General features: G+C 59.7%; 52 protein-coding genes and 1 pseudogene (1 of these 53 only partly in view). 25 read left to right on the top strand and 28 right to left on the bottom strand.

Annotated elements, in window-relative coordinates:
* Positions 1–1299, top strand: the 3' portion of a protein-coding gene (gyrB, locus tag IB252_RS11625) for a DNA topoisomerase (ATP-hydrolyzing) subunit B (protein ID WP_192408755.1). The gene continues 1125 nt to the left of window position 1, outside the view; 1299 of the gene's 2424 nt are visible here — the last part of the coding sequence; its start codon lies off the left edge, out of view; its stop codon occupies positions 1297–1299.
* A gap of 288 nt (positions 1300–1587) precedes the next feature.
* Here the strand turns inward: gyrB and IB252_RS11620 are convergent, their stop codons facing one another.
* From IB252_RS11620 to glyQ, 4 genes are all read right to left on the bottom strand, one after another.
* On the bottom strand, positions 1588–2367 hold the full coding sequence (locus IB252_RS11620) for a lysophospholipid acyltransferase family protein (RefSeq protein WP_192408753.1): 780 nt from the start codon (positions 2365–2367) through the stop codon (positions 1588–1590).
* An 82-nt stretch (positions 2368–2449) separates the two neighbouring features.
* The gene (gene gmhB / locus IB252_RS11615; protein WP_165934035.1) at positions 2450–2989 is read right to left on the bottom strand and encodes a D-glycero-beta-D-manno-heptose 1,7-bisphosphate 7-phosphatase; all 540 of its coding nucleotides are present in this window, start codon (positions 2987–2989) and stop codon (positions 2450–2452) included.
* A gap of 4 nt (positions 2990–2993) precedes the next feature.
* The gene (gene glyS / locus IB252_RS11610) at positions 2994–5048 is read right to left on the bottom strand and encodes a glycine--tRNA ligase subunit beta (RefSeq protein ID WP_111448171.1); all 2055 of its coding nucleotides are present in this window, start codon (positions 5046–5048) and stop codon (positions 2994–2996) included.
* Positions 5045–5998 (bottom strand): glycine--tRNA ligase subunit alpha, encoded by a 954-nt coding sequence (gene glyQ, locus IB252_RS11605; protein ID WP_003213601.1) that lies wholly within the window; start codon positions 5996–5998, stop codon positions 5045–5047. The genes glyS and glyQ overlap by 4 nt, the downstream gene beginning before the upstream one ends.
* 81 nt (positions 5999–6079) lie before the next feature.
* Here glyQ and tag point away from each other — a divergent pair, with 81 nt between their 5' ends.
* From tag to IB252_RS11590, 3 genes are all read left to right on the top strand, one after another.
* Positions 6080–6637 carry a DNA-3-methyladenine glycosylase I gene (tag, locus tag IB252_RS11600; protein WP_192408751.1) on the top strand — a complete coding sequence of 186 codons (558 nt, stop codon included), beginning with the start codon at positions 6080–6082 and terminating at the stop codon, positions 6635–6637.
* A 40-nt stretch (positions 6638–6677) separates the two neighbouring features.
* Positions 6678–7565: a lysophospholipid acyltransferase gene (locus IB252_RS11595; RefSeq protein ID WP_192408748.1), complete on the top strand. Its 888-nt coding sequence runs from the start codon at positions 6678–6680 to the stop codon at positions 7563–7565.
* A 71-nt stretch (positions 7566–7636) separates the two neighbouring features.
* Complete coding sequence (locus IB252_RS11590) at positions 7637–7876, top strand: PilZ domain-containing protein (protein ID WP_008155688.1); 240 nt, start codon at positions 7637–7639, stop codon at positions 7874–7876.
* Here the strand turns inward: IB252_RS11590 and IB252_RS11585 are convergent, their stop codons facing one another.
* The 5 genes from IB252_RS11585 to def form a co-directional block, all read right to left on the bottom strand.
* Positions 7877–8191, bottom strand: a complete 315-nt coding sequence (locus tag IB252_RS11585) for a tetratricopeptide repeat protein (protein WP_111448168.1) — start codon at positions 8189–8191, stop codon at positions 7877–7879. It lies immediately after the preceding gene.
* A 134-nt stretch (positions 8192–8325) separates the two neighbouring features.
* A complete protein-coding gene (gene trkA / locus IB252_RS11580) occupies positions 8326–9699 on the bottom strand; it encodes a Trk system potassium transporter TrkA (RefSeq protein ID WP_008155683.1) in 1374 nt (457 codons plus the stop codon).
* A gap of 22 nt (positions 9700–9721) precedes the next feature.
* Positions 9722–11032 (bottom strand): 16S rRNA (cytosine(967)-C(5))-methyltransferase RsmB, encoded by a 1311-nt coding sequence (gene rsmB, locus IB252_RS11575; protein WP_192408746.1) that lies wholly within the window; start codon positions 11030–11032, stop codon positions 9722–9724.
* Positions 11029–11988: a methionyl-tRNA formyltransferase gene (gene fmt, locus IB252_RS11570; protein ID WP_192408744.1), complete on the bottom strand. Its 960-nt coding sequence runs from the start codon at positions 11986–11988 to the stop codon at positions 11029–11031. The genes rsmB and fmt overlap by 4 nt, the downstream gene beginning before the upstream one ends.
* A 57-nt stretch (positions 11989–12045) precedes the next feature.
* Positions 12046–12552: a peptide deformylase gene (def, locus tag IB252_RS11565; RefSeq protein ID WP_008155676.1), complete on the bottom strand. Its 507-nt coding sequence runs from the start codon at positions 12550–12552 to the stop codon at positions 12046–12048.
* A gap of 171 nt (positions 12553–12723) precedes the next feature.
* On the opposite strand from def, the gene IB252_RS11560 reads away from it, so the two are divergent.
* The 3 genes from IB252_RS11560 (at position 12724) to IB252_RS11550 (ending at position 15541) form a co-directional block, all read left to right on the top strand.
* Positions 12724–13749 (top strand): LysM peptidoglycan-binding domain-containing protein, encoded by a 1026-nt coding sequence (locus tag IB252_RS11560; RefSeq protein ID WP_192408742.1) that lies wholly within the window; start codon positions 12724–12726, stop codon positions 13747–13749.
* A 79-nt stretch (positions 13750–13828) separates the two neighbouring features.
* Positions 13829–14929, top strand: a complete 1101-nt coding sequence (dprA, locus tag IB252_RS11555) for a DNA-processing protein DprA (protein ID WP_192408739.1) — start codon at positions 13829–13831, stop codon at positions 14927–14929.
* Positions 14930–14983: 54 nt separating this feature from the next.
* Positions 14984–15541, top strand: a complete 558-nt coding sequence (locus tag IB252_RS11550) for an L-threonylcarbamoyladenylate synthase (protein WP_192408737.1) — start codon at positions 14984–14986, stop codon at positions 15539–15541.
* A gap of 116 nt (positions 15542–15657) precedes the next feature.
* Here the strand turns inward: IB252_RS11550 and IB252_RS11545 are convergent, their stop codons facing one another.
* Positions 15658–16635, bottom strand: coding sequence for an NADPH:quinone reductase (locus IB252_RS11545; protein ID WP_111448163.1), 978 nt, complete (start codon positions 16633–16635; stop codon positions 15658–15660).
* Between the two features lie 163 nt (positions 16636–16798).
* Here IB252_RS11545 and hemF point away from each other — a divergent pair, with 163 nt between their 5' ends.
* Positions 16799–17713, top strand: coding sequence for an oxygen-dependent coproporphyrinogen oxidase (gene hemF, locus IB252_RS11540; protein WP_192408735.1), 915 nt, complete (start codon positions 16799–16801; stop codon positions 17711–17713).
* A 13-nt stretch (positions 17714–17726) separates the two neighbouring features.
* Positions 17727–18548 carry a shikimate dehydrogenase gene (gene aroE, locus IB252_RS11535; RefSeq protein ID WP_192408733.1) on the top strand — a complete coding sequence of 274 codons (822 nt, stop codon included), beginning with the start codon at positions 17727–17729 and terminating at the stop codon, positions 18546–18548.
* Positions 18549–18638: 90 nt separating this feature from the next.
* Here aroE and IB252_RS11530 read toward each other — a convergent pair whose 3' ends face one another.
* From IB252_RS11530 to betC, 3 genes are all read right to left on the bottom strand, one after another.
* Entirely contained in the window at positions 18639–20207 is a 1569-nt protein-coding gene (locus tag IB252_RS11530) for a SulP family inorganic anion transporter (RefSeq protein ID WP_192408730.1), read from the bottom strand.
* Positions 20208–20479: 272 nt separating this feature from the next.
* Positions 20480–21400: a choline ABC transporter substrate-binding protein gene (gene choX, locus IB252_RS11525; RefSeq protein WP_192408728.1), complete on the bottom strand. Its 921-nt coding sequence runs from the start codon at positions 21398–21400 to the stop codon at positions 20480–20482.
* Positions 21401–21416: 16 nt separating this feature from the next.
* Positions 21417–22931, bottom strand: coding sequence for a choline-sulfatase (gene betC / locus IB252_RS11520; RefSeq protein WP_192408725.1), 1515 nt, complete (start codon positions 22929–22931; stop codon positions 21417–21419).
* 114 nt (positions 22932–23045) lie between these two features.
* Here betC and IB252_RS11515 point away from each other — a divergent pair, with 114 nt between their 5' ends.
* A complete protein-coding gene (locus IB252_RS11515; RefSeq protein ID WP_095126794.1) occupies positions 23046–23996 on the top strand; it encodes a choline sulfate utilization transcriptional regulator in 951 nt (316 codons plus the stop codon).
* On the opposite strand, the gene IB252_RS11510 is transcribed toward IB252_RS11515, so the two are convergent.
* Complete coding sequence (locus tag IB252_RS11510; protein ID WP_008155653.1) at positions 23983–24654, bottom strand: NAD(P)-dependent oxidoreductase; 672 nt, start codon at positions 24652–24654, stop codon at positions 23983–23985. The two genes, IB252_RS11515 and IB252_RS11510, sit on opposite strands and share 14 nt — an antisense overlap.
* Before the next feature lie 82 nt (positions 24655–24736).
* Here IB252_RS11510 and IB252_RS11505 point away from each other — a divergent pair, with 82 nt between their 5' ends.
* Positions 24737–25063: a DOPA 4,5-dioxygenase family protein gene (locus IB252_RS11505; RefSeq protein ID WP_111448156.1), complete on the top strand. Its 327-nt coding sequence runs from the start codon at positions 24737–24739 to the stop codon at positions 25061–25063.
* 5 nt (positions 25064–25068) lie between these two features.
* On the opposite strand, the gene IB252_RS11500 is transcribed toward IB252_RS11505, so the two are convergent.
* On the bottom strand, positions 25069–25470 hold the full coding sequence (locus tag IB252_RS11500; protein ID WP_192408723.1) for a GFA family protein: 402 nt from the start codon (positions 25468–25470) through the stop codon (positions 25069–25071).
* A gap of 423 nt (positions 25471–25893) precedes the next feature.
* On the opposite strand from IB252_RS11500, the gene IB252_RS11495 reads away from it, so the two are divergent.
* The 9 genes from IB252_RS11495 (at position 25894) to IB252_RS11455 (ending at position 36225) form a co-directional block, all read left to right on the top strand.
* Positions 25894–27201: a CitMHS family transporter gene (locus tag IB252_RS11495; protein ID WP_111448154.1), complete on the top strand. Its 1308-nt coding sequence runs from the start codon at positions 25894–25896 to the stop codon at positions 27199–27201.
* Between the two features lie 85 nt (positions 27202–27286).
* Complete coding sequence (locus IB252_RS11490; RefSeq protein ID WP_192408721.1) at positions 27287–28054, top strand: TerC family protein; 768 nt, start codon at positions 27287–27289, stop codon at positions 28052–28054.
* Between the two features lie 213 nt (positions 28055–28267).
* Positions 28268–29926: a Na/Pi cotransporter family protein gene (locus IB252_RS11485; RefSeq protein ID WP_192408719.1), complete on the top strand. Its 1659-nt coding sequence runs from the start codon at positions 28268–28270 to the stop codon at positions 29924–29926.
* A gap of 195 nt (positions 29927–30121) precedes the next feature.
* Complete coding sequence (locus IB252_RS11480; RefSeq protein WP_192408717.1) at positions 30122–31498, top strand: M16 family metallopeptidase; 1377 nt, start codon at positions 30122–30124, stop codon at positions 31496–31498.
* Positions 31499–31630: 132 nt separating this feature from the next.
* A complete protein-coding gene (locus IB252_RS11475; RefSeq protein ID WP_111448150.1) occupies positions 31631–32659 on the top strand; it encodes a DUF5924 family protein in 1029 nt (342 codons plus the stop codon).
* Between the two features lie 54 nt (positions 32660–32713).
* The gene (locus tag IB252_RS11470; RefSeq protein ID WP_192408715.1) at positions 32714–33862 is read left to right on the top strand and encodes an ABC transporter permease; all 1149 of its coding nucleotides are present in this window, start codon (positions 32714–32716) and stop codon (positions 33860–33862) included.
* Positions 33859–34662, top strand: coding sequence for an ABC transporter ATP-binding protein (locus tag IB252_RS11465; protein ID WP_008155632.1), 804 nt, complete (start codon positions 33859–33861; stop codon positions 34660–34662). Before IB252_RS11470 ends, IB252_RS11465 begins: the two co-directional genes overlap by 4 nt.
* Before the next feature lies 1 nt (position 34663).
* Positions 34664–35602: an MlaD family protein gene (locus tag IB252_RS11460; protein ID WP_111448147.1), complete on the top strand. Its 939-nt coding sequence runs from the start codon at positions 34664–34666 to the stop codon at positions 35600–35602.
* Positions 35599–36225, top strand: a complete 627-nt coding sequence (locus tag IB252_RS11455; RefSeq protein WP_192408713.1) for an ABC-type transport auxiliary lipoprotein family protein — start codon at positions 35599–35601, stop codon at positions 36223–36225. The genes IB252_RS11460 and IB252_RS11455 overlap by 4 nt, the downstream gene beginning before the upstream one ends.
* Before the next feature lie 193 nt (positions 36226–36418).
* Here IB252_RS11455 and IB252_RS11450 read toward each other — a convergent pair whose 3' ends face one another.
* The 5 genes and pseudogenes from IB252_RS11450 to IB252_RS11430 form a co-directional block, all read right to left on the bottom strand.
* Positions 36419–37648, bottom strand: a complete 1230-nt coding sequence (locus tag IB252_RS11450; protein WP_192408711.1) for a nucleoside recognition domain-containing protein — start codon at positions 37646–37648, stop codon at positions 36419–36421.
* A gap of 132 nt (positions 37649–37780) precedes the next feature.
* Complete coding sequence (gene gltP, locus IB252_RS11445; RefSeq protein WP_111448144.1) at positions 37781–39112, bottom strand: glutamate/aspartate:proton symporter GltP; 1332 nt, start codon at positions 39110–39112, stop codon at positions 37781–37783.
* Between the two features lie 707 nt (positions 39113–39819).
* A pseudogene (locus IB252_RS11440) lies at positions 39820–39912 on the bottom strand (Ivy family c-type lysozyme inhibitor); the annotation flags it as partial.
* 66 nt (positions 39913–39978) lie between these two features.
* Positions 39979–40143, bottom strand: coding sequence for a DUF1328 domain-containing protein (locus tag IB252_RS11435; protein ID WP_003177151.1), 165 nt, complete (start codon positions 40141–40143; stop codon positions 39979–39981).
* Between the two features lie 81 nt (positions 40144–40224).
* Positions 40225–40512: a hypothetical protein gene (locus IB252_RS11430; protein ID WP_192408709.1), complete on the bottom strand. Its 288-nt coding sequence runs from the start codon at positions 40510–40512 to the stop codon at positions 40225–40227.
* Positions 40513–40948: 436 nt separating this feature from the next.
* Between IB252_RS11430 and algB the strand changes: the two genes are divergently transcribed.
* Together algB and IB252_RS11420 are read left to right on the top strand one after the other, a co-directional pair.
* Positions 40949–42295: a sigma-54-dependent response regulator transcription factor AlgB gene (algB, locus tag IB252_RS11425; protein ID WP_111448142.1), complete on the top strand. Its 1347-nt coding sequence runs from the start codon at positions 40949–40951 to the stop codon at positions 42293–42295.
* Positions 42296–42305: 10 nt separating this feature from the next.
* Complete coding sequence (locus IB252_RS11420) at positions 42306–44096, top strand: ATP-binding protein (RefSeq protein ID WP_192408707.1); 1791 nt, start codon at positions 42306–42308, stop codon at positions 44094–44096.
* A 12-nt stretch (positions 44097–44108) separates the two neighbouring features.
* Here IB252_RS11420 and IB252_RS11415 read toward each other — a convergent pair whose 3' ends face one another.
* The 7 genes from IB252_RS11415 to IB252_RS11385 form a co-directional block, all read right to left on the bottom strand.
* The gene (locus IB252_RS11415; protein WP_192408705.1) at positions 44109–45722 is read right to left on the bottom strand and encodes an EAL domain-containing protein; all 1614 of its coding nucleotides are present in this window, start codon (positions 45720–45722) and stop codon (positions 44109–44111) included.
* Positions 45723–45798: 76 nt separating this feature from the next.
* Positions 45799–46578, bottom strand: coding sequence for an N-acetylmuramoyl-L-alanine amidase (locus IB252_RS11410; RefSeq protein WP_192408703.1), 780 nt, complete (start codon positions 46576–46578; stop codon positions 45799–45801).
* Between the two features lie 103 nt (positions 46579–46681).
* The gene (locus IB252_RS11405) at positions 46682–48754 is read right to left on the bottom strand and encodes a GGDEF domain-containing protein (protein ID WP_192408701.1); all 2073 of its coding nucleotides are present in this window, start codon (positions 48752–48754) and stop codon (positions 46682–46684) included.
* On the bottom strand, positions 48751–49629 hold the full coding sequence (locus tag IB252_RS11400; RefSeq protein ID WP_111448137.1) for an endonuclease/exonuclease/phosphatase family protein: 879 nt from the start codon (positions 49627–49629) through the stop codon (positions 48751–48753). The genes IB252_RS11405 and IB252_RS11400 overlap by 4 nt, the downstream gene beginning before the upstream one ends.
* A gap of 14 nt (positions 49630–49643) precedes the next feature.
* Positions 49644–50285 (bottom strand): thiol:disulfide interchange protein DsbA/DsbL, encoded by a 642-nt coding sequence (locus tag IB252_RS11395; RefSeq protein WP_192408699.1) that lies wholly within the window; start codon positions 50283–50285, stop codon positions 49644–49646.
* A 200-nt stretch (positions 50286–50485) separates the two neighbouring features.
* The gene (locus tag IB252_RS11390; protein ID WP_008156009.1) at positions 50486–51097 is read right to left on the bottom strand and encodes a c-type cytochrome; all 612 of its coding nucleotides are present in this window, start codon (positions 51095–51097) and stop codon (positions 50486–50488) included.
* Between the two features lie 46 nt (positions 51098–51143).
* Positions 51144–51434: a c-type cytochrome gene (locus IB252_RS11385; protein WP_008156007.1), complete on the bottom strand. Its 291-nt coding sequence runs from the start codon at positions 51432–51434 to the stop codon at positions 51144–51146.
* Between the two features lie 191 nt (positions 51435–51625).
* On the opposite strand from IB252_RS11385, the gene yihA reads away from it, so the two are divergent.
* Positions 51626–52267, top strand: a complete 642-nt coding sequence (yihA, locus tag IB252_RS11380) for a ribosome biogenesis GTP-binding protein YihA/YsxC (protein WP_046044882.1) — start codon at positions 51626–51628, stop codon at positions 52265–52267.
* A 300-nt stretch (positions 52268–52567) separates the two neighbouring features.
* Here yihA and polA read toward each other — a convergent pair whose 3' ends face one another.
* Complete coding sequence (gene polA / locus IB252_RS11375; RefSeq protein WP_192408697.1) at positions 52568–55339, bottom strand: DNA polymerase I; 2772 nt, start codon at positions 55337–55339, stop codon at positions 52568–52570.
* A gap of 74 nt (positions 55340–55413) precedes the next feature.
* Between polA and IB252_RS11370 the strand changes: the two genes are divergently transcribed.
* On the top strand, positions 55414–55704 hold the full coding sequence (locus IB252_RS11370) for a DUF2782 domain-containing protein (protein ID WP_111448133.1): 291 nt from the start codon (positions 55414–55416) through the stop codon (positions 55702–55704).
* Between the two features lie 58 nt (positions 55705–55762).
* On the top strand, positions 55763–56713 hold the full coding sequence (locus IB252_RS11365; protein ID WP_192408695.1) for a homoserine kinase: 951 nt from the start codon (positions 55763–55765) through the stop codon (positions 56711–56713).
* Positions 56714–56742: the final 29 nt, after the last annotated feature.

Below are 56742 nucleotides of genomic sequence, written 5' to 3'. Positions count from 1 at the left end.
GGCAAGATGATCGATGCGGCTCGCGCTCGTGAAGCGGCGCGTAAAGCCCGTGAGATGACACGTCGTAAAGGCGCGCTGGATATCGCCGGCCTGCCGGGCAAACTGGCTGACTGCCAGGAAAAAGACCCTGCCCTTTCCGAACTGTACCTCGTGGAAGGTGACTCTGCTGGCGGCTCCGCCAAGCAGGGACGCAACCGTCGGACCCAAGCCATCCTGCCTCTCAAGGGCAAGATCCTGAACGTCGAGAAGGCGCGCTTCGACAAGATGATCTCTTCGCAAGAAGTGGGCACCTTGATCACCGCGCTGGGCTGTGGCATTGGCCGCGATGAGTACAACATCGCGAAGCTGCGTTACCACAACATCATCATCATGACCGATGCTGACGTCGACGGTTCGCACATCCGTACCCTGCTGCTGACCTTCTTCTTCCGTCAGTTACCGGAGCTGATCGAGCGCGGCTACATCTACATCGCCCAGCCACCGCTGTACAAGGTCAAGAAAGGCAAGCAAGAGCAATACATCAAAGACGACGACGCCATGGAAGAGTACATGACGCAGTCGGCCCTGGAAGATGCGAGCCTGCACCTGAACGAGGAAGCACCGGGCATTTCCGGACCGGCTCTTGAGCGTCTGGTGAATGACTTCCGTCTGGTCATGAAGACGCTCAAGCGTCTGTCGCGCCTGTACCCACAGGAGCTGACCGAGCACTTCATCTACCTGCCTGCCGTTAGCCTGGAGCAACTCTCCGATCACGCAGCGATGCAGGATTGGATGGCCCAGTACGAAGTTCGTCTGCGCACCGTCGAGAAGTCCGGCCTGGTTTACAAAGCCAGCCTGCGTGAAGACCGTGAACGTAATGTCTGGCTGCCTGAGGTCGAACTGATCTCCCACGGCCTGTCGAACTACGTCACCTTCAACCGCGACTTCTTCGGCAGCAACGATTACAAGACTGTTGTTTCCCTGGGAGCTCAACTGAGCACCTTGCTGGACGACGGCGCGTATATCCAGCGTGGCGAGCGCAAGAAGCCGGTCACCGAGTTCAAGGAAGCCCTTGAATGGCTGATGGCCGAAAGCACCAAGCGTCACACCATCCAGCGATACAAAGGTCTGGGTGAGATGAACCCGGATCAGCTGTGGGAAACCACTATGGACCCAAGTCAGCGCCGGATGCTCAAAGTGACCATCGAAGACGCCATTGGCGCGGACCAGATCTTCAACACCCTGATGGGTGATGCGGTCGAGCCTCGTCGTGACTTCATCGAGAGGAACGCCCTGGCGGTTTCCAACCTGGACTTCTGATCCAGCGAACCTGCCAACGAAAAAGGCCAACGCTCAAGCGTTGGCCTTTTTTTATTACCTGCAATTCCCTGAGATCACTTCCCTCTTCAGCCTTTTCCGAAACCTGAAATCCAACAAATCGCAGGCATAAAAAAACCGGCTATATCAGCCGGTTTTTTTGCGCCCGAAAAAAACTTATGCACCATTTTCGGCGTTTTATGTGTTTAAGAAATATGTATATAAATCATAAGCTTAAAAACAAAAAACGCTACTTTTCGACAAAACGGTACACAGGTTATCCACAGAATCTCAGACAGCCACCTGATCATTGGCAGAAGGGGCCGCAGGGGCTGCCGGCAGCGAACCCATTTCACGTTGCATCTGCTCGTTCCAGGCCTGGACCCGATCATTCAGCTCGGCAATCGCTCGCGGCCCGCTACCCTCGGCATACATGGGGGCGCCAATGATCACGGTAATGACGCCCTGCTTCTTCGCCCAACCGGTTTTCGGCCAGAACTTGCCAGCATTGTGCGCAATCGGCAGCACGGGAAGTGCGGCGTTGACGGCTAACGCGGTACCACCGCGAGAGAACTTTCCGATGGTGCCGTAAGGAACGCGTGTTCCCTCAGGGAAGATCAGAACCCAGACACCATCCTTCAGCAGTTCATCGCCCTTCTTCGCCACATGCTTGAGCGCCGCTTTCGGGTTGTCGCGGTCGATGGCGATGGGTCGCAGCATGGCCATGGCCCAGCCGAAAAAAGGAACGTAGAGCAGTTCGCGCTTAAGGACCTGGCTCAATGGCTCAAAGTAGGCGGATAGAAAGAACGTCTCCCAGGTGCTTTGGTGGTTCGACTGAATCACGCAGGGCTGGTCGGGCACGTTCTCGGCCCCCTTTACTTCGTAGCTGATGCCCAGAAAGACTTTGCTCAGCCACAACGCGCAGCGGCACCAGTACACGTTGATGAAGCGATAACGCGCCTTGAACGACAGAAAAGGCGCGATAAAAAAGCTCAGGCTGCACCAAAGCAAGGAGCTGGTGCCTAGCAACAGATAAAAGAGGAAAGTTCTGATGGCCTGCAGTATCGACATGGCGACGTTTACCGTTGCGGGCTCTGCCCGTCTATATAAAGCGCACTCCCGATCAATCCCTGGTCAGGACAATCGAAGCACTCTAATTGTGGATAAGTTCTGCGGCAATCGCCGCCAGATCGTCAAAAATCAAGGTGCCTACCGGTAGGGTCTTGCCCAAAGTCTTTTCGCCTTTCCCGGTCTTTACCAAAACTGGCTGAGAATCGACGGCTTTGGCAGCCTCCAGGTCACCAAGGGTGTCGCCGACAAACCAAACATTGGTCAGCGATACGTTGTAATGCGCGGCGATGGTTTTCAACATCCCGGGTTTTGGTTTGCGGCAATCGCAGCCATCGTCCGGCCCGTGCGGGCAATAGACGATCAGCCCGACTTCACCGCCCTGCTCCGCCACTCGCTCGCGCAAGCGCTCGTGCATGGCGTCCAGGGTGGCGATGTCGTAATAGCCGCGAGCGATGCCTGACTGGTTGGTAGCGACCGCTACCGTCCAGCCGGCCTTGCTCAACTGCGCGATGGCTTCGATCGAACCCGGGAGCGGGATCCACTCCTCCACCGACTTGATGTAAGCGTCGGAGTCGTAATTGATCACCCCGTCCCGATCGAGAATCAGCAGTTTCAACAGCAGCCCCTCAGCCCAGCAGCGAAATGTCGGCGACGCCGAGGAACAGCCCACGCAGACGCGACAGCAACGCATAACGGTTGGCGCGGACCTTGGCATCTTCAGCGTTGACCATCACGGCTTCGAAGAACGCATCCACCGGCTCGCGCAAGGCAGCCAGACGTGCCAGCGATTCGCTGTATTGACGCGCCGCAGCCATCGGCTGGACAGCCTGGTCAGCCTGCTGGATCGCGGAATACAGGGAGAACTCGTTGGCATTGTCGAAGTACTTGGCTTCCACGACCGAAGGAACAGAGCCTTCTACCTTGCTCAGCAAGTTCGAAACGCGCTTGTTCACTGCGGCCAGGGCAGCGGCTTCCGGCAATTTGCGGAACGCTTCTACCGCTTGTACGCGCTGATCGAAGTCCAGCGCCGACCCCGGTTTCAGGGCACGCACCGACAGGTAAGTCCCGACATCCACGCCTTCGTCTTCGTAACGGGCACGCAGACGGTCGAAGACGAACTCCAGCACCGAGTCGTTGAGGCCGGCAACCTTGACCTTGGTACCGAACGCATTCACGGCGAACGCCACGGCATCGTTCAAGTCGAGGTCGAGCTTCTTGTCGATCAGGATGCGCAACACGCCGAGTGCAGCACGGCGCAGGGCATACGGGTCTTTGCTACCGGTTGGCAGCATGCCGATACCGAAAATGCCCACTAGTGTGTCGAGCTTGTCAGCGATGGCCACGGCCGCACCGGTCAGGGTGGTCGGCAGTTCAGCACCGGCACCGCGCGGCATGTATTGCTCGTTCAGCGCCAGAGCGACTTCTTCCGGCTCGCCGTCGTTGAGGGCGTAGTAGTAACCGGCGACACCTTGCATCTCCGGAAACTCACCGACCATCTCGGTCGCCAGGTCGCACTTGGACAGCAGGCCTGCACGGGAAGCCCACGCGGCGTTACCGCCAATGCGTTGGGCGATGAACGCAGCGAGTTTGGAAACGCGCTCGGCCTTGTCGTAGACGCTGCCGAGCTTTTCCTGGAACACCACGTTCTGCAGACGCAGGTTGAAGTCTTCGAGTTTCTGCTTCTTGTCTTGCTTGAAGAAGAACTCAGCGTCGGTCAGGCGTGGGCGAACCACTTTCTCGTTACCGGCGATGATCTGCTGCGGGTCTTTGCTTTCGATGTTGGCCACGGTAATGAAACGTGGCAGCAACTTGCCGTCGGCATCCAGCAGGCAGAAATACTTCTGGTTGTCCTGCATGGTGGTGATCAGGGCTTCTTGCGGCACGTCGAGGAAACGCTCTTCGAACGAGCACACCAGCGGCACCGGCCATTCAACCAGCGCGGCTACTTCGTCGAGCAGCGCTGGCGGCACGATCGCCGTCCCTTCCTGCATCGTCGCCAGCTCGTCGACGCGCTTGCTGATCAGCTCGCGACGCTCATTGGCATCGGCCAATACGTAAGCGGCACGCAGGTCGCTCAGGTAGTTGGCCGGCGAGGTGATGCGCACGCTTTGCGGGTGATGGAAGCGGTGGCCACGGGAATCGCGACCGGCTTTCTGGGCGAGGATGGTGCAATCGATGACCTGGTCACCGAGCAACATCACCAGCCACTGGGTTGGACGAACGAATTCTTCCTTTCGAGCACCCCAGCGCATGCGCTTGGGAATCGGCAGGTCGTTCAGGGAATCTTCGACGATGGTCGCCAGCAGGCTCGCGGTCGGTTTGCCGGCGATGCTCTGGCTGTAACGCAGTTTCGGGCCGCTTTGATCGATTTCGCTCAGGTCGACGCCACACTTCTTGGCGAAGCCCAATGCCGCTTGAGTCGGGTTGCCTTCGGCATCGAATGCGGCCTGACGTGGCGGGCCGTCGAGGTTGATGCTGCGATCCGGTTGCTGAGTCGCCAGATCGGTGATCAGCACAGCCAGACGACGTGGTGCGGCGTAGACGGTTTTGGTCTCGTAGTTCAGGCCAGCGGCTTGCAGACCCTTGTCGATACCGGCCAGAAACGCGTCGGCCAGGGTGTTCAGGGCTTTGGGTGGCAGCTCTTCGGTGCCCAGTTCAACCAGAAAATCCAGAGCACTCATTGTGCTGCCTCCAGCTTGGCCAGTACTTCGTCACGCAGGTCCGGGGTCGCCATTGGGAAGCCCAGCTTGGCGCGAGCCAACAGGTAAGCTTGCGCAACGGAACGCGCGAGAGTGCGGACACGCAGAATGTATTGCTGACGCGCGGTCACCGAGATTGCCCGGCGAGCATCCAGCAGGTTGAAGGTATGGGAGGCCTTCAACACCATTTCGTAGCTTGGCAACGGCAGCGGCTGGTCGAGTTCGATCAGGCGCTTGGCTTCGCTTTCGTAGAAATCGAACAGTTCGAACAGCTTCTCGACGTTGGCGTGTTCGAAGTTGTAGGTCGACTGCTCCACTTCGTTCTGGTGGAACACGTCGCCGTAGGTCACTTTGCCGAACGGACCGTCAGCCCAGACCAGGTCGTAGACCGAGTCCACGCCTTGCAGGTACATGGCCAGGCGCTCAAGGCCGTAAGTGATCTCGCCGGTCACCGGGTAGCACTCGATGCCGCCCGCTTGCTGGAAGTAAGTGAACTGCGTCACTTCCATGCCGTTGAGCCAGACTTCCCAGCCCAGACCCCAGGCGCCCAGTGTTGGCGATTCCCAGTTGTCTTCAACGAAGCGAATGTCGTGGACCAATGGGTCCAGGCCGACGTGCTTGAGGGAGCCCAGGTACAGTTCCTGGAAGTTGTCCGGGTTCGGCTTCAAGACTACCTGGAACTGATAGTAGTGCTGCAGACGGTTCGGGTTTTCGCCGTAGCGGCCGTCAGTCGGGCGACGACTGGGCTGCACATAAGCGGCGTTCCAGGTTTCCGGGCCAATGGCGCGCAGAAACGTGGCAGTGTGGAAAGTCCCGGCGCCTACTTCCATATCGTAGGGCTGAAGTACCACACAACCTTGCTCGGCCCAGTATTGCTGGAGGGCGAGGATCAAGTCTTGGAAGGTACGCACGGCTGGCGTAGGCTGGCTCACGAAATTCACCTGTTTCTTGGGCTGCGATTTAAAGAGCGGGAGTATACCCGATTCGGTCCTGCGCACGCCCCCTGGAGCCTTATGCCACGCTGCTTTTGGTGTTCCGAAGATCCGCTGTACATGGCTTATCACGATCAGGAGTGGGGCACGCCGCTACGCGATGCGCAGGGATTGTTCGAGTTGCTTTTGCTCGAAGGGTTCCAGGCAGGCCTTTCCTGGATCACCGTGCTGCGTAAACGTGAGCGTTATCGCGAGGTCATGTTCGGCTTCGACGTACAACGCGTGGCGCAGATGAGCGACGCCGAAATCGATGAGTTGATGCTCGATCCGGGCATCATTCGCAATCGCCTCAAACTCAACGCGGCCCGGCGCAATGCCCAGGCCTGGCTGGTGCTGGAGGATCCGGTGGAGTTTCTCTGGTCCTTCGTCGACGGCAAGCCTGTGATCAATCATTTCAAGGATCGCAGCGAAGTGCCGGCCGTGACGCCGACCGCCGTGGAGATGAGCAAAGGCCTGAAAAAGGCCGGCTTCACCTTCGTCGGCCCGACTATTTGTTACGCGCTGATGCAGGCCTCGGGCATGGTCATGGACCACACCCAGGATTGCGATCGCTACGCGGTGCTGGCGAACGGCGGTTAGAATAGCCGCCTCGCGCACAGCACAAAATCAGGAGTGACCTGTGGATAAGTTTAAAGGCGCCTTGCTGGTAGGCGCTCTGCGGCTGTTTGCCCTGCTTCCGTGGCGGGCAGTGCAGGCAGTGGGCTCGGCCATCGGCTGGGTCATGTGGAAAACCCCTAACCGTTCCCGCGACGTGGTGAGGATCAATCTCGCCAAGTGTTTCCCGGACATGGACCCGGCCGAGCGTGAGCGTCTGGTCGGCCAGAGCCTGAAAGACATCGGCAAATCCCTGACCGAAAGTGCCTGTGCCTGGATCTGGCCGGCCCAGCGTTCCATCGACCTGGTGCGTGAAGTCGAAGGCCTCGACGTATTAAAGGACGCCCTCGCCTCCGGCAAAGGGGTCGTCGGCATCACCAGTCACCTGGGCAACTGGGAAGTGTTGAACCATTTCTATTGCAGCCAGTGCAAACCGATCATCTTTTATCGTCCGCCAAAGCTGAAGGCTGTGGATGATTTGCTGCGCAAGCAGCGGGTGCAATTGGGCAACCGGGTGGCCGCTTCCACCAAGGAAGGCATCCTCAGTGTCATCAAGGAAGTGCGCAAAGGTGGTGCAGTGGGCATTCCCGCTGACCCGGAACCGGCCGAATCCGCCGGGATTTTCGTGCCGTTCTTCGCCACCCAGGCCCTGACCAGTAAATTCGTACCGAACATGCTCGCCGGCGGCAAAGCGGTCGGCGTGTTCCTGCATGCGCTACGTCTGCCGGACGGTTCGGGTTACAAAGTGATCCTCGAAGCCGCGCCAGAAGCCATGTACAGCACCGATACCGAAACGTCCTGCGCGGCCATGAGTCAGGTGGTCGAGCGCTATGTGCGGGCGTATCCGAGCCAGTACATGTGGAGCATGAAGCGCTTCAAGAAGCGGCCGCCGGGTGAAGAACGCTGGTACTGAGTCGATTGGCATGATCTGTGGATAACCAGGGGCCAGGGTTATCCACAACCGTTCAATAAAGGGCGCAGAAGATGTCCGAACACCGAAAATCGTTTCGCATCAAGATCAGCCACCACAGCTTCGGCGAATGTCTGGGCCAGACGCGTAACCTGTCGACGACAGGCGTCTACGTCAAGCATCCGGGCTTGTCGGCCCTGCCCAAGGGCGCGGTGGTTTACGGTCAGGTGCAAGACTTACCCACAGGCGCGCCGCGGGTGCGTATGGAAGTGGTGCTGGTGGATGCTGAGGGCATTGGCCTGCGATACCTTTGATCAGTGAGCCTGACGCTCAAGTTTCTTCAGAAACACGGTCATTTCCTTTTCAGCCTGTTTGTCGCCATGGGCGCGAGCGGCTTCCAGACCCTGTTCCCACGCCTGACGTGCGGACGCGAAATCCTCCAGCCCCAGATGGGCTTTGCCCAATAGCTTCCAGGCTGCCGAATATTTCGGATCGAATTCGACGCAACGCTGGAAATGCTCAGCGGCCTTGGCGTATTCCCCAAGATCCAGATAACCCTTGCCCAGGCCGAAGCGCAGCAATGAGTTATCCACACCCTTTGCGAGCATTTTTTCCAGGGATTCGATCATTGGTATTTCCCCTCAGTCAGTGATCGTTCCCACGCTCCGCGTGGGAATGCAGCCCGGGACGCTCCGCGTCCCATCCAAAGCCGAACGCGGAGCGTCCGTTGAGGCATTCCCACGCAGAGCGTGGGAACGATCAGTCAGAAAAAGCTCAGCCCCACATGGAACAGCTTTTCCACATCCCGAATATGCTTCTTATCCACAAGGAACAGAATCACATGGTCGCCCGCCGCAATCACGGTGTCGTCGTGGGCAATGATCACCTCTTCGTCGCGGATGATTGCGCCGATGGTGGTGCCCGGCGGCAGGCCGATGTTCTCAATGGCCTTGCCGATGACCTTACTCGACTTCTCATCACCGTGGGCAATCGCCTCGATGGCTTCCGCCGCGCCCCGGCGCAATGAGTGCACGCTGACGATATCGCCGCGGCGCACGTGGGCCAGCAAGGTGCCGATGGTTGCCAATTGCGGGCTGATGGCGATGTCGATATCGCCGCCCTGGATCAGATCGACGTACGCCGGGTTGTTGATGATGGTCATCACCTTCTTCGCACCCAGGCGTTTGGCCAGCAGCGAAGACATGATGTTGGCTTCGTCGTCGTTGGTCAGGGCCAGGAAAAGGTCGGCGTCGGCGATGTTCTCTTCCATCAGCAAGTCGCGGTCGGAGGCACTGCCCTGCAACACCACAGTGCTGTCGAGGGTGTCCGAGAGATGACGACAGCGCGCCGGGTTCATCTCGATGATCTTCACTTGGTAACGGCTTTCGATAGCCTCGGCCAGACGTTCACCGATCTGCCCGCCGCCAGCGATGACGATGCGTTTGTAGCTCTCGTCGAGACGGCGCATTTCGCTCATCACGGCGCGAATATTCGCCTTGGCGGCGATGAAAAAGACTTCGTCGTCGGCCTCGATCACCGTATCGCCCTGCGGCAGGATCGGCCGATCACGACGGAAAATCGCCGCCACACGGGTTTCTACATTCGGCATGTGTTCGCGCAGCTGACGCAGTTGCTGACCCACCAGCGGGCCGCCGTAGTACGCCTTGACCGCCACCAATTGGGCTTTGCCTTCGGCGAAGTCGATCACCTGCAAGGCGCCCGGATGCTGGATCAGACGCTTGATGTAATTGGTGACCACTTGCTCCGGGCTGATCAGCACGTCTACCGGGATCGCTTCGTTATCGAACAGCTCGGAACGAGTCAGGTAGGCCGCTTCGCGAACCCGGGCGATTTTGGTCGGGGTGTGGAACAGGGTGTGGGCAACCTGGCAGGCCACCATGTTGGTTTCGTCGCTGTTGGTCACCGCCACCAGCATGTCGGCGTCGTCCGCGCCGGCCTGACGCAGCACCGTCGGCAGCGAGCCGCGGCCTTGCACGGTGCGGATGTCCAGCCGATCGCCGAGGTCGCGCAGGCGTTCGCCATCAGTGTCCACCACGGTGATGTCGTTGGCCTCGCTGGCCAAGTGTTCTGCCAGCGAACCGCCGACCTGCCCTGCGCCGAGGATGATGATTTTCATCCAGTCACTCCATTGAATCCGTTTAACCGCGCGCGGCGGCGATCTTGATCAGCTTGGCGTAGTAAAACCCGTCGTGGCCGTCTTCCTGGGCCAGCAATTGGCGGCCATGGGGCTGCTTGATACCGGCCGTCGTGGCGAGGTCCAGTTCACGGGCGCCCGGCGTGCGGGCGAGGAAGGCTTCGATGACTTCGGTGTTCTCGGTCGGCAGCGTGGAGCAGGTGGCGTACAGCAGGATGCCGCCGACCTCCAAAGTTATCCACATGGCATCGAGCAGTTCGCCCTGGAGAACCGCGAGTGCGGCGATGTCGTCGGGTTGACGAGTCAGCTTGATGTCCGGGTGACGACGGATGACACCAGTGGCCGAGCATGGCGCGTCGAGCAGAATGCGCTGGAACGGTTTGCCGTCCCACCAGGTCGCGGTGTCGCGGCCGTCGGCGGCGATCAGTTCGGCGCTCAGGCCCAGGCGTGCGAGGTTTTCCCGCACTCGCACCAGACGCTTGGCTTCCAGGTCCACTGCCACCACGCCGGCGAGTGCCGGCTCGGCTTCAAGGATGTGGCAGGTCTTGCCGCCCGGTGCACAGCACGCGTCCAGCACCCGTTGGCCCGGTGCCAGGTCGAGCAGATCGGCGGCCAGTTGCGCGGCTTCGTCCTGCACACTGATCCAGCCTTCGGCGAATCCCGGCAAGCTGCGCACGTCGGCAGCGGCGTCGAGAATGATGCCGTCCTGACTGTAAACACACGGCGTGGCGGCGATGCCGGCGTCGGTCAGCAACCCGAGATAAGCATCGCGGCTGTGATGGCGACGGTTGACCCGCAGGATCATCGGCGGATGCGCGTTGTTCGCCGCGCAAATGGCTTCCCATTGTTCAGGCCAGAAGGCTTTCAGGGATTTCTGCAGCCAGCGCGGGTGGGCAGTGCGCACCACCGGATCGTGTTCCAGCTCGGCCAGCAGCGCTTCGCTTTCACGCTGGGCGCGGCGCAGCACGGCGTTGAGCAAGGCCTTGGCCCAGGGCTTTTTCAGCTTGTCGGCGCACCCCACGGTTTCACCGATGGCGGCATGGGCCGGAACCCGGGTGTAGAGCAATTGGTAGAGACCGACCAGCAACAGCGCTTCGACATCGGCGTCGGCTGCCTTGAACGGCTTCTGCAGCAACTTGGCCGCCAGCGCCGACAGACGCGGCTGCCAGCGCGCGGTGCCGAACGCCAGATCCTGGGTGAAGCCGCGGTCACGGTCTTCGACCTTGTCCATCTGCGTCGGCAGGGAACTGTTGAGTGAGGCTTTTCCGTTAAGAACAGCAGCAAGTGCCTTGGCGGCGGCCAGACGTGGATTCATTGAGCGTGCGCCGCTTGACCGAGGACGGTGCCGACGGCGAATTTCTCACGACGGCTGTTGAACAAGTCGCTGAAGTTCAGCGCCTTGCCGCCGGGCAATTGCAGACGAGTCAGACACAGGGCTTGCTCACCGCAGGCGACGATCAAACCGTCCTTGCTGGCGCTGAGGATTTCACCGGGAGCGCCCTGCCCTTCAGCGAGGCTGGCGGCCAGCACCTTCAATGCTTCGCCATTCAGCGTGCTGTGGCAGATCGGCCACGGATTGAAGGCGCGAACCAGGCGTTCCAGCTCAACCGCCGGACGACTCCAGTCGATGCGCGCTTCATCTTTGTTCAATTTGTGAGCATAAGTGGCGAGGCTATCGTCCTGCACGTCGCCTTCCAGCGTCCCGGCAGCGAGGCCGGCAATCGCCTGAATCACCGCTGGCGGACCCATTTCCGCCAGACGGTCGTGGAGGCTGCCGCCGGTGTCTTCACCGGTGATCGGGGTGGTGACTTTGAGCAGCATCGGCCCGGTGTCGAGGCCCAGTTCCATGCGCATCACGGTCACGCCGCTTTCGCTGTCGCCCGCTTCGACGGCGCGCTGGATCGGCGCCGCACCGCGCCAGCGTGGCAGCAAGGAGGCGTGGCTGTTGATGCAGCCCAAACGCGGAATATCCAGCACCACTTGCGGCAGGATCAGGCCGTAGGCGACCACCACCAGCAAGTCCGGCTTGAGCGCAGCCAGTTCAGCCTGAGCGTCTTCGTTGCGCAGGGTTGGCGGTTGCAGCACCGGGATGTTGTTTTCCAGAGCCAACTGCTTGACCGGACTTGGCATCAACTTTTGCCCGCGACCCGCCGGACGGTCCGGTTGGGTGTAGACCGCGACGATCTCGTAAGGGCTGTCGAGCAGGGCCTTGAGGTGTTCGGCGGCGAATTCCGGGGTGCCGGCAAAGACGATGCGCAGTGGCTCAGTCATTCAAAAGGTCTCGCAAAAGAAAAAGGCTTGCCGCAGCAAGCCTTTGAAAGGAGGGCATCAAGCGTTCTGGCGATGGAGCTTTTCCAGTTTCTTCTTGATTCGGTCGCGTTTGAGATTGGACAGGTAGTCGACGAACAATTTGCCATTCAGGTGGTCGCATTCATGCTGGATGCACACGGCGAGCAGGCCTTCGGCGATCAGTTCGTAAGGCTGGCCGTCGCGGTCCAGGGCCTTGACCTTGACCTTCTGTGGGCGATCGACGTTTTCGTAGAAGCCCGGCACCGAGAGGCAGCCTTCCTGGTATTGCTCCATCTCGTCGGTCAGGGTTTCGAACTCGGGGTTGATGAACACCCGCGGTTCGCTGCGGTCTTCGGAGAGGTCCATCACGACGATACGTTTGTGCACGTTGACCTGGGTCGCGGCGAGGCCGATGCCTGGCGCTTCATACATTGTTTCAAACATATCATCGACCAACTGACGCACTTCGTCGTCCACTACGGCCACTGGTTTGGCGATAGTGCGCAGGCGCGAATCGGGGAATTCGAGGATGTCTAAAATGGCCATAAGCTCAATTGCTGCACATGTGAGGTAATGTCGGGTCGATGGCCTGGCGGGTCCGAAGATGCAGGCTACCGTTGTAAAACGTAGCTCCTTCTCTTTTTGGTAAAGAATCAGGAGCGAGCCACGAGGGCTCTGGCGTTCTACGCGAATGCACATAATAAAGGGATTCACCGCATGAGGAAATCACTACTCGCCTTGCTCCTTCTGGCCTCGGCCGGTTTGGCGCACGGGCAAGTGCAACTCAAGGAAGGTTTTCCACAGCAATACACCGTGGAATCCGGTGACACACTCTGGGACATATCGGGGAAATTCCTTCGTGAGCCGTGGAAATGGCCGGAGCTCTGGCAGGCCAATCCACAAATCGAAAATCCCAATCTCATCTATCCCGGCGACTCGCTGTCGCTGGTCTACGTCAATGGGCAACCACGCCTGACCCTCAACCGTGGCGCGTCCCGGGGCACCATCAAGCTGTCGCCACGCATCCGCAGTAGCCCGGTTGCCAATGCGATCCCGAGTATTCCGCTGGAATCGATCAACAGCTTTCTGCTGAGCAACCGCATCGTCGACAAGGTCGAGGACTTCGACAAGGCGCCTTATATCGTCGCCGGCGATGCCGAACGTGTGCTCAGTGGCACCGGTGACCGAATCTTCGCTCGCGGCCATTTCGACCCGGCTCAACCGGTTTACGGCATCTTCCGTCAGGGCAAGGTCTACATCGACCCTGTGAGTAAAGAGTTTTTGGGGATCAACGCCGACGACATCGGCGGTGGCGAGATTGTGGCCACCGAAGGCGACGTTGCCACCCTGGCGCTGCAACGCACCACCCAGGAAGTCCGCCTCGGTGACCGCTTGTTCAGCGGTGAAGAGCGCTCCATCAACTCGACCTTCATGCCCAGTGCGCCAAAAAACCAGATCAACGGGTTGATCATCGACGTGCCGCGCGGGGTTACCCAAATTGGCGCGATGGATGTGGTCACCCTGAACAAGGGCCAGCGCGATGGCTTGGTCGAAGGCAACGTGTTGGTGGTGTTGAAAACCGGTGAAACCGTGCGTGACCGGATCACCGGTCAGCCACTGAAAATCCCGGATGAGCGCGCCGGTCTGCTGATGGTTTTCCGCACCTATGACAAGCTCAGCTACGGGCTGGTGCTCTACGCATCACGCTCCCTGGCGGTGCTGGACAAGGTGCGAAATCCTTAACAGGCTCCACAAGTTACCAACAGAGTTATCCACAGCTTATTCCCGTTTGAACGGGGCTCATAACGATCAAGGATGATCCATGTCGCTGTCTGCTTTTGCACCGGTTTCCCCTGCGGAACTGGAAGCTCGTTTACGTTTGCATCGCCTGCCGGAACTCGGTCCTGTGCGATTCAAGAAATTGCTTGAGGCCTTCGGCTCGGCGTCCAAGGCTATCAGCGCACCGGCCAGTGCCTGGCGTTCGTTGGGTTTGCCCCTCGCTTGTGCGGAGGCCAGGCGCTCCAGTGAAATCCGCGATGGCGCGAGCCATGCTTTGGCCTGGTTAGAGCGTCCGGGCCAGCATTTACTGATGTGGGACCAACCGGACTACCCGGCACTGCTGGCGGAAATCAGTGATGCGCCGCCGCTGTTATTCGTGGCGGGCGATCCCGGCATTCTGGAAAAACCGCAACTGGCGATGGTCGGTAGCCGTCGCGCTTCGCGGCCGGGCATGGACACCGCCGCCGCCTTTTCCCGCAGTCTGGCCGGCGCCGGGTTTGTCATTACCAGCGGTCTGGCGCTGGGCATCGATGCTGCCGCCCATCAAGCCGCTTTGGACGTGGGCGGGCGAACGGTCGGTGTACTTGGCACGGGACTTGAAAAGTTTTATCCACAGCGCAATCGACGGCTGGCAGACGCGATGATTGCCTCGGGCAGCGCAGTGCTTTCGGAGTTCCCGCTGGACGCCGGACCGACCGCCAGTAACTTCCCCCGGCGCAATCGGATCATCAGCGGTTTATCCCTCGGCGTGCTGGTGGTCGAGGCGAGTGTCGCAAGCGGTTCGTTGATCACCGCGAGGCTGGCGGCGGAACAAGGGCGCGAGGTGTATGCGATTCCCGGGTCGATTCATCACCCCGGCGCAAAAGGGTGTCATCAGCTGATCCGCGACGGTGCGGTGCTGGTGGAAACCATCGAGCATATCCTTGAAGCGTTGCGCGGCTGGCAGCAGTTGCCGTTATCCACAGCGACACCAGCGGTGACACATCCGTTGCTCATGCTGCTGCATGCCGCGCCCCACACCAGTGAAGCGTTGTGCGCCTCCAGCGGCTGGGCATTGCCCAAAGTGCTGGCAGCGCTGACGGAGCTGGAAATGGACGGCCGGGCGGTCTGCGAAAGCGGGCGTTGGTTTGCGCGGGTGAGCTAGGTTTTATAAGGAAGATCGGTAAACTGCGCAGAGCCTTATTCCGGAGAGTTTTTCATGGTCAACAGTTGGCGTGTGCAACAAGCCGCACGAGCCATTCGCGCAGGCGCGGTGATTGCCTACCCAACCGAGGCGGTCTGGGGTCTGGGGTGCGACCCGTGGGACGAAGAGGCGGTCTATCGTCTGCTGGCGATCAAGGGTCGGTCGGTGGAAAAAGGGTTGATTCTGGTGGCCGACAACATTCGCCAGTTCGACTTCCTCTTCGAAGACTTTCCTGAATTGTGGATGGATCGCATGGCCAGCACCTGGCCAGGGCCGAACACCTGGCTGGTGCCGCATCAGAATATGTTGCCGCAGTGGATTACCGGCGTGCATGAAACGGTGGCGCTGCGGGTCAGCGATCACCCGTTGGTGCGGGATTTGTGCGCGGTGGTCGGGCCGTTGGTTTCAACGTCGGCCAACCCGCAGGGCCAACCGGCGGCGCGGACGCGGATTCGCGTCGAGCAGTATTTCCGTGGGCAGGTGGATTACGTGTTGGGTGGGAATCTGGGTGGGCGCAAGAATCCGAGCGTGATTCGGGATCTGGCGACGGGCAACGTGGTGCGCCCGGACTGACACCGCGGCGCAGCCAATCGCGAGCAGGCTCGCTCCCACATTAGATCTTCAGTGAACACGGATTTCGTGTTCGACGCCGATCCACTGTGGGAGCGAGCCTGCTCGCGATGGCGTCCTCAAGGCAACAAAACAGTCGAACCAGTCGTACGTCGCGCCGACAACTCGGTCTGCGCCTTCGCCGCTTCGGCCAACGGATACTTCTGGCTAATGTCCACTTTCAGCTTGCCGCTGATGATCATCTCGAACAGTTCATCCGCCATACGCTGCAGGTTTTCAGCATTGTTGGCGTAAGTCGCCAGGGTCGGGCGGGTCACGTACAACGAACCCTTCGCCGACAGAATCCCCAGGTTCACCCCGTCTACCGCGCCCGACGCATTTCCGAAGCTCACCACCAGACCGCGAGGCGCCGCGCTATCCAGCGAAGTCAGCCAAGTGTCCTTGCCCACACCGTCGTACACCACCGGGACTTTTTTCCCGTCAGTCAATTCCAGTACGCGCTGTGCGACGTTTTCATGGCTGTAATCGATGGTTGCCCAAGCGCCGTTGGCCTTGGCCAGCGCAGCTTTCTCCGGTGAGCTGACCGTGCCGATCAACTTCACGCCCAAGGCCTTGGCCCATTGGCAAGCCAGGGAGCCGACGCCACCCGCTGCAGCGTGAAACAGGATGGTTTCGCCACCTTTGAGTTCATAGGTCTGACGCAACAGGTACTGCACGGTCAGGCCCTTGAGCATTACGCCGGCGGCCTGTTCGAAGCTGATCGCGTCCGGCAGATGCACCAGATTGGCCTCCGGCAACACGTGAACGTCGCTGTAAGCGCCCAACGGACCGCTGCCATACGCCACGCGATCACCCACTTTGAACCGGGTGACTTCACTGCCCACCGCCTCGACCACGCCCGCACCTTCCGAGCCCAGGCCCGATGGCAGGGCTGGCGGTGCATAGAGACCGCTGCGGTAATAGGTGTCGATGAAATTCAGGCCGATGGCCTTATTGGTGACGCGAACCTGCTGCGGGCCGGGCTCGGCGGGTTGGTAGTCAACATATTCGAGCACTTCGGGGCCGCCATGGGCGCGGAACTGGATACGCTTTGCCATCAGAACTCTCCTTAGGTCGTCTTGCGAAGCTCCCTATCGGACTCCTAACCATGATCTTCGTCAACTGCGGCAGGCCCATCTGCGATGTTATGCTACGCGCCCATTTGCGCCGGCCCCGCTCCCATGGAGCGCCGCGTAGCTTTGCCCGATTCAAGGTGATGACATGACGACCCGCACCGAGGCCGTAAAAGCCTACCTGCTCGACCTGCAAGACCGTATTTGCGCGGCCCTCGAAGCTGAAGACGGCGGCACGCAGTTCGTCGAAGACGCCTGGACCCGGCCTGCCGGTGGTGGCGGTCGCACCCGGGTGATCGAAAACGGCGCGGTCATCGAAAAGGGCGGCGTCAACTTTTCCCACGTCTTCGGCAGCGGCCTCCCACCGTCCGCCAGCGCCCATCGGCCAGAACTGGCCGGCCGTGGCTTCGAAGCCCTTGGCGTCTCTTTGGTCATTCACCCGCACAACCCGCATGTGCCGACGTCCCACGCCAACGTGCGCTTTTTCATTGCTGAAAAAGAAGGCGAAGAACCGGTCTGGTGGTTCGGCGGTGGCTTCGACCTGACCCCTTACTACGGCAATGAAGAAGACTGCGTGCATTGGCACCGCGTCGCCGAGCAGGCCTGCGCGCCGTTCGGTCCGGACGTTTACTCGCGCTACAAGGCCTGGTGCGACAGCTACTTCCACATCAAGCATCGCCACGAGCCGCGCGGCATCGGCGGCCTGTTCTTTGATGACTTGAACGAGTGGGACTTCGACACTTGTTTCGCCTTCATGCGTGCCATCGGTGATGCGTTCATCGACGCTTACCTACCGATCGTGCAGCGCCGTAAAAACGATGCGTTTACCGCCAAACAGCGTGAATTCCAGGAATTCCGCCGTGGGCGCTACGTTGAGTTCAACCTGGTCTACGATCGCGGCACGCTGTTCGGTCTGCAATCGGGTGGGCGTACCGAGTCGATCCTGATGTCCCTGCCGCCGCAAGTTCGCTGGAGTTACGATTGGAAAGCCGAGCCGGGCAGCGAAGAAGCACGGCTGACCGAGTACTTCCTGCAAGACCGTGATTGGTTGGCCAAGGCCTGAACGAGGAATTCTGATGGACCGTTACGTCGTATTCGGTAACCCGATTGGCCACAGCAAGTCGCCGTTGATCCACCGTCTGTTCGCCGAGCAGACGGCTCAAAAACTGGAATACAGCACGTTGCTGGCGCCCCTCGACGATTTTTCCACCTGCGCCCGGACGTTTTTCCTCGAAGGTCGCGGGGCGAATGTGACGGTGCCGTTCAAGGAAGAAGCCTATCGTCTGGCGAACAGTCTGACGGCGCGGGCGCAACGCGCCGGTGCGGTGAACACCCTGAGCAAACTGGCCGATGGCAGCCTGCTGGGCGATAACACCGATGGCGCCGGACTGGTGCGGGACCTGACGGTCAACGCCGGTTTCAGCCTCAAGGGCAAGCGCATCCTGCTGCTCGGTGCCGGCGGTGCGGTGCGCGGCGCGCTGGAGCCGTTGCTGGCCGAGCAACCCGCCTCGGTGATCATCGCCAACCGCACGGTGGAAAAAGCCGAACTGTTGGCGGAATTGTTCGCCGACCTGGGGCCGGTGTCGGCCAGTGGTTTTGATTGGTTGAAGGAGTCGGTGGACCTGATCATTAACGCGACGTCCGCCAGTCTGTCAGGGGATGTACCGCCGATTGCCAGCAGTTTGATCGAGCCGGGAAAAACGGTGTGCTACGACATGATGTACGGCAAGGAGCCGACCTCGTTCTGCCGTTGGGCCAGTGAACATGGCGCGGCGGTATCGATGGATGGCTTGGGGATGCTCGCTGAACAAGCGGCAGAAGCCTTCTTCCTGTGGCGCGGTGTGCGCCCGGATACGGCGCCGGTGCTGGCCGAGTTGCGTCGGCAGTTGGCCCTTTAAAAGCTTCGCGAGCAAGCCCGCTCCCACAAGGATCACCGAAAACCTGTGGGAGCGGGCTTGCTCGCGAATGGCCGCGACACCGATTTCAGATCAGTCCTCAAACCGGATCGGGCATTTCTCCGCCCCTTCCAGCTTCCGCAACTCTTCCACCACCTGCGGCCGCGCGCGCCGCAGGGTCAGGGTGCGATCCTGGCGCAATAGCCGCCGCGCTTCCTGGTGCAGCATCTCCACGCCTGAATAGTCGATGAAGTTGATCTGCTGCGCTTCGATCACCACGCGTGCGCCGTGCATCCGCTGCAGGCGTACTTGCAGGTAATGGCTGGCGCCGAAAAAGATCGAACCGCCAACCCGCAGAATGTCTTCATCCCCATCCTGCCAATGCTGGACCCGCGGTTGCGAGGTGCGTTTGAGGTAGAAGAACAGCGAAGCCAGCACTCCGGCGTAGATCGCGGTCTGCAACTCCAGCAGCAGCGTGGCGACACAGGTCAGCGCCATGACCAGGAATTCGGCGCGGCTGACCCGCAACAACGCGCGAATACCGCGATGATCCACCAGCCCCCAGGCGATCAACAAAATGCTGCCGGCCATGGCCGGGATCGGAATGTGCGCGATCAAATTCGCGCCGAAGATGGCGAACATCGCCACCCACACCGCCGAAAAAACCCCGGCCATCGGCGAGCAGGCGCCCGCTTCGTAGCTCAGGCCCGAGCGGGTGAAGGAACCGGCTGACAGCGATCCGGAAAAAAACGCACCGACCATGTTCGACAAACCCTGGGCGCGGACTTCCTGATTGGCGTCGAGCAACTGCTGGGAGCGGGCCGACAAGGATCGGGCAATCGACAGACTGGTGACCAGCCCGAGCATGCCCACCGCCACCGCACTGGGTAACAAGCGCAGAATCAGGTCCAGATCCAGCGGCAGCGGGCTGAAGGGCGGCAGCCGCCCGACAAACGCACTGACCAACTTCACATGACTGAACATCGATGGCCAGAGCCAGACCAGCAATCCGCTCAGCACCAGGGTGATCAATAGCGTCGGCCAGCGTGGCAGGAACAATTTGAGGATCACGCCCACGACGACGGTCGCCAGGCCCAGCATCAACGACGGTTTATCCACTTCGCCGAGGTGACTGAAGAGCATCATCAAGCTGTTCAGCGCTGTTGCCTGGTTGGGCAAATCCAGCCCCAACAAATTCGGCAGTTGGCCGATGGCAATCACCACCGCCGCGCCGAGGGTGAAACCCAGCACCACCGAGTGCGAGACGAAATTCACCAAGGCGCCGAAGCGCAGCAAACCGAGCAGCCACTGGAAAATGCCGGCAAGCAGCGTCAGCAACAGGATCAGGGTGACGTAGTCCTCTGACGCCGGAACGGCCAGAGGACTGACGCTGGCGTACAAGACGATAGAAATCGCCGCCGTAGGACCGCAGATCAAATGCCACGAAGACCCCCAGAGACAGGCGATCAGCACCGGGATAATCGCCGCGTACAGACCGTATTCAGGTGGGAGACCGGCGATCAGCGCGTAGGCAATGGATTGCGGCAACGCGAGAATCGCGCCGCTGAGACCGACAATCAGGTCACGACCGACACTGGCGCGGGTTTGCCGAGGCATCCAGCTGAGGAAGGGGAAGAGCGAATGGCGGCTTGGAAAGGCCATGGGTCCTCTCGGGTGAGATTTTGCGCAAGGGTAGCAGGGTTGTGAGGAGTGTCAGATGAATCCACCCCTCACCCTAACCCTCTCCCCAGAGGGGCGAGGGGACTGACCGAGGTGACAGTAAGGAATCCTGCGACCTGAATTACCGAGTCGAACACCAGATTTAATAACAACACAGATCGGCCCCCTTTCCCCCTTTCCCCCTCTCCCCCGTGGGGAGAGGGCTGGGGTGAGGGGTCGATCCTGAACCAGACACAGAATCCAGCATCACCCGATCAAAGCTTCGCTTTCACCGCTGGCAACGCATCCTTCCCATCCACGGTCTTCACCCCGTCCAGCCACTTATCCAGCACCGCCGGATTCGCCTTGATCCACGCCTTCGCCGCATCAGTATTGCTGACCTTCTTGTTCACCACCTCGGCCATGATGCTGTTCTCCATTTCCTGGGTGAAACTCAGGTTGGTGAGCAGTTTGCCGACGTTCGGGCAGGCCTGTGCATAACCTTTGCGGGTCAGCGTATGAACGCTGCCGGTATCGCCGAAGTACTTCTCGCCGCCCTTGAGATAATGCATTTTCAGTTGCACGTTCATCGGGTGCGGGGTCCAGCCGAGGAAGGTCACGAACTTCTGTTTTTTCACCGCGCGAGACACTTCGGCCAGCATCGCCTGCTCGCTGGACTCGACCAGTTTCCACTGGCCCATGTCGAAGTCGTTCTTCTTGATGATTTCCTGCAGCGAGATGTTGGCGGGAGCGCCGGAGCCGATGCCGTAGATCTTCTTGTCGAACTTGTCGGCGTACTTGTTCAGGTCGGAAAAGTTATGCACACCCGCGTCCCAGACGTAATCCGGGACCGCGAGGGTGAATTCGGTGCCGTCGAGGTTCTTCGCCAGTTGCGTGACATCGCCGGTGGCCACGAACTTGTCGTAGAAGCCCTGTTGCGCCGGCATCCAGTTACCGAGAAACACGTCGACCTGACCATCTTTCAAGCCGCCAAAGGTGATCGGCACTGCAAGTGTGTCGACCTTGGCCTTATAGCCCATGCCGTCCAGCAGAAACCCGGTGATGGCGTTGGTGGCGGCAATGTCGCTCCAGCCAGGGTCGGCCATTTTCACCGTCTCGCAACTCTGCTCGGCATACGCCGATGCACTGCCCAGAGCCAGAAGCCCGACCGTCATTGCTGTGGATAACCTACGCATGGCATTCCCCTTAACATTATTGGTTTTGGCAGGGTTGTGGATAACGTGCTTTACGCTCCAGATCGTCGAGGTCGATGTGGTTGCGCATGTACTGCTGACTGGCGTCCACCAGCGGCTGGTGATCCCAGCTCTTCAGCTTGCCGATGGTTAATGCCTTGGCGACGAAACGTCGGCGTCGTTGGCTGGCGAGCACCTGTTGGTGGATCGCCGGGATATCCCATTTGGCCCGGGCTTCGGCGAGAAATTCATCGAAAAGCGACTGATGTTGCGGCGACTGGCTGAGTTCTTCCAGTTCGCGCGGGTCGTTGTGTACGTCGAAGAGTAGGCAAGGGTCGTCTTCGCTGTAGATGAATTTGTAGGCGCCACGGCGAATCATCATCAGCGGGCTGATAGTGCCTTCAGCCATGTACTCGCCGAAGACCTCGTCATGACCGCCCTGCCCTTGCAGGTGCGAGACCAGTGAGCGGCCGTCCAGCGGCAGCCCCGGCTCCAGCGAGCCGCCGGCCAGTTCGACGAAGGTCGGCAACAGATCGGCAGTGGACACCGCCGCGCTGACCCGGCCAGCCCCGAATTGCCCCGGCGCACTGATCAACAGCGGCACACGGGCGGCCATTTCGTACCAGTGCATTTTGTACCAGAGCCCACGCTCGCCGAGCATGTCGCCGTGGTCGCCGGAGAATACGATGATGGTGTCGTCGATCAGGCCGGTTTCCTCGAGTGTTTGCAGGAGTTTGCCGACGTTGCTGTCGATATAGCTGCACGCACCGAAGTACGCACGGCGTGCATCGCGAATCTTATCCACAGGCAGTGGTTTGTCCCACAGGTCGTAAACTTTGAGTAAACGCTGGGAATGCGGATCAAGTTCGGTCTGCGCCGGGGTTTCAGGCAACGGGATGTCGGCGTCGTCGTACATATCCCAGAAGGCCTTGGGGATGGTGTACGGGTCGTGTGGGTGAGTCATCGAAACGGTCAGGCAGAACGGCTGATCGCCATCCTCGCGGATGTGATCGAACAAGTACTGTTGAGCCTTGAACACCACTTCTTCGTCGAAATCCAGCTGATTGGTGCGTACGCACGGCCCGGCCTGCAGCACCGACGACATATTGTGAAACCAGGTTGGACGCACGTCTGGCTCGTCCCAGTTCACAGACCAGCCGTAATCGGCCGGGTAGATGTCGCTGGTCAGGCGTTCTTCATAACCATGCAGCTGATCCGGACCGCAGAAATGCATCTTGCCCGACAGCGCGGTGCGGTAGCCGAGTCGACGCAGGTAGTGGGCATAAGTCGGTACGTCGGCGGGGAAATCGGCCGCGTTGTCGTAGGCGCCGATCTTGCTCGGCAACTGACCGCTGACCAGGGTAAAACGCGACGGCGCGCACAATGGGCTGTTGCAATAAGCGGCGTCGAACACCACGCCTTGGGTGGCGAGGCGGCTGAGATTCGGCAGTTTGATGGGCGAAGGGCCGTAGAACGGCAACATTGGCGCGGCCATCTGATCGGCCATGATTAAAAGAATATTCTTGCGCTTCATGTGATCGCGGCATTCCATAGTGAATATTTATGCGAGAGTGCTGCGATCGAGCATGTAGCCCAAGCAATTTGTGGTAAAGCCCATGCGCGGCAATGACTAGGATAAGCACAGCTTATGTATGACGCCCTTGGTGATTTGTCTCTGGATTTGCTTCGTGCCTTTGAAGCGGCGGCCCGTCAGCGCAGCTTCACCGCGGCCGCCGTGGAGCTTGGCACCACGCAACCGGCCATCAGCCAGCAGATCAAACGGTTGGAAGAACAACTCGGGACGCGGCTGTTCGACCGGATCTATCGCGGCATCGAACTGACCGAGGCCGGGACGATCCTGTTTGAGCAGGTTCAGCTCGGATTGCAGAATATCGACGCAGGGTTGAGCGCGATCAGCGCACAGCATCAACATGAAGTGTTGCAGGTCGCCACCGATTTCGCCTTCGCCGCGTATTGGTTGATGCCGCGCCTGCACCGCTTCCATGCCGCCAATCCTCAAGTGGATGTCAGCCTGGTCACCAGCGAACGCAGCCTCAACATGCTGCGCACTGATATTGATGTGGCGGTGTTGTTTGGGGATGGCCGATTCAAACAGGGCGAAAGCCATTGGCTGTTCAGCGAAGAAGTGTTTCCGGTGTGCAGCCCGCTGCTGTTGAAGGATCGCCCCCTGCCCTTGCCATCCCAGTCATTGCTCGAGTTCCCGCTGCTGCACCTTCGCGGCGAGAACAGCAGTAACTGGTTCGACTGGAGCGGCGTATTTCGGGAATTGGGGATCGCTTCGGCACCGGCGCCAGGGCAATTGCGCTTCGACAATTACACGCTGTTGATTCAAGCGGCGATTGGCGGCCAAGGGGTGGCGATTGGGTGGCGGCACCTTGTGGATAACTTGCTGGCGCAAGGTTTGTTGTGCCGACCGATTGCGGAAACGGTGATCTCCAGGCTCGGCTACTACGTGGTCCTGCCCCAGCGAAAACGGCGTGGCGCGCTGATTCAACAGTTTGTGGACTGGCTGATGGCTGAGCAGGCCAGCAGTGCGCAATCGCTGAATGGCCTGCCGCTACCGTCTATTGCTGTATAGCCTCGGTCGCGACGAAGGTCACGTGTTCGCCGACATGCAGGTTCAACCGCAACTCATCGGCAATCCCCACAGCCACCCGGCTCAACCGTCCAAGCGGTTCGGCGAGGCCCGGCTCCAGGCTGCTGCTGACGTGGCTGAAATGTTCGATGGTCAGCCCAGGCACCCCGCGTGGCGCATTCACCAGCGTCCAGTGCAAGGTGCTACTTTGCAGGGCCTCGCGGATTTCTTCGGCGGCGTGACGTTGCAGTCGATCTTCTATCTCCGGATCGTCCAGTGCCTCGAAATCGCCGACCAGAAACAGTCGGGCAATCCCTGAGGCCTGCATGCCATCGATCAGGGCATCCACCGCCAGCACTTGCTCGACCGGGCCAGGCACGATGGATTTTTCCACGTGCTCGCTGTTCATCGGCAGTCCGGGTGCATCCAGCAGACAGATCACCGCCGAACACCCGGCGACGCTCTGCTTGACCCGCTTGGCGTCGAACAAATCGCCGGTCTTGGTCCGCAGTCCCGGGCGCGGCGCGAGCGCCGTCAGGTCATCGAGAATCGCGATCACTTCATGTTGGCGCCGCAGCATTTCAGCCATCAGCGCACTGCCTAGGCTACTCATGGCACCATAAAGCACCACTTTCACCACCGGGGTTTCGGCATTTTTCATGGCCGTGCTCCGTTCTTCCTATCTCTATGGCGTGTGACCTGTGGGAAACAACGCCGGTTCGACTCGGTTCAGAGGGTTTCAAATGCAGCAGATCAAGGGCTACCACGCCCATGTCTACTTCGACGCCAGTACCCTTCCTCAGGCGCGCGCCTTGTGTGAGCAGGCGGCGCAACTGTTTCCAGTGAGGATGGGCCGCGTCCATGAACGGCCGGTGGGCCCGCACCCGGACTGGAGCTGCCAGTTGGCGTTCGAGCCGCAATACATCGGTGACGTGCTGCCCTGGCTTGCGCTCAACCGCAAAGGCTTGGTGGTGTTCCTGCACCCGGACACCGGCGACGATCTGCTCGACCACACCGAGCATGCGATCTGGATGGGCGCGATTCGGCCACTGGATCTGTCTGTTTTTTGATCAGTTTACAACTGTTCCTCGGCTTCGCCGGGCAAATGTTCATCCAGATGCAGCCAGGGCAGTCGGTTGTCAGTCCAGATATGCCTTTCGGCGGGTGCGTGCTCGGGATGATCGAGGGTGGCGATGGTCGCGTCGATGCTGTCCGGGCTCAGGTGCGAGACCAGCGCCAGCTGCGCCCCACAGTTGCCGCAGAAATACCGCACGCAGGTGGTTGAAGAGTTGTACTGCGCTGGCGTTCCTTTCACCCATTCAAAGGCTGAGGCGGGCACGGTGATCCAGGTGGTCACGATCCCGCCGCTGACCCGTCGGCAAATCGAACAATGACAGTGGGCGATGTCGTGCAAAGGCCCGCTGAATTGATAGCGCAGATGTCCGCAGTGGCAGCCGCCCGTATGAACTTCGCCCATTCTGTTTCCTCCTGTTGCGTATGTTCCGACGTCTTCGCGAGCAAGCCCGCTCCCACAGGGGAACGCATTCCAATGTGGGAGCGGCGGTGCGACGATTCGACTTGCTCGCGAAGGCGTCAACTCGGTTTAACGTCCCTGCCCCGGTCCGACGACCGGTTGCACATCTGGTCAATGCTTTCATCCGCGAAAGCTGGCTGAAAGCTTCCGCGATTAGGATCGCCCCCACTACCGGCAACAGACCGGTTGGCCAATGCCAGTGTTTTATCGCTCGCACAGCCCATTTAACAACAACAATGGTGATCCTGATGTCCTCTTCTACCCGCCGCTTCGCTGTCACTCCACCCATACGCCTCGTGCTTCCCGTTCTGCGCTGACCCACCCGGTTCGCCCATTCCCTAGACGCGCTATGCCTGGAGTATTCCCATGCTGACTTTCCTTGGCTTTGCCATGGTCATCACGTTCATGTTCCTGATCATGACCAAGCGCGTTTCCGCGCTGATCGCCCTGATCATCATCCCGATCCTGTTCGCGCTGTTCGGTGGTTTTGCGCCGAAGATCGGCCCGATGATGCTCGAAGGCATCACCAAGCTCGCACCGACCGGTGTGATGCTGATGTTCGCCATTCTGTACTTCGCCCTGATGATCGATTCCGGCCTGTTCGACCCGGCCGTGCGCAAGATCCTCAAACTGGTCAAGGGCGACCCGTTGAAAGTTTCGGTCGGCACCGCCGTACTGGCGCTCGTCGTCTCCCTCGATGGGGACGGCGCGACCACTTATATGATCTGCGTGGCCGCCATGCTGCCGCTCTACGCCCGTATCGGCATGAGCCCGCGGATCATGGCTGGCCTGATCATCCTCGCCGGTGGCGTGATGAACATGACGCCATGGGGCGGCCCGACCGCTCGTGCGGCCAGTGCGCTGCACGTGGACCCGTCCGACATCTTCGTACCCATGATTCCGGCGATGGCTTTCGGGGTGCTGGCTATCCTCGTGATTGCCTACTTCTACGGCAAGCGTGAGCGTGCACGTCTGGGTGAGCTGCACCTGGTGGGCGAGGAAATCGACCACAGTGAAATCAGCGTTTCGCAATTCCCGGATGCCCGTCGTCCAAAGTTGATCTGGTTCAACGGCGCCCTGACCCTGGCCCTGATGTGCGCCCTGGTCGCCGGCCTGTTGCCGCTGCCGGTGCTGTTCATGGTGGCGTTCAGTATCGCGATGATCGTCAACTACCCGTGCCTGCAACAGCAGAAGGACCGCGTCGCGGCCCACGCCGGTAGCGTGCTGGCGGTGGTCGGCTTGATCTTCGCGGCCGGTATCTTCACCGGCATCCTGTCGGGCACCGGCATGGTCGATGCGATGTCGAAAAGCCTGTTGGCGGTCATCCCGGACTTCCTCGGCCCGTACCTGGCGGTGATCACTGCACTGGTGAGCATGCCGTTCACGTTCTTCATGTCGAACGATGCATTTTATTACGGCGTGTTACCGGTACTTGCGGAAGCCGCCAGCCATTACGGTATAACCGCGGTTGAAATGGCACGTGCCTCGATCGTCGGTCAGCCCGTCCACTTGCTGAGCCCGCTGGTACCATCGACCTACCTGTTGGTGGCCCTGGCCGGTATCGACTTCGGTGATCACCAGCGTTTCACCCTGAAGTGGGCAGTGCTGGTTTGCATGTGCATACTGGTCGCCGCTTTGCTGATGGGGATTTTTCCGCTGTTCAGCACTCTATAAGCCCAAGACTCACCATGACGGGTCCAGGCTTTGTTGTTTGAAGCCTGGGCCCTTCGTGGTTTAACACTCGCACAAAGGAATACACATGGAATGGCTGACCAACCCTGAAATCTGGGTTGCCTTCTTCACCCTGACCGCCCTGGAAATCGTTCTGGGTATCGATAACATCATCATGATTTCGATCCTGGTCAGCCGCATGCCCAAGCACATGCAGGCGCGCACGCGGATTTTCGGCCTGGCGCTGGCCATGGTTACGCGGATCCTGTTGCTGCTGTCGATCACTTGGGTCATGCGCCTTACCGCCGACTTGTTCGAAGTGTTCGGCCAGGGTATTTCCGGGCGAGACCTGATCCTGTTCTTCGGTGGTCTGTTCCTGCTGTGGAAGAGCTCGCAAGAGATGTACCACGCGCTGGAAGGTGAAGACGAAACCAATGAGGAGCCGGGCGGCAAGGGCGGCAACTTCTTCTACACCATCATTCAGATCGCGATCATCGACATCGTGTTCTCGCTGGACTCGGTCATCACCGCTGTTGGCATGGTGTCCTACGTACCGGTCATGGTCGCGGCGATCGTCGTTGCCGTGCTGGTGATGATGTGGGCTTCCGGCACCATCAGCGAGTTCATCGACAAGCACCCGTCGCTGAAGATGCTGGCGCTGTCGTTCCTGTTGATAGTCGGTACTGTGCTGATTGCTGAATCCCTCGACGTTCACGTGCCAAAAGGCTACGTCTACTTCGCCATGGCGTTCTCGCTGGCGGTGGAAGCGATCAACATCAAGATGCGCACCGCCATGGCGAAAAAGCGCAAGCAGCAGGAACCGGTGAAGCTGCGCAAGGACATTCCGGGTCAATAACCTGAATGCCATGTGATGACAAAGGGGCCTTCGGGCCCCTTTTTCATATCTGCATCAAGCTGTTTTTATGGCAGTTTTGTTTCAATCGCTTCTTTAGCTGTGCGATGCTGGCGCGCAGTCCGTTAGCCAACTACAGCTTAAGTACAGAACGTAGAAGAACGCGCGGCGCCGTCAACTTGCCCCGATGGGGCGCTACCACCACAGGGGGCCTGCATGCTCACCCTGCTCAATTTGTTATCTGCCGTGGCCTTGTTGATTTGGGGCACGCACATCGTCCGAACCGGCATCCTGCGGGTCTACGGTTCCAACCTGCGCCATGTGATTGGCCGGAACATGTCCAAGCGCTGGCTGGCGTTCATCTCGGGGATCGTCGTGACGGCGATGGTCCAGAGCAGCAACGCCACCGCCATGCTCGTCACCTCCTTTGTCGGTCAGGGCCTGATGGCGCTGACCCCGGCCCTGGCGACCATGCTCGGGGCCGACGTCGGTACCGCGTTGATGGCGCGGGTGCTGACCCTCGACCTGTCATGGTTGTCGCCGCTGCTGATCTTTCTTGGGGTGATTTTCTTCTTGTCGCGCAAACAGACCCGGGTTGGACAGATGGGCCGGGTCAGTATCGGGCTGGGGCTGATCATCCTGGCGCTGCAACTGATCGTTGAGGCTGCCGCGCCGATTACCCAGGCCCAAGGTGTGAAGGTGATTTTCGCCTCGCTGACTGGCGACATCTTGCTCGATGCCCTGGTCGGCGCGCTGTTTGCGATGGTTTCCTACTCCAGCCTCGCCGCCGTCCTGCTGACCGCGACCCTGGCCGGTGCTGCGGTGATCAGCCTGCCCGTTGCCATCGGCCTGGTGATCGGCGCCAACATCGGCAGCGGCATCCTTGCCTTCCTCAGCACCAGCATGCAGAACGCCGCTGGCCGTCAGGTGGCGTTGGGCAGCCTGCTCTACAAACTGATCGGCCTGTTGCTGATCATTCCGGTCCTCGACCCGTTGGTGCACTGGATCGACAGCCTGGACTTCAGCCCTCAGGAAATGGTCATCGGCTTTCACCTGCTTTACAACACCGCGCGCTGCCTGCTCTTGCTGCCCAGCGTCGGGCCGATGGCCAAGCTGTGCGCGTGGCTGTTGCCGGAGCGGCCGGAAATCAACGGCACTGCCAAACCGCGGCATCTTGATCCAACAGCGCTGGTCACGCCCAGTCTGGCGCTGGCCAATGCCGCCCGGGAAACCCTGCGCATCGGCGACCTGATCGACAACATGCTCGAGGCCATGCTCGACGTGCTGAACGGCAAGCAAACCGCCGTCACCCAGGAAATGCGGCGCCTGACCGATGATGTGGAATCGCTCTATGGCGCGATCAAGCTGTATCTGGCGCAAATGCCCCGCGAAGACCTCAGCGAGCAGGACAGCCGGCGCTGGGCGGAAATCATCGAGCTGGCGATCAACCTTAAACTCGCCAGCGACCTCATCGAACGCATGCTGCGCAAGGTCCAGCAACAGAAAACCTCACAGCGCCTGTCTTTTTCCGAGGTCGGCCTGGAAGAGTTGGCGGGGCTGCACAGTCAGTTGATCTCCAACCTGCGCCTGGGGTTGTCGGTATTCCTCAGTGCCGATAAGGAAAGTGCCCGCCAGTTATTGCGTGAGAAGCGTCGCTTTCGCGCACAGGAACGGCGCCTGGCCCATGCTCACGTCAGCCGATTGCAACGTAAGATCGTGCAGAGTATCGAAACCAGCTCGTTGCACCTTGAGTTGATTGCCGACATGAAGCGTCTGAATTCACTGTTTTGCATCAGCGCCTATGTGGTGCTGGAAACTTCCGACACCGGCGCCCTGGCGGCCGACGAATTTGCTGACATCACGCATTCACCTTGAACGTCTGGCAGAGTGGTCAGTCAGTAACATTGATTCAGCATGAAGGCCGCCTTCGCGAGCAGGCTCGCTCCCACAGTGGATCTTCGGTGTACTCGGAAATTGTGTCCGACTCAGATCACCTGTGGGAGCGAGCCTGCTCGCGAAGGCGGCCTGGCTGATGACACGGATCTCCGATTGGTTGCCTGGAAGCTTGCTATGCGTTGTTTGTTGTTCGCTTGTCTGTTGCTTGGTTCATTCCCTTCATTTGCCCTGGATCGCTTTCAGGTCGAGGGCTATACGCTGCCCAACGGCCTGCAATTGCTGCTCAAGCCCGGTACCGAGCGCGGGCATGTGGCGATTCGTCTGGTGGTCGGCGTCGGCATCGATGATTTCAGCTGCGCCGACAAGGAGTTGCCGCACCTGCTTGAGCACTTGCTGTTCAGCGGCATCGACGCCACGGGCGAAGGCGGGCTGGAAGAGCGCATGCAGGCCCTGGGTGGCGAGTGGAACGCCTACACCAGCAATGCCGACACGACGTTCGTCATCGAAGCCCCGGCGAAAAACCAGCGCAAGGTCCTCGACCTGCTGCTGGCGCTGCTGACCCAGACCCGAATCGACGACAACGCCATCAACGCCGCCAAACAAGTGGTCGAGCGCGAAGACGGCGGCCATTACTCGCACCTGCAACGCTTTCTGGATCGTCAGGACCTTGGCCACACAGCGAGTAATCAGCTGGCAGTGGAACTGGGCCTCAAATGCCCCGAACGCGCCGAAGTCGATCACCTGACCCGCGATCAGCTGGAAAAGGTACGCAAGGCCTGGTACGCGCCCAACAACATGACCCTGATCGTCGTCGGCGACCTTGAGCGGTTGCTGCCGGCCTATCTGGAACGGTCTTATGGCGCGCTTGAAGCGGTTGACCCGACCGATCACCCGCCCCTGCCGGCGATCCAGGCCACTGCTGCCCATGAGCGCACCTTGAGTCATGGTTTTGTTGGCGGCAGTGCCAAGTTGCATTGGCTGTTGCCAGAGCCGGTGCAGGAAGATCGGCACGACGAAACCTTCGACTTGCTCAAGGACTATCTGGACTGGGCGCTCTACCGCCAATTGCGCCTGGCCCATGGCTTGTCCTACGGGCCTTCGGTCGAGCGCGAGGTGTTTGGCGGTGTGGGCTTCATGAGCCTGAACGCGGACCTTGAGCGCGACGACGTGCCCGAGGCCGAACGGGTGCTGGATAATCTGAAGGCCGGGTTGCTCAGGGACGGTCTCAAGGCCGGCACCTTCAACCGCATCAAGCAGGCCGCCATCGCCCGCCAGGCCTGGGCCGTGCAAGGCAACAGCGCGTTGGCCGATTATTACTGGAGTGCCCTTGGGGACTACGAGGACGGCCGTTTCGCCGACCCCGCCAAAGAACTGGAAGGGGTGACGCTGGAGGAAGCAAACAAGGCCATGCGTGAATTGCTGATGCAGCCGGGCTACCTGCGGATCGAAAAGCCGTTGATCAGTGATGACCAGTTTGTGTGGGCGATTGCCGGGGTGTTCGGTTTGTTTGTACTCAGTCTGTTGGCTTGGCGCGTCCATCGCAGACGGTAATCGATCCCCTCACCACAGTAAGATTTCCAATCCGGGTTTTGTGTTTGGCCAAAGTGATCGGGACCCTCGCCACACCGCTGTCCGGGCGGTACCCTGTCGAGGATTTTTCCCACGACTATTGCGAACCGCCGAATGCCTACTCTGACCCTATACGTACAGCGCATCCTGGAATTGATGAAGCGCTACCCGGGGGTCATTGCGCTCGGTGGTTTCATATCCGGGGTCGGCAGCTTCATGCTGGTGGATCGCCAACAGGGTCTGGCGACCTGGATCACCACCATCATGCTGGTCAGCTGGGTCTGGCTGATGCTGGAAAACAGCCTCACCAAGCTGTTCGCCAGGGTCTTCAAGCGCGAAATACCCCAGCCGCTTCTGCGTTATGCGACGCAGATGATCCATCAGGAAAGTCTATTCTTCGTTCTGCCGTTCTTTTTAATCACCACCACCTGGAACAGCGGCCAGTTGTTCTTCACTGGATTACTGAGCATGGCGGCGCTGATTTCGATCATCGACCCGCTCTACTACAAATGGCTGGCACCGCGCCGCTGGGCGTTCCTGGCACTGCACACCCTGACCCTGTTCGCGGCCCTGCTGACTGCCCTGCCCGTCATTTTGCACCTGACCACCGCCCAGAGCTTCAAGCTGGCGCTGGGCATTGCCATGTTGCTGTCGTTCCCGAGCCTGGCCTCGATCTTCCCGATTCGCACTGTGCGCAATGCGTTGGCGATCCTCAGCATCACCGTCGGTATCGGCGCCGCCGGTTGGGTGCTGCGCTCCTGGGTTCCACCGGCGACCCTGTGGATGACGGATGTGGCGATCAGCACCCAAATGCAGGACCGCACCCCCGGCAAGAGCCTGGAAGAAGTCAGCGCCGAGCAGATTCGCGGAGGTGGGCTGTACGCGTACACCGCGATCAACGCCCCTAGGGGGCTGGCCGAGCGGATTTATCACGTCTGGATGTTCAACGGCAAAGAAGTCGACCGTATCCCTCTGGATATCAATGGTGGGCGCAAGGAAGGCTATCGCGCCTGGACCCACAAGCAGAACTTCCCCGGCAACCCCGCAGGCAAATGGCAGGTCCGGGTGCTGACTGAGGACGGTCAGTTGATTGGCGTGCTGCGCTTCAAGGTCATGGACAGCACACCCATCAAAGAAAAGTAACGCGGTTCGTGCTATTAGTCAGATCTGCGTAATAACCGAACAAGCACGGAGCTTATGACTAGCAGCACAATGCCCGGCAGAGCCCTACTGGACACCTCGCAAAGCCCTGCCCTGTTGCGGGTCACGGGTGACTGGACGCTCGCCCATTACGCCGATCTCAGCCGACTGAGCGAAAAGCTCCGTGGCCAATACGACAACAACACCCACATCGATCTCAATGGCCTCGGCGCACTCGATACGGCGGGTGCGTCATTGCTGGTGGAGCTGCTGGGGGCCGAGCGTCTGGGCAAATCTGCCGAACACCCCGATTGCACCCTTTCTTCCGCTGATCGCGCCTTGTTGCAGACGGTGTACTGCTCGCTGACCGACTTCTGCGTGCCGATCAAGGAACCGGAAATCAGCGTCGGCATTCAACTGCTGACCCGCATCGGCCGCGCGGTGGACGCGGTCTGGCAGGACACCCTGGAACTGCTGGGTTTCGTCGGTCTGATTCTGGAAACCATCGCCCGCGGGCTGTTTCGCCCCAAGCGCTGGCGCCTCACGCCGATGGTCGCGCACATCGAACAGACTGGCCTCGACGCCGCGCCCATCGTTGCTCTGCTGACCTTTCTGGTGGGCGCCGTGGTGGCGTTTCTCGGGGCGACGGTGCTGGCGAGTTTCGGCGCGAGTATTTTCACCGTGGACCTGGTGGCGTTCTCCTTCCTGCGCGAATTCGGTGTGTTGCTGACCGCGATCCTGATGGCCGGCCGCACCGCCAGTGCGTTCACCGCGCAGATCGGTTCGATGAAAGCCAACGAAGAAATCGACGCCATCCGCACCTTGGGCCTCGACCCGATAGAGCTGCTGGTGGTGCCGCGCGTGTTGGCCCTGCTGGTCGCGCTGCCGATGCTGACCTTTCTGGCGATGCTTTCGGGGATTGTCGGCGGCGGTGTGGTTTGCGCGGTGGCGCTGGATATCTCGCCAGCGATGTTCCTGTCGCTGCTGCAAACCGATATCGGCGTTCAGCATTTTCTGGTGGGGATCGTCAAAGCGCCGATTTTCGCGTTCCTGATCGGCGCCATCGGCTGTCTTGAAGGCTTCAAAGTCAGCGGCAGCGCCGAGTCCGTCGGTGCTCACACCACGTCGAGCGTGGTCCAGTCTATTTTCGTGGTGATCGTGCTCGACGCCGTGGCTGCGCTGTTTTTCATGGAGATGGGCTGGTGAGTCGTCTAACCCGAGCGCCATCCGAGGCGGTGATCGAAGTCCGCGATCTGTGCAATCGCTTTGGTCGCCAGAGCGTGCATGAGAACCTCGATCTGGATTTGTACAAGGGTGAAATCCTTGCCGTGGTTGGCGGTTCCGGCAGCGGCAAGTCAGTGCTGTTGCGCAGCATCGTCGGCTTGCGCCAGCCCAGTGAAGGGGTGGTGAAGGTCTTCGGCAAAAACCTGCCGACGCTGTCTGAACACGAGCGCTCGATGGTCGAACGGCGTTTCGGCGTGCTGTTCCAGAAAGGTGCCCTGTTCTCTTCGCTGACGGTCACCGAGAACGTCGCCCTGCCCCTGATCGAGCACGCCGGTTTGAGCCGAGAGGACGCCGAACACCTGGCGGCAGTGAAAATGGCCTTGGCCGGACTGCCGCTGTCGGCGGCCGACAAGTACCCCGCTTCGCTGTCCGGCGGCATGATCAAGCGTGCGGCACTGGCCCGGGCGCTGGCGCTGGACCCGGACATCCTGTTTCTCGACGAACCCACTGCCGGCCTCGATCCAATTGGCGCGGCCGCGTTCGATCAATTGATCCTGACCCTGCGCGATGCGTTGGGCCTGAGTGTGTTTCTGGTGACCCATGACCTCGACACGCTCTACACCATCACCGACCGGGTGGCGGTACTGGCGCAGAAGAAAGTGCTGGTGGCGGATGCCATCGACAAGGTCTCGGAAACTGACGATCCGTGGATTCACGAATATTTCCATGGCCCTCGCGGCCGCGCGGCGTTGACCGCCGCTCAACAGCTTAAGGAGGTCTGACATGGAAACCCGAGCCCATCATGTATTGATCGGCCTGTTCACCGTGATTGTGGTGGCAGGCGCCCTGCTCTTCGGCTTGTGGCTGGCCAAGTCCAGCGTCGACACCGAGTTCAAGGATTACGAAGTCGTTTTCAACGAGGCCGTCAGCGGCCTGTCCAAGGGCAGTGCCGTGCAGTACAGCGGGATCAAGGTCGGCGACGTGGTGACCCTGCGTCTGGATCCGAAAGACCCGCGCCGGGTACTGGCGCGGATCCGCCTGGGCGGCGATACACCGATCAAGGAAGACACCCGGGCCATATTGGCGCTGACCGGAATCACCGGGACCTCGATCATCCAGCTCAGCGGTGGTACGCCGCAGAGTCCGAAGCTCAAGGGCAAGGACGGTCATTTGCCGACGATCATTGCATCGCCCTCGCCCATCGCCCGTTTGCTGAACGACAGCGGCGACCTGGTGGCGGGCGTGAACATGCTGATGCTCAACGCCAATAAGATGTTTTCTTCGCAGAACGTCGATCGCATCAGCCAGACCCTTGAACATCTGGAACAAACCACCGGCACCATCGCCGACCAGCGCGGCGATATTCGCCAGGCGATGCAGCAACTGGCCTCGGTCGGCAAACAGGCCGGCGCCATGCTGGAGCAGACGTCGGCGCTGATGCGCAACGCCAATGGCATGCTCAACGATCAAGGCAAGCAGATGTTCGGCAGTGCCGAGCAGGCGATGAAGTCTCTGGAACAGAGCAGCGCGACCATCAACGAGCTGCTCACGACCAATCAGGATTCGCTCAACAGCGGCATGCAAGGCCTCAATGGCCTGGCCCCGGCGGTGCGTGAACTGCGTGACACCCTGACGTCGTTACGGGCTATTTCCCAGCGTCTGGAAGCCAACCCCACCGGTTATTTGCTGGGCAATGACAAGGACAAGGAGTTCACACCATGAAGTTGACTCACCTCGCCCTCCTCGCCAGCTTCATTGTGCTCAGCGCCTGCTCGATCCTGCCCAAGTCCGAGCCGTCCGACGTCTATCGGTTGCCTTCGGCCCAGAGCAGCGCATCGGCCAGTCACGGGACGCCGCAGCGCTGGTCGCTACGCCTGACCAAGCCGCAGACCAGCGAAGCCTTGAACAGCCCGAAGATCGCCGTGATCCCTCAGGGTGATCTGATCAGCAGCTACAAGGCTTCGCGCTGGAGCGACCCGGCACCGGTGTTGTTGCGCAATCGTCTGTTGGATGGTTTCCAGCGTGATGGTCGGGTGACATTGCTGAGCACCGACGACAGCAACTTCCAGGCGGATCTTGAACTGGGCGGTAACCTGCAGGCATTCCAGACTGAATACCAAGGAACGAACGCGAGCGTCATCGTGCGTCTGGATGCGTTGCTGGTGCGCGGTTATGACCAGCGAATCCTCGCCAGCCGACGCTTCGAAGTGCGCCAGCCGTTGAGCGATGCGAAGGTACCGGCGGTGGTGGCCGGGTTTGGCCAGGCCAGTGACCAGTTGACGGCGCAGGTGGTGAGCTGGGCGGTTGAGCAAGGGCAGAAAGTTGCGCCGCCTCCCCGCCCTTAAAGCCAACATAGCCCCAATGTGGGAGCGAGCCTTTGTGGCGAGGGGACTTGTCCCCGTTGGACTGCGCAGCAGGCCCAAAATCTGAGTTCTCGGTGTATCAGATACAACTTGAATTCAGAAATTGGGGCCGCTTCGCGACCCAACGGGGACAAGTCCCCTCGCCACAAAGCCCGCTCCCACAAGGGTTTTGTGGTTAGCCGAAGAACCAGTAGCAGACGCCGATCGCGCCGAGAACGCCGGCAAGCTCCGCCAGCAACGCGCAACCCACCGCATGCCGCGCCCGCTGGATCCCCACCGCGCCGAAGTACACCGCCAATACGTAGAACGTCGTTTCAGTACTGCCCTGAATCGTCGCCGCCACCAGCGCCGGGAAGCTGTCCACGCCAGAGGTTTTCATGGTTTCGATCAGCATCGCCCGGGCGGCACTGCCGGAGAACGGCTTGACCATGGCGGTCGGCAACGCATCGACGAAGCGCGTGTCCCAACCGGCCCATGCCACCAGATGCCGGATCCCGTCCAGGCCAAAGTCCAGTGCTCCGGATGCCCGCAGCACGCCGATGGCACACAGCATCGCCACCAGATACGGCAGCAGGTTCTTGGCCACGTCGAAGCCTTCTTTGGCGCCTTCGATGAACGCTTCGTAGACCTTCACTTTGCGCAGCGCGCCGATCACCAGAAAAAGCATGATCAGCCCGAACAGCGTCACGTTACCGAGGATCGATGACAGGCTGGCCAGAGCGGTCGCTGAGAGCGTCGCCAGCAGCGCCATGAAGGCACCGAGGGCCAAGGCGCCGGGAATCAGGTAGGCAAGCACCACCGGGTCCCACAGGCGCAGACGCTGCATGAACGCCACCGACAGCAGGCCGACCAATGTCGAGCAACTGGTGGCGAGCAGGATTGGCAGGAACACCAGGGTCGGATCGGGTGCACCTTGCTGGGCCCGGTACATGAAGATCGTCACCGGCAGCAGGGTCAGGGAGGAGGCGTTGAGCACCAGGAACAGGATCTGCGCGTTGCTGGCGATGGTGTCGCTGGGGTTGAGTTCTTGCAGCGCCTTCATGGCTTTAAGGCCGATTGGCGTGGCGGCGTTGTCCAGGCCCAGACCGTTGGCGGCGAAGTTCAGCGTGATCAGGCCGATGGCTGGGTGCCCGGCCGGTACTTCCGGCATCAGCCGCAGGAACAACGGGCCCAGCGCTTTGGCCAGCCACTCGACGATCCCTGCCTTCTCGGCAATCCGCAGAAAGCCCAGCCAGAGCGTCAGCGTGCCGAACAACAGGACCATGACTTCGACCGACAACTTGGCCATGGCGAAAATGCTTTCCACCATCGCCGCGAAGATCCCGGCGTTACCGCCGATCAGCCATTGCGCCAGTGCCGAAACGGCAGCCACGATGAAGAAGCCAAGCCACAGGCCATTAAGCATCAGTCAAATCCCCCGAAGAATGCGGCGAATGATAGCGGGGTAGCCAGAAACGACAAACCCCGGATTTCTCCGGGGTTTGTTTTTGGCTCCTGTAGGAGCAAAGCTTGCTCGCGATACAGGCGACGCGGTCTATCAGTTGCTGGAAATCTCGCCCACCGGCAATTTTTCCTTACTGCGCCAGTGCGGCAGGGAGTTCCAGTAGCGCTGGCCCTTGGCGTCGTCGTACATGCCTTCCCAGCGGGAGATGACCAGCACGGCCAAGGCATTGCCGATCACGTTCAGCGCGGTACGGGCCATGTCCATGATGCGGTCGACACCGGCGATGAACGCCAGGCCTTCGAGCGGAATACCCACGCTGCCCAGGGTGGCCAGCAGCACCACAAAGGACACACCCGGAACGCCGGCGATGCCTTTGGAGGTGACCATCAGGGTCAGTACCAGCAGCAATTGCTGGCTGATCGACAGGTCGATGCCGTAGAGCTGGGCAATGAAGATGGCTGCAATGCTCTGGTACAGGGTCGAACCGTCGAGGTTGAACGAGTAGCCGGTCGGTACCACGAAGCTGCAAATGGCTTTCGGCGCGCCGTAGGCTTCCATTTTCTCGATCACGCGCGGCAGCACGGTTTCGGAACTGGCGGTGGAGTAGGCCAGCACCAGCTCATCCTTGAAGATGCGCATCAGCTTGATCACCGAGAAGCCGAACAGGCGAGCGATCAGGCCCAATACCACGAAGGCGAAGAAGGCGATGGCGACGTAAACCAGGATCACCAGTTTGGCCAGCGGCAGCAGGGAGGCGAAGCCGAAGTTGGCCACCGTCACCGCGATCAGTGCGAAAACGCCGATCGGGGCGTAGTTCATGATCATGTGAGTGACTTTGAACATGCTTTCCGACACGCCCTGGAACATCTTCACCAGCGGCTCGCGCAGGTCCGATTGCAGGCTCGACAGACCGAGACCGAACAATACGGAGAAGAAGATGATCGGCAGCATTTCGCCGCGGGCCATGGCCGCGAAGATGTTCGACGGGATCAGGTTGAGGATGGTCTGGATGAACGCGTGTTCATGCTGAACCTCGGCGGCAGTGGCCTGGTACTTGGAAATATCCACGGTACCCAGGGTGCTCATGTCGATGCCGGTGCCGGGATGGAACACGTTGGCCAACACCAGACCGACCACGATGGCGATGGTGGTGACGATCTCGAAGTAGAGGATGGTCTTGAGGCCGATACGCCCGAGCTTTTTCGCGTCACCGACGCCTGCAATACCGACGATCAAGGATGAGATCACGATCGGGATCACAATCATCTTGATCAGACGGATAAAGATATCGCCTGCTGGTTGCAGGACGTTGCTGACCCACCAGGCTTTTTCGGCACTGAAATGGTTGAGCAGCGCACCGATTGCAATCCCCAATACCAGACCGATGAGGATCTGCCAGGCGAGGCTAAGCTTTGCCTTCTTCATATCTTTACCCTTACTTGCGTTTGACTCAGGCAGATGCAAGAACTGGAACGCTTGTGGCGAAAAAGTCCTGTGCATCTACCCCCGTATAAGGTGCCCCGGAGCGCTTGTTATCCGCTCTCTGGCAGGCGAAAAAAGGCGCAACTATTCAGATGCAAGGAAGCGACGTCTAATGCCGTAAACGCCTACCCTATGCCGAATCGGCATGAGCTTTTTTAACTGAAACTCGCGTCCCAACCGGTTCGAATACGACATTTCGGCAGGCATAAGTGCCGTGAACCGGCCACCGCAGAGGAGGTTGGTTGTTTTTTGAACAAGGGAATGGGGACTGAAACTTGGGAAAAAGCCTACGTTTAATCGCGAAAATTCTCGGTCGTTGAATCGCGGTTTTCTCGATATACGGTCACCAAAGAAACACCGCGAAATGGTTTTGCGAAGGATTAAGCGGAGATAGCGCGGAGGAGGCGAGCAGAACGCTCTAGGACAATACTTTGCGCTGACGAGCTCTTCGCAAGTCCGTCGATCCATGAGTGACCGACGAACTTGCGTCGCAGCTTCTGCCTGATCCGGCCCTTGCGCAGGTACTCCCTGTACCCGTAGGTCACTCCGCCCCTGAAACAGGCAGAACGTCCCGGCCCCTTGATCATGCGTCTACCGTCCTCGGGTAGCGCAGTGGAAAGAAGCCATGCTGCTTCTTTCATGTTACGAATTCAGTACCCGTGTGGATCTTTCTTCAGTGGTTCCATCAACAAGTCCCGCATGCCCTGGTCCGGCTTTCCAAGAAAGCGGTAGCCGGCATGTCGCTGTTGCCATGGCACTGCCGCCCGGAAACAGGGCGGCCGCCAGTGTCTTTAACAAAACGCTCATATTCACCCTCGACCGCGACGGCCGAAGAAGAAGGAAGCAATGAACATCACCAGGAACACGACAAAGAGAATCTTGGCGATACCCGTGGCGGTGCCCGCGATACCACCGAAGCCCAGTACCGCAGCGATGATGGCAATAATCAAGAATGTGATTGCCCAGCTCAACATGGTGATTCTCCTTACGCTTCTATTTAGAGATGTTGCTTGTGGTGCTTTTCCCGGCGCATCGAACACGCCAAGTTCATGTGTTTAGAACACCCAACGTTCCTGGTGAGGCATCTCATCCGCAGGCTGAGCCTGGTCGACGTCCATCATTCGCATTGGGGGGCTGTCAGCCTGGTTGCTGCTGGCTGCACTGAAATGAGTTTGGGTCGGGTGCTGAATCGACAGGCGTGGCGCTTCTTGCTGCTGGTTCTGCTCCCAACGCTGAAACTGCTGGCCGGCGATCAAGGTGATCAATAGCGCCATAACAGCAAACAGACCTTGCTGGATATGCAGTGGCGAGATACGCAACTGGGCGGCACGTTGGCGACTCATCCTGAAGCTCCTCCCACTCTGTGGTGATCTTGTTAGGGGGCGACTTTTTGAATGCCCCGGTTAATCACACTGTTGCAGTCTGCATGCCAGCTTTTGTTGATAATAAAATTCAATAAAATCAATTAGTTAAAGATGATGTGGAAACCGGATCGGACGCATCCTGCACGATGGTCCTTTTGAAGTCGTGCGTAATGCACGATGGACGCGTGGGAACTTTCAATATTTTTGAATTGCAAAGAGGGTGTGGATGTCACAAGGGGACACAGCCAATCGCCTGCGAACCGGCTATCTGATAAAAAAACAACAAAATCAGGCGATTAGCCGTAGGGTGAGGGGAGAGCTACGCTGCTGTGGCTGAAATCGACCAGAATCAACCATGCAACTTGCCCGATTATTCTGGGACTAACCAAGATCATTCATTAAGGAGCGTAGGAAAATGGAGTCAGCCTCTGAGCATCAAGGCCGCATTCTGCTGGTGGACGATGAGTCAGCCATCCTGCGTACTTTCCGTTATTGCCTCGAAGATGAAGGCTACAGCGTCGCTACCGCCAACAGCGCCGCTCAGGCTGATGCACTGCTTCAACGTCAAGTGTTCGACCTGTGTTTCCTCGATCTGCGTCTGGGGGAAGACAACGGCCTTGATGTGCTGGCCCAAATGCGCATTCAGGCGCCCTGGATGAGGGTGGTGATCGTCACCGCGCACTCGGCCGTGGACACGGCGGTCGATGCCATTCAGGCCGGCGCCGCTGACTATCTGGTCAAGCCTTGCAGCCCCGACCAATTGCGCCTGGCCACCGCCAAGCAGCTGGAAGTGCGGCAACTGTCGGCACGCCTGGAAGCCCTTGAAGGCGAAGTGCGCAAACCCAAGGATGGCCTGGACTCTCACAGCCCGGCGATGAAAGTCGTGCTCGAAACCGCCCGCCAGGTGGCCAGCACCGATGCCAATATTTTGATTCTCGGCGAGTCTGGCACCGGTAAAGGCGAGCTGTCCCAGGCCATTCACGGCTGGAGCAAGCGCTCGAAGAAATCCTGCATCACGATCAACTGCCCGTCCCTGACCGCCGAACTCATGGAAAGCGAGCTCTTCGGCCACAGCCGTGGCGCGTTCACCGGGGCCAGCGAAAGTACTCTGGGCCGTGTCAATCAGGCCGACGGTGGGACGCTGTTTCTTGACGAGATCGGCGATTTTCCGTTGGTTTTGCAGCCTAAACTGCTGCGTTTCATCCAGGATAAAGAATACGAACGGGTGGGCGACCCGGTCACCCGCCGCGCCGATGTGCGCATCCTCGCGGCCACTAACCAGAACCTCGAAGACATGGTCCGCGACGGCCGTTTCCGTGAAGATTTGCTCTACCGCCTGAACGTCATCACCTTGCACCTGCCGCCACTGCGCGAGCGCAGGGAGGATATTCTGACCCTGGCCGATCGCTTTCTGGCCCGTTTCGTCAAGGAATACGCGCGTCCGGCTCGGGGCTTCAGCGACGAAGCCCGTGAAGCGCTGCTCGGCTACCGCTGGCCGGGGAACATTCGCGAATTGCGCAACGTTGTGGAGCGGGCAAGCATCATTTGTCCACAGGAACGGGTCGAGATCAGTCACTTGGGCATGGCTGAAACCCCGGTCACCAACGCGCCTCGCATCGGCGCTGCGCTGAGCCTGGATGAATTGGAAAAAGCCCACATCGGAGCGGTCCTCGCCACGGCAGATACCCTGGACCAGGCCGCCAAGACCCTGGGTATCGATGCCTCGACGTTGTACCGAAAACGCAAGCAGTACAACTTGTGAGCTGTCTCCGATGAGACTGGCGATGAAGTTGCGCACGCGGCTGTTTCTGAGTATTTCGGCACTGATCACTGTGGCGCTGCTTGGGCTGTTGCTCGGGCTGGTCAGCGTGATGCAGATGGCGAGTTCTCAGGAAGAGCTGATTCGCAGTAATTTCGTCACGCTCGACGTGGGGCTGAAATTGCGTCAGACCTTGGGCGATCAGCTGATGATCATGCTCAGCGAGAAGCCGGATCCTGCAGCGTTCGAGGCGTCCAAGCAGCATTATTTCCAGTTGCTTGACGACGGCATTGTCCATGTCCAGGGTGGTGATGAGCGCCAATTCGGTTTTGAACAAGCCAAGACTGACTACCTGAGCTTTCTGCAGGTGTACGACCTGTCACGTGACTCGACGCAGGTGTTGAGTGGCAACAAAGAACTCACCGAAAAATTCAATGCGCTGCGCAATGGTTTGATCCTCGAGCAACAGCGTGCGCTGGATAACATCAATGCCACCGAACAGCAGGCTCGGGAGAGGGCGCTGCTGATTGCCGGCCTGCTCGGGCTGGTGGGGCTGGCGGTGCTGATCATCGGCTTCGTCACCGCCCACGCTATCGCTCAACGTTTTGGTGCGCCGATCGAGGCTCTGGCCCAAGCGGCGGACAACATCGGCCAAGGCAATTTCGAAGTGACGCTACCGATTTCCTCGGCCGTGGAAATGAACCTGCTGACCAAGCGCTTCGGGATCATGGCCGAGGCCCTGCGTGAGCATCAGGCCACCAATGTCGATGAACTGCTCGCAGGCCAGCAGCGGTTGCAGGCCGTGCTCGACAGCATCGACGATGGGTTGCTGATGATCGACCGCGATGGCCGTTTGGAACACCTCAACCCGGTTGCGCAACGTCAGTTGGGTTGGGACAGTGAACGTCTCGGTCAAGGTCTGGGTACGGCGCTTGAGCGCCCCGAACTCGATGATCAGCTGCAACTGGTGCTGCGCGGCGGGACCCTGGAGCGGGCGCCTGAGGACCTGAGTATCGAGGTCGACGGTGAGTCGCGGTTGCTGACCTTCAGTCTGACGCCGGTCAGCCATACGCAGGGGCATATTCTGGGCGCCGTGATGGTGCTGCATGACGTCACCGAACAGCGGGCGTTTGAGCGGGTGCGCAGCGAGTTCGTGCTGCGCGCCTCCCATGAATTGCGAACGCCGGTGACCGGGATGCACATGGCGTTCGGCCTGTTTCGCGAGCGCGCGCACTTTGCCAAGGACTCGCGTGAAGCTGATCTGCTGGACACCGTGAATGAAGAGATGCAGCGCTTGATGCAGTTGATCAACGACCTGCTGAACTTCTCTCGCTACCAGAACGGATTGCAGAAACTCACGTTGGCGCCGTGCTCCATCGAGGATTTGCTGGACCAGGCCCGGGCGCGTTTTGCCGGCCCGGCAGAAGAGCAGGGCATCAACCTGCTAGTGGAAGTGCAAGGGCCATTGCCGCGATTGCAGGCCGATCAGCCGCAGCTGGACCGGGTGCTCGATAACCTGATCGACAACGCGTTGCGCCACACCGCTGCCGGCGGGCAAATACGTTTGCAGGCTCGACGCCATGGGGAGCGGGTGATTATCAGCGTCGAGGACAACGGCGAAGGCATTGCTTATGGTCAGCAGGGGCGGATTTTCGAACCCTTTGTACAGGTGGGTCGCAAGAAGGGCGGTGCCGGCCTCGGTCTGGCACTGTGCAAGGAAATCGTGCAGTTGCACGGCGGACGGATGGGTGTTTATTCGCGACCGGGGCAGGGTACTCAGTTCTATATGGCGTTGTCGGTTTAAGCCGCAGCCGCTTCAGGCTTCGTCATCGAGACGTCGGCCGGCCATTCGGCGGCCACGGGTAATCAGCTCGATGAGCTGCACTGCACTCAACGCATGGGCGAACAGCCAACCCTGACCGAACTTCACGCCTTCGCTGCTCAGAAGCGCTGCCTGGGATTCAAGTTCGATGCCCTCGGCGATCACCTTGAGTTGCAGGGCCTGGGCCATGTGAATGATGTGCGGGGCGACACCGCTACTTGCAGCGTCATGACCCAGCGCGTCGATAAACGCCTTGTCGATTTTCAGGCAATCGACTGGCAGGGTTTGCAGATAGGCGAGGCTGCAATAGCCGGTGCCAAAGTCGTCGATCAACACTTGATGCCCGACATCCCGCAAGGCTTGCAGGTTTTCCCGGGCGACCACGACATCGATCAATCCCCGTTCGGTGACTTCAAAGGCAATTTGCTTTGCCGCGACGCGGTGCAAGGTCAGCAGGCGCGCCATTACCTGACCGATACGCGGCACCATGACGTCGCAGGCCGCCAGGTTGACCGAGATGTACAGTTGCGGATTGGCCCGCAACAAATGACCCAGCTGCTCAAGCAGGCGTTGCAGGACGAAGTCGGTCATCTGGCGAATCTGGCCGGTGTTCTCCGCCATCGGAATAAACAGGTCGGGGCTGGTCAGGGTACCGTCCGGTCTTCGCCAGCGCAGCAAGGCTTCTGCCCCGACACAGTTGCGGCTGTCGAGGTCGAAGATCGGTTGATACAGCACCTGCAATTCGCCTCGTCGTATGGCACCACTCAGTTCGGCGTCCAGCGACTGTCGCTGGCGCACCAGCAGAAGTACCAGAAAACCCACGCATAAGGCGAGTGCCAGGCTGGCCGGCAGCAACCACCACCAGACGGCGGGCACATGCATGCCGGTGCGCGGGCTGATCAGTACCAATTGGTATTCTGGATTGTTGGTGGGCATGCGGTAAATCAGGCGGGAATGCGTCACTTGTAGCGCGTCGAGGCTTTTCGGGGGCCAGGGTTCGGTGGGGGGCCAGGCCTGCGAGACGCCCAGCACCGGAATCGCGCGCGTACCGTGGTCGAGCACCACCAGCAGGCTGCTGCCCGGTGGCAGGTCGACCATGTCGGTCAGGTGCCCGCGAGACGTCGCGACACGAAAATTGCCGCGTCCGAGCATCAGCGCGGCGCGGTTTTCATCGGGTTCGGTGGTGGTGTTCAGCCAGTAACTGTAGGTCGGCCCCTTGATGTCTGGCGGTCTTATCATCGACAGCCCTTCCTGGCGGGGGCGGTTGGAACAGATCCGCGAGGCGTCCATATAAGCGGCTTCGTAAACGAAACGGTAATTGAAGCTGACCTGTTGCAAGGTCGCGATCATTTCGTCATCGCAGCCGCGTAACGGCTGGGCTTCCAGGTCGTCGAGGCTTTCCCGCAACTGCCCGAACAGCTGCTCCAGACGAGCAAGGAAGCGCTCGCCCTGGGCATTCATCACTTCGCTTTCGCTTTGCTCGACTTGATGCATGGCCACGAACAGGCTGCCGGCCATCAGGAGTGTCGCGCTCAAGGCAGCAGCCAGTATCGCCAAAAACCAAGGGCGAAAGAACCAACTACGAAGTGTCTCTCGAGCAGCAGGCATAGGGAATATCCGAAGTATTACCAATGAGTTATAGCTGCTGATTTGAAAAAAAGCCCTGACCGTCGGGCGGGCGTCATTATTTTGTCTGGTTCAAGACTTGTAGAAGCGCCGCGGTTTGCGCATCCGGTGTGCCATCGAAACGTGATGGTCGGAAATGCATCTGGAAGGCCGCAATCACATGACGTGTTGCAACATCCAGTTCGCCGGTTTGCGGCGTGGGATAACCCGCGCGGGCCAGCTGTGCCTGAAACCAGCTGATGGTGGGCAGTTGTACTTCGAACTGTGCTTGCTGACGCGTTACGGCCTGCTCATTCGGCCAGACTCCCAGGCCTTCGGCAGCCAGACGCTTCCATGGGAACAGCGGCCCAGGATCAAGCTTGCGCAGCGGGGCGATGTCGCTATGGCCGATGATGCTGTGGGGATTGATGGCGTAACGCTTGCTGATGTCCTTGAGCAGGGCGATCAGGGACTGGACCTGGTCTTCGCTGTAGGGGTACCAAAGGCGCCCGGCAGGGGTGTCTTTAAAACCCGGATTGACGATTTCGATGCCAATGGAGCTGGAGTTCAACCAGGTCCGGCCTTGCCATTCGCTTTCCCCGGCGTGCCAGGCTCGGAGGTTTTCATCCATCAGCTTGTAGATGGTGGCGCCCTTGTCGTCGCCAATCAGATAGTGGCTGCTGACTTCGCCGTGGGTCAGCAGTTGCAGCGAGCGCTCCAATGACGCGGAGGTGTAATGCACCACCACGAACTGAATGCGGCTGTCGTAATTGGCTGAAGGGTGACTTGTGTCGAAGCGGGGGCCGCTGGCACAACCGGCCAACAGAAGCAGCGACACGATGAGAGCTGGATATTTCATGGCAGAAGGCAATACACGCAAGACAGTAATGCAACAGTGTAACGTACTGCCTTGCGCGCAGACGGCCAACGCGAAGTTTTAAACAAAATGGAACAATTAACCGTCAGCCCAGTGCCACTTGATTACGGCCGGCATGTTTCGCGCGATATAGAGCCTGATCGGCTCTTTTCAGCACCAGATCGCTATGTTCGCCGGGTTTGAATGCAGTCAGGCCCATGGAAATGGTGATGGTGACCGGCTCACCCTTGAAGTGGAAAGGACAGGCTTCGATCGAGGCGCGCAGCTTTTCCAGGAGTTTCGCACCAGCCGTTGGCACTGTGTCTGGCATCAACAGGACAAACTCCTCACCGCCGAACCGGGCAATGAAATCCGTCCCGCGCAGGCGCTTGCGTAGTACGTTGGCGATGATTTTCAGTACTTTGTCGCCCGCCAGGTGACCATAGTTATCGTTAATGCGTTTGAAATGGTCGAGGTCGAGCATGGCCAGCAACAGGGTGTTGCCGTGTTGCTGCCATTGGCTGATTTCGTGATCCAGCCGTTCGCTCCAGGCTGCCCGGTTAGGCAGGCCGGTCAGCGGGTCGATCAAGGCTTTCTGGCGCTGCTCTTCAAGATGCTCGCGGTAGCCCAGGGCTTCCTGCTCCATGTGCGCAACGCGTTCGGCCAGACTATGAAGGCGGGCTGCGACTTCCTGCTCGCGCTCGTCCCGCTGCTTCTGGTGCTGGTCCATGGTGCCGAGCAGGCCTTCCAGATGGTTTTCCAGGACGTGCTTGAGATCGTCCAGGTCGGCGGCTTCCTGCATGCTGCTCTGCAAGCCGTCGACCTGCTCGCGGATCTGCGTGTCCATCTCGCGTGCGGCGGAACGGTTGTCGGCATGGCCTTCGCTGGCGGCTTGCAAGTTGCTTTGGAACGACTCGAGGCGTTCGTTCAGCTGTTGCAAGTAGGCTTCGAATTCATGCTGGCCACTGTCGGTGATTGCCAGCATCAAGGTTGCCAGATCGTCGAGGATTGGCAGCAGTTCGTACCAATTCAACCCGTTTTGCAGGCGATCACGCATCGCTTCGGCTTGCGGACGATGACGCTCGGGCAGCGTCAGGTCGTCGAGCAGGCCCAGTAGCGTGTCTTCGATATGCTTGGCCACTGAGCTGTAGGACGGCTCGGGTGAGTCCGGCAGGGCGTAGAGAACATCCGGCTCGGATTGATCAGTGTCTACGGCGGCCAACGCCTCGGCCATGGCCGGGGGCAACGGCAGGCTGTCGAGATAGGCTACCGGGGTCAGTTCGTCGGGATTGATTGCCGGTTGAGCGTGTATTTCTGGCTCGATGATTGATGGAGCGGGTTCTTCTGGATGTTCTATGTGCGGTGGCGTCTCTGGAGTCTGGGCGCGAGCCCGCTCCGGCTCAAGCACCGTCGGGACAAACGCTACAACGGCAGGAGAAGGCGCTGCTGCGGGCGGAGCCTCGATCGGCGGTGGCTGGGATGCAGTAGCGGACGCCGCTACTTGTGCGACCGCCACTTGCGGCTTATCGAGCTCTGGCGCGAGACCGACAGAGACCTGTGGTTTCTCGGCATGAGGCACAGCAACCGCTTTGGCTAGCTGCGGGGCGGGCGTCAGGAAGGTGCCGGAGGCAACCTGTAATGCCGCTTCATCCGCTTCACGGCTACCGAACAGTCGCTGCAGTAAACCAGGGCGGCCGGGTTCTGCCGGGTTTTCAAGCTGATTCAGGGCTTTGCCTTGCAGGCCGCTCAGTTCGCTGAGCAGCAACGGAATTTCGCGCGCCTGCCCGACTCTTGCATCCAGTTGCTTGGCGAAGTTTTTCAGCGGCCGGCTTACTTCGCGGGGCAGCGGTAATGTTTGCAGCTGCGAGACCAGCGCGGTCAATGCAGCGCTGGTCTGATTAACCCGGGTTTCCCGGCGTTGTTCGGAGTCGAGTACGGCTTTTTCCAGCCGAGGAAGCAGGGCGGCCAGGCCGGCGTCCATGTCGTCGGAGCGCACGACTTCACGCATTTCCTTCATGCACTGGTCAACGACGCGGTCGGTGCCCTCGGCTGCCAGCGTGCTGCGTACCAGGCCACGACGCAGCAGGTCGAGTCGGGCGTCCCATCGACGTTCGAGTTTTTCCTGTTGTTCGATGCTTTTGAGGTATTTCTCTTTCCAGCGCTGTGCTTCGTCGCTCATTCATGGGATCCGCGAGGGGCAGGACTCAACGCGGGCAATGCATCGGCCGTGAGCGAACCCGGCAGACGAATCTCTACCGCGACCGGCAGGTGATCGGAAATGGGTTGTGCCAGCACCTCGACCTTTTCAAGGGTCAGGGTGGGGCTCAGCAGAATATGGTCCAGACAGCGCTGCGGGCGCCAGCTGGGGAACGTCGCTTCCAGTTGCGGCGCAAGCAGGCCGAGGTCACGCAACGGGGAGTTTTGCAGCAAGTCACTGGCATGGGTATTCATGTCGCCCATCAGCACCTGGTGTTTATAGCCGCCGATCAACTCGCGGATGTAAGCCAGTTGCATGCTGCGAGCGCGAGCGCCCAGCGCCAGGTGCATCATGACCACCACCAGCGCCTCAGGACCTTCGCCAAAGCGTACCAGAATCGCCCCGCGACCCTTGGGCCCCGGTAGTGGATGATCTTCAATCGCCCACGGGCGCAGGCGGCTGAGCACACCATTGCTGTGCTGGCCGAGGCGTCCGAGATTGCGATTGAGTTGTTGATACCAGTAGGGGAATGCACCGAGCTGGGCCAGGTGTTCGACCTGGTTGACGTAGCCTGATCGCAGGCTGCCGCCATCGGCTTCCTGCAAGGCGACCAGATCGAAGTCGCCCAGCAGATTGCCGATCTTTTGCAGATTGTCGGCACGCCCGGTGTGCGGCAACAGATGTTGCCAGCCCCGGGTCAGGTAGTGGTGATAGCGCTCGGTACTGATGCCGACCTGGATATTGAAACTGAGCAGACGCAGACGACTGTCTGTGGGCAGGCCAGTCGATTCCAGATGATGTTCGTTGACCCGCGGAGCATGCAGGCCAACGACGCGTTCAGTGCCCCAGCGGCGCATGGCAGTCGCTGCGCTTAGTTGGCAGCAGCCTTGTTAGCCGCTCGCTCTTTTTCGATCAGCTTGTCGGCCAGTTGCAATGCTTGCTCGGCGCCGCCGGCGGAGCCCACGTCGAAGCGATACTTGCCGTTGACGATCATGGTCGGAACTCCGGAGATTTCGTACTTTTTGGCCAGTTCAGTGGCCTTGACGATCTGGCCCTTGATGGCAAAGGAGTCGAAGGTGGCCAGGAACTTGTCCTTGTCTACGCCCTGAGTGGCCAGGAAATCGGCCATTTCATTCTTGTCGACCAGCTTCTTGTGTTCTTTCTGAATGGCGTTGAACACCGCCGCGTGAACCTTGTTTTCGACGCCCATGGCTTCAAGGGTCAGGAACATCTGGCCGTGTGCGTTCCACGGGCCGCCGAACATGGCCGGAATGCGGACGAAGTTCACGTCGGAAGGCAGTTTCTCAACCCATGGATTGATCACGGGTTCGAAAGCGTAGCAGTGCGGGCAGCCGTACCAGAACAGCTCCACCACTTCGATCTTGCCAGGCACGGCCACCGGGACGGGATTGGTCAGTTCGACATAAGGCGCTGCGGGTGCTTCAGCAGCTTGGGCGGTCATGCCGAACAGGCTGGCAGCGACGAGTGCGGCGCTGATGATCAGATTACGCATGCTTTACTCCTGGACAATTTTGGTCGCCTCGCGCGACCTGTTTTCAGACAGGTACTGGCGGGCTTGAGTTCTGTAGTGTAACGGCAGCGGCCACAAAAAAGGGCGGCCAAAGCCACCCTTTTTATGCTTGCATCGACAGATTAATCGAGCGTTAACGTTGCAGGAGGTGTACTCCTCGCGCAACGCCCGATTCGCCGGTCTTAGTGCAGACCTTGAATGTAGCTGGACACCGCTGCGATATCTTCATCGCTCAGCTTTTTGGAAATGCTCTGCATCGGCTTGGTATCGCCATCGTTGGTGCGGCCGGCCTCTTCCTTGCGGAAGTCAGTCAGTTGCTTGGCGATGTATTGAGCGTGTTGGCCGCCCAGGTGCGGGAAGCCGGCAGCTGCGTTGCCTGCGCCATTCGGCGAGTGGCAGCCGGTGCAGGCTGGCAGGCCCTTGGCCAGGTCGCCGCCGCGGAACAGTGCTTCACCGCGAGAAACGACTTTCGGGTCGGCGGCACCGACGCTGCCTTTCTGGCTGGCGAAGTAGGCGGCGATATCGGCCAGGTCCTGATCGCTCAGGTTGGTCAGCAGGCCGGTCATTTCCAGTACCGTGCGTTTGCCGGACTTGATGTCGTGTAGCTGCTTGTTCAGATAACGCTCGCCCTGGCCTGCCAGTTTCGGAAAGTTAGGCGCCATACTGTTGCCATCCGGGCCATGACAGGCGCCACATACTGCGGCTTTCGCCTGACCAGCAGTCGCATCACCTGCAGCATGGGCAATGCCGGAGATCCCCACGGTCAACAGCAGACTCACGATCAATTTGTTCATCAGCTAATCCAACTACGGCTAAGGGTTAAAGAGTTATGGACCGGGATCACTCGCTCATCCACTGGATGATTGCTTGGTAATCCTCGGCACTGCAGTCCATGCACAAACCACGCGGCGGCATCGCCTTGAAACCCTGGGTCACGTGTTGCACCAGCGTCTCCATACCTTTCGCCAACCTCGGCGTCCAAGCTTCCTGATCACCCTTTTTGGGCGCCATGGGTAGTTGGCCGGAATGACAGGCACCACAAACACGGTTGTACACAGCTTCCGGATCCTGTGTAGCCTGAGCGCTATAAAGCGGCATCAAGACACCGGCAGCTAGCAGCCATTTCGTCATAAAACGACCTTTTCAGGGTTGAGAGCGTTCTGCGTTCTAGTGCGCAATCAAGGTCAATCGCTCTCGTGAACTTCATCCTACGCTGGGACAAAGCGCACACAAAATCTGCGGCATTATATACTGGCGTCACTGAAACGGAAACGACACTGCTCGCCGCGTCCATTCCCGGCGCCGCCCACATCGGAAATCCCATGCAACTCAAGAACCCCATCCTCGGCCTGTGCCAACAGTCCACCTTCATGCTCAGCGCTGCCAAAGTCGATCAATGTCCCGACGACGAAGGCTTTGAAGTGGCCTTCGCCGGGCGTTCCAACGCCGGCAAGTCCAGTGCGCTGAACACCCTGACGCACGCTAGCCTCGCGCGGACCTCGAAAACTCCGGGTCGCACGCAGCTCTTGAACTTCTTCAAGCTAGACGATGATCGTCGTCTGGTCGACCTGCCGGGGTACGGTTACGCGAAAGTGCCTATCCCGTTGAAGCTGCACTGGCAGCGTCACCTGGAAGCTTATCTGGGTGGTCGTGAGAGTTTGAAGGGGCTGATTTTGATGATGGACATCCGTCATCCAATGACCGACTTCGACCTGCTGATGCTTGACTGGGCTGTCGCCAGCGGCATGCCGATGCACATTTTGCTGACCAAAGCCGACAAGCTGACCTACGGCGCGGCGAAAAACGTCCTGCTCAAGGTTCAGGCAGACATCCGCAAGGGTTGGGGAGATGCGATCAGCATCCAGCTGTTCTCGGCGCCAAAACGCATGGGCCTGGAAGACGCCTACACTGTACTGGCGGGTTGGATGGAACTGGCGGACAAGGGCGCCGAGCTCGCGGAGTAAGCTCGTTTACAAAACCGCGGGCAAAAAAAACCCCGGACTTCTTATGGGGAGGGGGAAGTTCCGGGGTTCAAGTTCCGGACCGCTAGGGCGGGGTCCAGATATCTGCCAACACTTAACACAACATTAGGAGCATCGAAGGGCTTCACCACCCATTCAGTAACTCTGAGTGGCGATTCAGGAAATTAGTTCAGAATTTTTTAAAAAGCCTTTGGAATAGGCCATCGAATTTTCCAAACTAAGCGCCCTTCGGTCTTTCTGCCGCGGCACTATGCCGCAGCGGAAAACACCTTTTCAGACGGTTCAGTGAGCCTCATCCCAGTTATTGCCTACACCAACCTCTACCAACAGCGGCACATCAAGCTTCGCTGCGTCGCTCATGTGCACGCGAATTTCATCGCGGACCTGATCGACCAAATCCTCACGCACTTCCAGAACCAATTCATCGTGCACCTGCAGAATGACTTTGGCGTCGAGGCCTGATGCTGTCAGCCAGCTATCCACGGCAATCATGGCTTTCTTGATGATGTCCGCCGCAGTGCCTTGCATTGGGGCGTTGATCGCTGTGCGTTCGGCACCTTTGCGCAGGGCCGGGTTTTTCGCGTTGATTTCCGGCAGGTACAAGCGACGACCGAAGATGGTTTCGACGAAACCTTGTTCGGCAGCCTGGGCACGGGTGCGCTCCATGTACTCGAGTACGCCTGGGTAGCGGGCGAAGTAACGGTCGATGTAGGCCTGGGATTGCTTGCGATCAACACCAATCTGCTTGGCCAGGCCAAACGCGCTCATACCGTAGATCAAACCGAAGTTGATCGCCTTGGCGCTGCGCCGTTGGTCGGTGGTGACGTCTGCCAGTTCAACCCCGAAGACTTCCGCTGCGGTGGCTTTGTGCACGTCCAGATCGTTGCGGAACGCGTGCAGCAAACCTTCGTCCTTGGCCAGGTGAGCCATGATTCGCAGTTCGATTTGCGAATAGTCCGCTGCCAGCAGCTTGTAGCCTTTGGGTGCGACGAACGCCTGACGAATCCGACGCCCTTCAGCGGTGCGGATTGGAATGTTCTGCAGGTTCGGATCACTGGACGACAAGCGCCCGGTTGCCGCGACGGCCTGATGGTAAGAGGTATGAATCCGCCCGGTGCGCGGGTTGATCTGCTCTGGCAGGCGATCGGTGTAGGTGCTTTTCAGCTTGCTCATCGAGCGGTACTGCATCAGCACTTTGGGCAACGGGAAATCCTGTTCGGCCAGTTCCGCCAGCACGGCTTCGGCAGTGGACGCCTGGCCCTTGGCGGTTTTGCTGAGGATTGGCAGGCCGAGCTTTTCGTACAGGATCACGCCCAATTGCTTCGGCGAGCCAAGGTTGAATTCTTCCCCGGCAATGGCGAACGCCTCACGCTCGAGGGCGACCATTTTCTCGCCCAGCTCAACGCTCTGAATGCCTAGCAGGTTGGCATCGACCAGCGCGCCTTGGCGTTCGATCCGTGCCAGCACCGGCACCAGCGGCATTTCGATTTCGCTCAGGACCTTGCTCAGGCTCGGGATGGCGTTGAGTTTTTCCTGCAGGGTTTGATGCAGGCGCAGCGTTACGTCGGCGTCTTCGGCGGCGTAAGGCCCGGCCAGTTCCAGAGATATTTGGTCAAATGTCAGCTGTTTGGCGCCTTTGCCAGCGATGTCCTGAAAACTGGTAGTGGTGTGATTCAGGTACTTGAGCGCCAGGCTGTCCATGTCGTGACGGGTCGCGGTGGAGTCCAGCACGTAGGATTCGAGCATCGTGTCGAAAGCGACGCCTTGCACGGTGATGCCGCAGCTCTGATCGCCACCGATGGCACAGTTGGCCAGAATGTTCATGTCGAACTTGGCGTGCTGACCGACCTTGAGTTTGCTCGGGTCTTCCAGGATCGGCTTCAGCGCGCGCAGCACGGTGTCGCGATCGAGCTGGTCCGGTACGCCCATATAGGAATGGGTCAGCGGGATGTAGGCCGCTTCGTTGGCTAGTACAGCGAAAGACAGGCCCACCAGTTGCGCCTGCTGCGCATCGATGCCGGTGGTTTCGGTATCGAAGGCAATCAGCGTGGCGTCGTTGAGCTTCTTCAGCCACAGGTCGAAATCAGCCTGGGTGAGGATCGTTGTGTATTTGAGTTCGGTATCGACGGCCGCTTCTTCAGCCACCGGAGCGACGACTTCCTGGCCGGAACGCTTGGCGTCGCGCTGGTTCTCTTCGAACCAGCTCTTGAACTCCAGCAGGGTATAGAGCTCGGCGAGTTTGTCGTGATCCGGCTTGCCCATTTGCAGGTCGTCGAGGCCGATATCCAGCGGCACGTCGATCTTGATGGTTGCCAATTGGTAGGAGAGAAACGCCATCTCCTTGTGTTCTTCGAGCTTGGCCGGCAGGGTTTTGGCCCCGCGAATCGGCAGGGTCGGGACGATGTCGAGCTGCGCATAGAGCTCGGTCAGGCCGCCGTTCACGCCGACCAACAGGCCGGAAGCGGTCTTCGGGCCAATGCCCGGAACGCCCGGAATGTTGTCGGAAGAATCGCCCATGAGTGCCAGGTAATCGATGATCTGCTCGGGAGCGACGCCGAATTTCTCCTTCACGCCCTCCACGTCCAGCGCGCTACCGGTCATGGTATTGACCAAGGTAATGTGGCCGTCGACCAGCTGCGCCATGTCCTTGTCGCCGGTGGAGATCACCACGGGGCGGTCGGCTGCCGCACTGCTGCGGGCCAGGGTGCCGATCACGTCATCGGCTTCGACGCCTTCGACGCACAGGAGCGGGAAGCCCAGGGCTATCACGCTCTGGTGCAGCGGCTCGATCTGAACACGCATGTCGTCGGGCATGCTCGGGCGGTTGGCCTTGTACTCGGCGAACATTTCGTCGCGGAATGTCCCGCCCTTGGCATCGAACACCACGGCGAACGGACTTTCCGGGTACTGCTTGCGCAGACTCTTGAGCATGTTCAATACGCCCTTGACCGCACCGGTCGGCAGGCCTTTGGACGTGGTCAGTGGTGGGAGGGCGTGAAAGGCGCGGTACAGGTAAGAAGAACCGTCCACCAGGACGAGGGGGGCTTGGCTCATGAGCAGGATCAACCTTTTCGGCGGGTCCGGCGCTAGAATAGCGGGACCGTTGACGACAAAGGGACAAGGTTATCATGCGCACACTAAATCGCCTGTTGCTGGCTGGGTTGTTTGCATCCGTTCCACTGGCCGTCATGGCGGCGGATGATGCTCCGACATCTGAGCCGCAAGTCACTATCCGCACGGAAGGGGATAAAACCATCCAGGAGTACCGCCAAAACGGTTTCCTGTACGCGATCAAGGTCACGCCCAAGGTCGGACCGCCGTATTTTCTGGTGCGCGCGGACGGGACCGATGCAAACTACATCCGCTCGGATCAGCCGGATATGCTGATTCCGTCGTGGAAGATCTTTGAGTGGAAGTAGTTTCTTAATTTCAATCGGCGCTGGCTCAAGCAGCGGCGCCCGTACTGGCAGTTCAAACATGTCTGTGTTCACCCCGCTGGCTCGGCCCGAGCTGGAAACCTTTCTCGCCCCTTACGGGCTCGGCCGCCTGCTTGATTTCCAGGGGATTGCCGCCGGTAGCGAAAACACCAATTTCTTCATCAGCCTGGAGCAGGGCGAATTTGTCCTGACCCTGGTTGAGCGTGGTCCGGTTCAGGAGATGCCGTTCTTCATCGAACTGCTCGACGTGCTGCATGACGCCGACCTGCCCGTGCCTTATGCCTTGCGCACCACCGATGGCGTCGCCTTGCGCGAACTGGCCGGCAAACCTGCGCTGTTGCAGCCACGTCTGGCCGGCAAGCACATCAAGGAAGCCAATGCGCAGCATTGCGCTCAGGTGGGCGAGTTGCTCGGCCATCTGCACCTTGCGACCCAGGCCAACATGATCAAGCGCAAGACCGATCGAGGTCTGGATTGGATGCTGGAAGAGGGCACGCAGTTGCTGTCGCACCTCAATGCCGAGCAAAGCGATCTGCTGCAGCGTGCGCTGGACGAAATCACACAGCAGAAGACAAAAATTCTGGCGCTGCCGCGAGCCAACATCCACGCCGACCTGTTCCGCGATAACGCGATGTTCGAAGGCACTCACCTGACCGGGTTGATCGACTTCTATAACGCGTGTTCGGGACCGATGCTCTACGACGTGGCGATCGCCTTGAACGACTGGTGTTCGGACGAGAGCGGGTTGATCGACGGGCCACGGGCGAGGGCGTTGCTCGGTGCTTATGCAACGCTGCGACCGTTCACGGCAGCCGAGGCGGAGTTGTGGCCGACCATGCTGCGGGTGGCGTGTGTGCGGTTCTGGTTGTCGCGGTTGATCGCCGCCGAGTCGTTTGCCGGGCAGGACGTGTTGATTCACGATCCGATGGAGTTTCAGCAGCGTCTGGCGCAGCGGCAGAAGGTCAGCACACCGCTACCGTTCGCCCTCTAAAAGCTTCGCGAGCAAGCCCGCTTCCACAG

The sequence above is a fragment of the Pseudomonas sp. PDM10 genome (assembly GCF_014852295.1).
GTDB lineage: Bacteria > Pseudomonadota > Gammaproteobacteria > Pseudomonadales > Pseudomonadaceae > Aquipseudomonas.
This window is presented reverse-complemented; position numbering and strand designations above follow the sequence as displayed.

Bases quoted from the DNA above. Each gene is read 5' to 3' on its own strand.
- IB252_RS11620 (WP_192408753.1), bottom strand. From the start codon at position 2,367: ATGTCGATACTGCAGGCCATCAGAACTTTCCTCTTTTATCTGTTGCTA.
- glyS (WP_111448171.1), bottom strand. From the start codon at position 5,048: ATGAGTGCTCTGGATTTTCTGGTTGAACTGGGCACCGAAGAGCTGCCA.
- tag (WP_192408751.1), top strand. From the start codon at position 6,080: ATGCCACGCTGCTTTTGGTGTTCCGAAGATCCGCTGTACATGGCTTAT.
- IB252_RS11590 (WP_008155688.1), top strand. From the start codon at position 7,637: ATGTCCGAACACCGAAAATCGTTTCGCATCAAGATCAGCCACCACAGC.
- IB252_RS11585 (WP_111448168.1), bottom strand. From the start codon at position 8,191: ATGATCGAATCCCTGGAAAAAATGCTCGCAAAGGGTGTGGATAACTCA.
- trkA (WP_008155683.1), bottom strand. From the start codon at position 9,699: ATGAAAATCATCATCCTCGGCGCAGGGCAGGTCGGCGGTTCGCTGGCA.
- rsmB (WP_192408746.1), bottom strand. From the start codon at position 11,032: ATGAATCCACGTCTGGCCGCCGCCAAGGCACTTGCTGCTGTTCTTAAC.
- fmt (WP_192408744.1), bottom strand. From the start codon at position 11,988: ATGACTGAGCCACTGCGCATCGTCTTTGCCGGCACCCCGGAATTCGCC.
- def (WP_008155676.1), bottom strand. From the start codon at position 12,552: ATGGCCATTTTAGACATCCTCGAATTCCCCGATTCGCGCCTGCGCACT.
- IB252_RS11560 (WP_192408742.1), top strand. From the start codon at position 12,724: ATGAGGAAATCACTACTCGCCTTGCTCCTTCTGGCCTCGGCCGGTTTG.
- dprA (WP_192408739.1), top strand. From the start codon at position 13,829: ATGTCGCTGTCTGCTTTTGCACCGGTTTCCCCTGCGGAACTGGAAGCT.
- IB252_RS11550 (WP_192408737.1), top strand. From the start codon at position 14,984: ATGGTCAACAGTTGGCGTGTGCAACAAGCCGCACGAGCCATTCGCGCA.
- IB252_RS11545 (WP_111448163.1), bottom strand. From the start codon at position 16,635: ATGGCAAAGCGTATCCAGTTCCGCGCCCATGGCGGCCCCGAAGTGCTC.
- hemF (WP_192408735.1), top strand. From the start codon at position 16,799: ATGACGACCCGCACCGAGGCCGTAAAAGCCTACCTGCTCGACCTGCAA.
- aroE (WP_192408733.1), top strand. From the start codon at position 17,727: ATGGACCGTTACGTCGTATTCGGTAACCCGATTGGCCACAGCAAGTCG.
- IB252_RS11530 (WP_192408730.1), bottom strand. From the start codon at position 20,207: ATGGCCTTTCCAAGCCGCCATTCGCTCTTCCCCTTCCTCAGCTGGATG.
- choX (WP_192408728.1), bottom strand. From the start codon at position 21,400: ATGCGTAGGTTATCCACAGCAATGACGGTCGGGCTTCTGGCTCTGGGC.
- betC (WP_192408725.1), bottom strand. From the start codon at position 22,931: ATGAAGCGCAAGAATATTCTTTTAATCATGGCCGATCAGATGGCCGCG.
- IB252_RS11515 (WP_095126794.1), top strand. From the start codon at position 23,046: ATGTATGACGCCCTTGGTGATTTGTCTCTGGATTTGCTTCGTGCCTTT.
- IB252_RS11510 (WP_008155653.1), bottom strand. From the start codon at position 24,654: ATGAAAAATGCCGAAACCCCGGTGGTGAAAGTGGTGCTTTATGGTGCC.
- IB252_RS11505 (WP_111448156.1), top strand. From the start codon at position 24,737: ATGCAGCAGATCAAGGGCTACCACGCCCATGTCTACTTCGACGCCAGT.
- IB252_RS11500 (WP_192408723.1), bottom strand. From the start codon at position 25,470: ATGGGCGAAGTTCATACGGGCGGCTGCCACTGCGGACATCTGCGCTAT.
- IB252_RS11495 (WP_111448154.1), top strand. From the start codon at position 25,894: ATGCTGACTTTCCTTGGCTTTGCCATGGTCATCACGTTCATGTTCCTG.
- IB252_RS11490 (WP_192408721.1), top strand. From the start codon at position 27,287: ATGGAATGGCTGACCAACCCTGAAATCTGGGTTGCCTTCTTCACCCTG.
- IB252_RS11485 (WP_192408719.1), top strand. From the start codon at position 28,268: ATGCTCACCCTGCTCAATTTGTTATCTGCCGTGGCCTTGTTGATTTGG.
- IB252_RS11480 (WP_192408717.1), top strand. From the start codon at position 30,122: ATGCGTTGTTTGTTGTTCGCTTGTCTGTTGCTTGGTTCATTCCCTTCA.
- IB252_RS11475 (WP_111448150.1), top strand. From the start codon at position 31,631: ATGCCTACTCTGACCCTATACGTACAGCGCATCCTGGAATTGATGAAG.
- IB252_RS11470 (WP_192408715.1), top strand. From the start codon at position 32,714: ATGACTAGCAGCACAATGCCCGGCAGAGCCCTACTGGACACCTCGCAA.
- IB252_RS11460 (WP_111448147.1), top strand. From the start codon at position 34,664: ATGGAAACCCGAGCCCATCATGTATTGATCGGCCTGTTCACCGTGATT.
- IB252_RS11455 (WP_192408713.1), top strand. From the start codon at position 35,599: ATGAAGTTGACTCACCTCGCCCTCCTCGCCAGCTTCATTGTGCTCAGC.
- IB252_RS11450 (WP_192408711.1), bottom strand. From the start codon at position 37,648: ATGCTTAATGGCCTGTGGCTTGGCTTCTTCATCGTGGCTGCCGTTTCG.
- gltP (WP_111448144.1), bottom strand. From the start codon at position 39,112: ATGAAGAAGGCAAAGCTTAGCCTCGCCTGGCAGATCCTCATCGGTCTG.
- IB252_RS11435 (WP_003177151.1), bottom strand. From the start codon at position 40,143: ATGTTGAGCTGGGCAATCACATTCTTGATTATTGCCATCATCGCTGCG.
- IB252_RS11430 (WP_192408709.1), bottom strand. From the start codon at position 40,512: ATGAGTCGCCAACGTGCCGCCCAGTTGCGTATCTCGCCACTGCATATC.
- algB (WP_111448142.1), top strand. From the start codon at position 40,949: ATGGAGTCAGCCTCTGAGCATCAAGGCCGCATTCTGCTGGTGGACGAT.
- IB252_RS11420 (WP_192408707.1), top strand. From the start codon at position 42,306: ATGAGACTGGCGATGAAGTTGCGCACGCGGCTGTTTCTGAGTATTTCG.
- IB252_RS11415 (WP_192408705.1), bottom strand. From the start codon at position 45,722: ATGCCTGCTGCTCGAGAGACACTTCGTAGTTGGTTCTTTCGCCCTTGG.
- IB252_RS11410 (WP_192408703.1), bottom strand. From the start codon at position 46,578: ATGAAATATCCAGCTCTCATCGTGTCGCTGCTTCTGTTGGCCGGTTGT.
- IB252_RS11405 (WP_192408701.1), bottom strand. From the start codon at position 48,754: ATGAGCGACGAAGCACAGCGCTGGAAAGAGAAATACCTCAAAAGCATC.
- IB252_RS11400 (WP_111448137.1), bottom strand. From the start codon at position 49,629: ATGCGCCGCTGGGGCACTGAACGCGTCGTTGGCCTGCATGCTCCGCGG.
- IB252_RS11395 (WP_192408699.1), bottom strand. From the start codon at position 50,285: ATGCGTAATCTGATCATCAGCGCCGCACTCGTCGCTGCCAGCCTGTTC.
- IB252_RS11390 (WP_008156009.1), bottom strand. From the start codon at position 51,097: ATGAACAAATTGATCGTGAGTCTGCTGTTGACCGTGGGGATCTCCGGC.
- IB252_RS11385 (WP_008156007.1), bottom strand. From the start codon at position 51,434: ATGACGAAATGGCTGCTAGCTGCCGGTGTCTTGATGCCGCTTTATAGC.
- yihA (WP_046044882.1), top strand. From the start codon at position 51,626: ATGCAACTCAAGAACCCCATCCTCGGCCTGTGCCAACAGTCCACCTTC.
- polA (WP_192408697.1), bottom strand. From the start codon at position 55,339: ATGAGCCAAGCCCCCCTCGTCCTGGTGGACGGTTCTTCTTACCTGTAC.
- IB252_RS11370 (WP_111448133.1), top strand. From the start codon at position 55,414: ATGCGCACACTAAATCGCCTGTTGCTGGCTGGGTTGTTTGCATCCGTT.
- IB252_RS11365 (WP_192408695.1), top strand. From the start codon at position 55,763: ATGTCTGTGTTCACCCCGCTGGCTCGGCCCGAGCTGGAAACCTTTCTC.